Consider the following 57671-nt stretch of genomic DNA (forward strand, 5'->3'; position numbering starts at 1 on the left):
TCGCGCCGACGACGTGCCGTTCGCGCCGGGCTGCACCCGTGTCGAAGTCGGCCTCAAGACCGGGTTCTCGGGGGAGCATCTGCGCCGCAGCCTCAACCGCGGGCTGCAGTACAAGGTGATCAAGTCGGTCACGACCCCGGAGTTCACCGTGGACGGCGACACCGTGCGGGCGCGGTTCGAACTGTCGACCAAGCCGTCGCTGGCCGGCCGCAGCGTCGGCGCACGCATCGACGAGACGTTCCTGATCCCCGCTGACGATCCGTCCGGACGGGCGCAGATCCACCACATCAACGCCTCGATCCGCCCGTTCCTGAGCCGATAGGATCCCGCCATGGTCGAAGCGCCCAAGCCACTGAGCCCCAAGCAGGTCGAGAGCCTCAACTCGAAGGCGGTCGGCACCGGCATCAAGTGGATGTCGAAGTTCAACACCTGGGCCTACAAGGCGACCGGCGGCCGGCTCGGCTACAAATGGCGCGGCGGCTCCAACCGCTTCAGCGCGCCGCCCCCGGTGGGCATCCTGACCACCATCGGGCGCAAGTCCGGTGAGCCGCGGGACAGCCCGCTGCTGTTCCTGCGTGAGTGCGACCGCATCGTTCTCGTCGCGTCACAGGGTGGCCGGGCCACGAACCCGATGTGGTACCTGAACATCCAGGCCAACCCGAACGTGACCTTTCAGGTCAAGAACGAAAAGCTCACGCTTGTGGCGCGTGACGCCACCGATGCCGAACGTGCCGAGTACTGGCCCAAGCTCGACGCGATGTACCCGGACTTCATCAACTACCGGACCTACACCGACCGCAAGATCCCGATCCTGATCTGCGACCCGGCCTGACCGTCGTCGCTGCCGTTTCCCACCGGCCGCCGGCGAACGGTCGTCTAGGCTTTCCGGCATGGGCGAGACGGACGGTGGGGGGCCGGACCAGGATCGCGTCAAGATCGGCGTCGCCGTCACGACGGTCGGCCGATGGGAACCACTGCGTGAACTACTCGGCGACCTCGCCGCGCAGACATTGCGCCCGTCTGCCGTCGCGATCGCGCACCATGATGCGGCCGATCACCCCCAATTGGAGAAACTGGTCGAGTCCTTCTCCGGCACGCTGGATATCCGCACCGTCGTCAGTCCCCGCGGCATCTCCAACGGACGCAACGCCGCGGCCGCGGCGCTTGGCCCCGATGTCGACTGGCTGTGGTTCCCCAACGACACGACCCGTATCGAGCCGGACACTCTCGCGCAGCTGTCCCGGCACTGCGTCGCCGGGAATACCGCGGTCGCCGCACAGCTCGTCGACTCCGAAGGTCCGAGAAACCCTCTCCCAGAGCCTGGTTCGACGCTGACCCGACGAAATGTATGGGGCGCGATGGAACCCGCTACGCTGCTCGAGCGCACCGCGTTCGAGGCAGCGGGCGGCTGGAACACCTCACTGGGATCTGGGTCCGACACCCCGTGGCAGTCCGGCGAAGGGCCCGATCTGCTGCTGCGGATGGCCGAGCGTGACAACTTCGCCATCACCTGGGTCCCCGACATCGCGATCTCGGCCCAGACCGAGTTCGCTCACCTCCCGCCGCGCGAACGCCGGCGTAAGCAGCGCAGCTACGGGCGCGGGCACGGGTACGTGCTACGGCTGTGGCACTACCCTTGGTGGTACAAGGCCGTCAATCTCGTTGCCGCAGCGCTGATGCCACTGCGCAAACCCGAGAAGTTCGGTCCGGGAGAGGCTTTCGCACTGCTGGTGGGCCGCACTGAGGGTGTACTGGGACGACCGTTCACCCGCGCCACCGACCACCGGGCGATCCTGCGATGACACGGATAGCACGACGGCTGGTGTCCCTGCTCCTGATCTGCTTCGCGGTGATGTCGTGCCAATCACCGCAACCGCAGAACCCTGCTGAGATCGGCATGGTCCTCCACTTCCGAGGCGCCGACGACACCATGCTTGGGCGGCAGTTCGACCTGATGGAAGCCATGGATGTCGATTGGGTCCGGATCGACCTGGACTGGTCTGCCATCGAAAACGAACGTGGCCGATACGACTGGACAATCACCGACAAGCTGGTCGATCAAGCGGAGTCCCACGGCATCAGTGTTCTTGGCGTCATCGCCTTTACGCCGGATTGGGCGCAGTCCTCGACAGAAAGCACGCCGGAGATCCGCCGCCACCAGCGGCCGGACCGGCTGTCCGACTACGCCCAGTTCGCAAAGATGGCCGTGCAACGCTACGCACCGAGAGGCGTGCACAGCTGGGAGGTATGGAACGAGCCCAACACCGGCAAGTTCTGGCCTCCGGTGCAGGATGCCGATGAGTACGGTGAGTTGTTCCGCCACGCCGCCGATGCGATCCGCGGTGTCGATCCTGACGCGACAGTGTTGATCGGCGGCTTGACCACCCAACCCGATGCACCGGATCCCGGTCTATCTCCGACAGAGTTCCTCGGACTGCTCTACGACAACGGCACAGCGCAACTCGCAGACGGAGTGGCCGCTCATCCGTACAGTTTCCCCGCCCTGCCCCTTGACCCCAGTCAGCAGAGGCTGGGCGGATTCAGCGATCTCCCCGCGCTGCACGAGGTGATGAACGCCCACGACGACGGTGGCAAGAAGATCTGGATCACCGAGTTCGGGGCACCTACCGGGTCTTCTGACCGCGCCCTATCCGAGGAAGATCAAGCGACGACGCTCTTCCAGGCACGCGGGCAACTCGACCAGTGGGCGTGGGCGGGGCCGCTGATCTACTACGAACTCGTCGACGGCGGGACGGATCTCGCTGATCCCGAGCAGAATTTCGGCGTACTCCGGGAAGACCTCGCTCCGAAAGCGGCGGCGGTAGAGCTTCTACTCGCCGCGTCGCGTAAGGACGATTGACGCAGTCCGCTAATCGATCTCGTCGGCGACCGCTCGCGCGGCCGCGCCGAAGTCGATGCTCGATTGCCGCGCGGCGACGTGCCGCCATCCGCGTTCGGCGAGTACGGCGGTCTTCTCAGCGTCGCCACAGTAGGCCCGCAGCAGCCTCACCAGCGCCTGCCGATCCCGGGGATCGAAGTAATCAGCACCGTTGCCACAGGTTTCGCGTAACGAGGGGATATCCGATGCGAGCACGGCCGTGTGCGAGGCCATCGCCTCGATGGGAGGCAGACCTGCACCTTCGTGCAGGGACGGCATCACGAGCAGGTCGGCGCCCGACACCAACGACCGCAACACCTCGAAATCGAGACGGCCCATCACCACCACCCGCTCGCCCATCTGTGCGGCCAGCTCCGTGACCCGTTGGTCCCCGCCGCGCAGCGCCTCCCCGCTGCCGGCGATCACCAGTTTGTGCGGGACGTCGTCACGGATCTCCTCGAAGGCTTCCATCAGCACGGGAAGGTTCTTGTGCCACTTCGAGTTCCCGACATAGAGGATGTACCGTCCCGGCACGGGGGCGAGGGCTGGGTCCGCTGGCCGGAACCAGTCCTCGGCGACCGGGATCGGGGTCACACAGGTCCGCGCCGTCGGCGCGACCTCTTTCAGCGTGTCGACCGTCGCCTGCGAGGGCGTGAAGATCACCCGACTCCGGCGCGCATCCAGTTCGAGCATGGTGCGGGCGTAGTACTTGCGCGCAGCGCTCATACCGCTGATCTGTTTGTCCGTCACGTGCATCGTGTCGTGCACGGTCACGAACAGCGCCATCTTCCGGTGTGCGGGGCGCAGCATGGTCAGCGGGAACGGGTAATGGGGAACCCAGAAGCCTCGTGGCCGCACCGACCGCAGCACCTGATCCCAGACACGTTGCTCGGCAACTGAATACATCGCCGATACGCCGCGCTCGACCACCACCGTGGTGCTTTCGCGCAGCGTCGGCGCCGTGTGTTCGCCGACCAGCACGCCCAGCGACAGGCCGCGCTGTGCGAACGTCTGCTCCAGTTCGGGGAGAAGCAGACCGATGTACGTCCCGATCCCGCTCTGCCGGATGTGGCGGGCGTCGAACAGGAGGTCCATCGGTTAGGTCAGTCGCCCTTCCAATTGGGGCAGGAAGTCGGGGTTGTCCCACATCCGCCGGAGTGTCTCGTCGAGCTGGTGTTGCGGACTCCAGCCGAAGACGTCACGGATCCTGGAGATGTCGGCGCCGAGGAAGGGCCGGTCGACCGCGCGCATCCGACGTTCGTCCTGACGTACCTCGAACTCCAGACTGAGCACCGAACGCATCCTGTCGACGATCTCACTGACCGAATATTGTTGTCCGCTCGCGAGGTTGACGATTTCGCACTTGCCCGGCCCAGGTTCGTTCCCGAGTGCTGCCGCGGCGAACCCGCTCGCGGCGTCCAGTACATCGATGTAGTCGCGCTTCGGCCATATGTTGCCGAGCGCAATGCTTTCCGGGTTTCCTCGTAACTGGGCGACGATGGCGGGCAACAGGTGGGGGTTGGTCTCGCCCGGACCGATGACGTTGAAGAGCCGTACGATCACGCCTGCCAGGTCGCGACTTTCGGCGAGCACGCGCAGGTAGATCTCGCCCTGATGTTTGGTGTGCCCGTAGATGTCGACCGGCTCCACGACGGACTCCAGCTCGCGGTGATCGGCCTCGTCGGGCCGGTAGACGGCGCCGCTGCTCGCGAAAACGAAGCGGGTTCCCGGGGCGCAGGCTGCCAGCAGGTTGACCGTGCCTGTGACGTTGGTGGCGACGGCGTTGGCCGGATCGCTGTCACATTCGGGGATGTAGTGGATCGCCGCGAGGTGCACGATGACGTCCGGGGCGAACTCCTCGACCAGGGCACGGGTTGCAGCGGCGTCCCGGATGTCGACCCGCCGAAACGAGAAGCCGTCCAACTCGCCCTGCAGCCAGTCGGGGGTGCCGTAGCGCAGCAGATCCGCGACCAGCACATCGGCCCGGTCCTTGAGGACGCGCACCAACTGCTTGCCGACAAACCCGGCACCGCCCGTGACCATCACCCGCATGGACCGTCCCCCGTTCTCCGACCGCTAATTCCGCCCCGCGACTGCGGAGGCGTGTTCTTCCAGTGTTTCGGCGACATGTTCCCAATCCAGTGATTGCGCACCCTTGAGCCCCGTCTGCGAGAAACCTTCCCAGTTCTCTGCCGCTGCCAGAAGCGCTTCGGCGAAATCGGCCGGCTCGGTCCCACAGACGACCCCGCAACCGTACTGCCGGACCACGTCGCGGGCACCGTTCTCAGCGAAGTCGGCGGTCACCACGGGCAGCCCGCTGGCCATGGCCTCGGCGATGACCCGCGGGAAACCCTCGCGGCGACTGGGCATTCCGAGCACAGCGGCGCGGGACAGCAGATCGATCTTCTGGTCCTCGTCCACCGAGCCGAGCACGTGGATGCGCGAGGCGAGCTTCGACCGACGTGCACAGTCGTCGATCTCGTCCCGCGACGGGCCGTTGCCCGCGATCATCAGATCGCCGGCGAATCCACGGCCCGCGGCGATCTCGAAGGCCTGGATGAGCAGCGGCAGGTTCTTGTGCGGCGCGAGCCGCCCGACGTACAGCACTCCCGAGCGGTCCTGGTATGGCACCGACCGGTATCGCGAAGCGACGATCCCGCTGGGAAGCACACCGCAATCACGTTGCGACTGTTCGCGTATCGCCGCAGCTACTGCTTCGCTGACAGCGAAGTTCATGCCGACCAGTTTGGGTAGCTGTGCCTGCAGCACCCGCAACAACCGGTCCTCCCGTATCTCGCACCAGTGGATCGCGCTGCGTGCGCGGACCTGCTTCGGAAGCGCCGGGATGTGCAGCAGCGGCCATTCATTCATCAAGAAAAAGTCGTGCTCTTCACCGGTGGCCATCCGGCGGGCTTCGGCGCTGAACTTGACGATGTCCGACCAGTCCCGCCGAAGCGTGGCGATCCGCGGCTTCATGTAGCGACCTCGGTTGATATGCCGACGGACTCTGACACCGTTGAGCATCTCGTCGGCCGGCAGGCCCGGCTCATGCCCGATGCAATGGACGTCGACCTGGTGGCCGCGGCGCACCATCGCCTCGGCCAACTCCTGGAAGAACACCTCCTGGCCACCGACGTGTGGGAAATACACCTCGGTCAGGAACGCAAACTTCATCGGCATCCTTCACCTGAAATCGAGCCCCGATCGTACCTGGGCGCCCCGGAGCACGACGCCCTTTGCTGGTCGCGCGAGCAGCTTTCCGCCGCACGTACATCGTCCGATCGTTATGGTTGCGGTGTGTCTCCCCTCGCCGGTTTCGACGACTGGCTCCACAGCGCGCTGGCCGACCAGGCCGACAAAGCGGGGCAGTCGGTCGATGCGTATGTAGCCCAAGCCGTCGCAGCACGCCTGATGGACGACGTCACGCGTCGGCACGGGGACACCGGAGATTTGCTCGCTCGTCTCACCGGCGCCGGTATCGCCGTCCCTGGGTACGTCGACGCACCCGATCCTGTCGTCGCCGATCCGGAGCGTCTGCGGGCCCTCCATGCGACGGGATTGCTGGACGCTCCGCGGGAGGTCGCCTACGACCGGATCGCGGATATGGCCGCGACCGCACTGGCCACCCCCGGTGCCGCGGTGACGCTGGTGGATCGCGATCGACAGTTCTTCGTCGCGATGCACGGGGCGGCCGGCGATTCGCCCGAGGAGCGGCAGACACCGCTGGACCGTTCGGTGTGCCAGTACGCGGTCGCCACAGGGGAGCCGCTGGTGGTCACCGATGCCCGCATCGACCCGGTGCTGAAGGACAACCCCGCGGTCACCGACGGTACCGTCGTCGCCTATCTCGGCATCCCGTTGATCGATGCCGGTCAGCATGCGATCGGCACGCTGTGCGTCTGGGACACCCACCCGCGTGATTGGACCTCAGGTCACGTGAACACGTTGCGCGATCTCGCCCAGCTGGCGAGCAATCGAATCTTCAGCGCATAGCGCCGATCAGGCGCCGTACACCGGCACCGGGGTCCGCGCCTTCGCGAGCAGATCGCCGACGACGGGTCCCAATTCGGCCGGATCCCACCGCGCACCCTTGTCGATCTCCGGGCCGTGGGCCCATCCTTCGGCAACCCGGATCTTGCCACCCTCGACCTCGAACATCTTGCCGGTGACATCGCGGGACTCGACGCTGCCGAGCCACACCACCAACGGCGAGATGTTCTCGGGCGCCATCGCGTCGAACTCCTTGTCCTGGGTGGCCATCATGTCCGCGAACACCGTCTCGGTCATGCGCGTGCGCGCAGACGGGGCGATCGCGTTGACGCTGACGCCGTAGCGACCCATCTCCGCGGCGGCCACCAACGTCAGCGCCGCGATCCCGGCCTTGGCCGCGCTGTAGTTGGCCTGCCCGACGCTGCCTTGCAGGCCGGCACCGGAACTGGTGTTGATGATCCGCGCGTCGACGCTCTCGCCGGCCTTGGACTTGGCCCGCCAGTACGCCGCGGCGTGCTTCATCGTCGCGAAGTGCCCCTTGAGGTGCACGGCGATCACCGCGTCGAACTCGTCTTCGCTGGTGTTGGCGAACATCCGGTCACGGACGATGCCGGCGTTGTTCACCAGCACATCGAGTCCGCCGAAGGAGTCCACGGCGGTCTGGATGAGGCCCTCGGCCTGCGCCCAGTCGGCGACGTTGGCGCCACTCGTCACGGCCTCTCCCCCGGCGGCGACGATCTCGTCGACCACTGCCTGCGCGGCGCTACCGCCGCCGGCGGGCGAGCCGTCGAGTCCGACGCCGATGTCGTTGACCACGACGCGGGCCCCCTCGGCGGCGAACGCGAGCGCGTGCGCGCGCCCGATTCCGCCACCGGCACCCGTCACGATGACCACGCGGCCGTCCAACAATCCCATCCCTGAAACCCCTTCGTTCGGAAGTCGCCGTTACTTGGCGATGTCGGCAGTGGTGGTCGACAGATAGTGCGGCGGCTCTCCTCCGCCGTGCACCTCCAGCGACGCACCACTGATATAAGAAGCCGCATCGGAGACCAGAAATGCTGCGGCCCAACCGATGTCATCGGGCCGGGCAAGCCGGCCCAGCGGCACGTTCTTCGAAATCGCGGCGATCGACTCGGCGTCACCGTAGAACAGTTCAGACTGCTCGGTCTCCACCATGCCGACCACCACGGAGTTGACCCGGACCTTCGGCGCCCATTCGACCGCGAGGGTCGAGGTCATGCTCTCCATACCGGCCTTCGCGGCACCGTACGCGACGGTACCGGGAGTAGGCCGCCTGCCGCTGACGCTGGTGATGTTCACGATCGCGCCGCCCGTCTCCTGCTTCTGCATCACGGCGTTGGCGTGAACGGAAACCGACAGCGCACCAAGGAGATTCAACTCGACGATCTTGGTACTGAACTTCGCTGAGGCTTCGGCCGCGGGCACATACGGAGACCCGCCCGCGTTGTTGACCACGATGTCGAGGCGGCCGTGGTCGGCCGCGATCCCGTCGATGAGCGCCTTGACGGCGTCGTCGTCGCGGATGTCGCACGGCCGGAACTCGTACGGCGACCCCTCGACCGGACGTCGGGCACACGTCACCACCGTCGCGCCCTGCTCGGTGAGGACCTTGCTGATGCCGGCTCCGACGCCGCGCACCCCTCCCGTCACGAGGGCAACGCGTCCGGCGAGGCCGAGTGCAATGGCGCTGTGGCCCGAAACGGCCCTGTCGACGGCGTCAGTCACTGTGCTAGCGTACCAAGCAAGTGCTTGCTTAGGTAGCGACCCAGGAGTTTGCATGCCAATCACCACAAAGACCGTGGAACCGGGCATCGTCGCGGTGACCGTCGACTACCCACCGGTCAACGCCATCCCGTCCCGCGGCTGGTTCGAACTGGCCGACACCATCACCGCCGCCGGCCGCGACCAGAGCACCCACGTGGTGATCCTGCGCGCCGAGGGCCGTGGCTTCAACGCCGGCGTCGACATCAAGGAAATGCAGAACACCGACGGCTTCACCGCCCTCATCGACGCCAATCGTGGCTGTTACGAAGCCTTCCGGGCGGTCTATGAATGCGCCGTCCCGGTCGTCGCAGCGGTCAACGGGTTCTGCGTCGGCGGCGGGATCGGGCTCGTCGGCAACTCCGATGTGATCGTCGCGTCCGACGATGCGAAGTTCGGCCTACCCGAGGTCGAGCGCGGCGCCCTCGGTGCCGCGACGCACCTGTCCAGGCTCGTCCCGCAGCACATGATGCGCCGACTGTTCTTCACCGCGGCGACCGTGAGCGCCGAGACGCTGCACCACTTCGGCTCGGTTCACGAGGTGGTGCCGCGCGCCGACCTCGACGAGGCCGCGCTGCGCGTCGCCCGCGATATCGCGTCGAAGGACACCCGGGTGATCCGCGCCGCCAAGGAAGCGCTGAACTTCATCGACGTCCAACCGGTGACCGCGAGATACCGCATGGAGCAGGGCTTTACGTTCGAGCTCAACCTGGCGGGAGTCTCTGACGAGCACCGCGACGCATTCGCAGGTACGGACAAGGGATCCAAGAACCAATGATTCGGCGGGCACGAGCGCAGCGAGCGGGGAAACAATGACAGACAAGAGGACAACCCTCGACGAGGCGGTCTCCGCGATCGAAAGCGGGATGACCATCGGTATCGGCGGCTGGGGCTCGCGGCGCAAGCCGATGGCGTTCATCCGCGCGCTGCTGCGCACCGACGTCACCGACCTGACCGTCGTCGCCTACGGCGGACCGGATCTCGGCCTGCTGTGTTCGGCGGGCAAGGTCAAGCGGGCCTACTACGGTTTCGTCTCGCTCGATTCGCCCCCGTTCTACGATCCGTGGTTCTCGAAAGCGCGCACGTCGGGCGCGATCGAGGCCCGGGAGATGGACGAGGGCATGCTGCGCTGCGGGCTGCAGGCGGCAGCCCAGCGACTGCCGTTCCTGCCTATCCGCGCGGGCCTGGGCAGCGACGTGCGCGCGTTCTGGGGCGATGAACTCAAGACCGTGAAGTCGCCCTACCCCACCGGCGGGGGCTACGAGGAACTCGTCGCGATGCCCGCACTGAACCTCGACGTCGCGTTGGTGCACCTGAATCTCGGTGACGCACAGGGCAATGCCGCGTACACGGGCATCGACCCGTACTTCGACGACCTGTTCCTGATGTCCGCGCAGAAGCGTCTGCTTTCGGTGGAGAAGGTGGTCTCGACCGAGGAACTGGTCAAATCGGTCCCGCCCCAGGCATTGCTGGTCAACCGGATGATGGTTGACACCGTGGTCGAGGCCCCCAACGGTGCCCACTTCACCACGGCCGAACCCGACTACCGCCGCGACGAGAAGTTCCAGCGCCACTACGCCGAGGCGGCCGGCTCCGACGAGACGTGGGCCGAGTTCGTCAAGACCTATCTGTCGGGCAGCGAAGCCGACTACCAAGCGGCGGTGCGTAAGTTCGCAGAGGCACAGAAGGAGTCGAAGTGATGACCACAACGCGCGCCGAGATCTGCGCCGTCGCCTGTGCCGAGCTCTTCCGCGACGCCGGCGAGATCATGGTCAGCCCGATGACGACGATCGTGTCGGTCGGCGCCCGGTTGGCGCGGTTGACGTTCTCCCCCGACATCGTGCTCTCCGACGGCGAGGCCAGACTGATCGCGGACACCCCGGCCATCGGTGCGGCAGCAACGATGGAGGGCTGGATGCCGTTCGGCCGGGTGTTCGAGACCCTGGCCTGGGGACGCAGGCATGTCGTGATGGGCGCCAACCAGATCGATCGCTATGGAAACCAGAACCTGTCGGCGTTCGGTCCGTTGCAGCACCCGACCCGGCAGATGTTCGGCGTCCGCGGCGCACCGGGCAACACGATCAACCACCGGACCAGCTACTGGGTGGGCAATCACTCGAAGCGGGTGTTCGGCGATTCCGTGGATATCGTCTCCGGAATCGGCTGGGACAAAGTCGATCCCGACAACCCGGCCTACCGGTTCACCGACGTCTACCGCGTGGTGACGAACCTCGGCGTCTTCGACTTCAACGGGCCGGACCACCAGATGCGCGCGGTCTCGCTGCACCCCGGTGTCGAGGCACAGCAGGTCGTCGAGAACACCTCGTTCGACGTGCACGGCCTCGACGAGGCGGAAACCACGCGGCTGCCGTCGGCCGAAGAGCAGCGCCTGCTGCGCGAGGTCATCGATCCGAAAGGCCTGCGGGACAAGGAAGTAAAGGTCTGATGAGCGCTCGCGCAAAGAACGGACAGCGCTGACCATGGCCGCACTGAAGACGCCGCTGACCGAACTGGTCGGTATCGAACATCCCGTCGTCCAGACGGGTATGGGATGGGTCGCCGGGGCGCGGCTCGTCGCCGCGACCTCCAATGCCGGCGGGCTGGGCATCCTGGCCTCGGCGACGATGACGCTCGCGGAACTCACCACCGCCGTCGCGAAGGTGAAGGCCGCGACCGACAAGCCGTTCGGCATCAACATCCGCGCGGACGCCGGCGACGCGAACGAGCGCGTCGACCTGCTGATCCGCGAAGGCGTCAAGGTCGCGTCGTTCGCGCTGGCCCCCAAGCCCGATCTCATCGCCAAGCTCAAAGATGCGGGCGTCGTGGTCATTCCGTCGGTCGGGCTGGCCAAGCACGCGAAGAAGGTTGCCGGCTGGGGCGCTGACGCGGTGATCGTGCAGGGCGGCGAGGGCGGCGGCCACACCGGTCCGATCGCGACGACGCTGCTGCTGCCGTCGGTGCTCGACGCCGTGGCCGACACCGGGATGCCGGTGGTCGCGGCGGGCGGATTCTTCGACGGCAGGGGCCTCGCGGCCGCGCTGTCCTATGGCGCCGCCGGCGTCGCGATGGGCACCCGGTTCCTGCTCACCAAGGACTCCACCGTCCCCGAGGCGGTCAAGCGCCGCTATCTGGAGGCGGCCCTGGACGGCACCGTGGTGTCGACGAAGGTGGACGGCATGCCGCACCGGGTGCTGCGGACCGGACTGGTCGAGAAGCTGGAGGGCGGCTCACCGGTGCGGGGGCTCGCGGCTGCCGTCGTGAACGCGCAGAAGTTCAAGAAGATGTCCGGTATGACGTGGAAGTCCATGATCACCGACGGCATGGCGATGCGGCACGGCAAGGACCTGACCTGGTCACAGGTGATCATGGCGGCGAACACGCCGATGCTGCTCAAAGCCGGCCTGGTCGAGGGCAACACCGATGCGGGCGTGCTGGCGTCGGGCCAGGTGGCGGGCATCATCGACGACCTGCCGACCTGCGCCGAACTGGTTCCGGCCATCGTCACCGAGGCGATCGAACACCTGCAGAAGGCGTCCGGGTTCATCCGCTGAGCGCGTTCTCGGCGCCCGTCCAGCGATTCCGCCCTGCAGGGGCGCGCACCTTCCTACACTCGCCGCATGAAGACCAACGCGGCGATTCTGTGGGAGTACGGGGGCGACTGGACGGTCGAGGAGATCGATCTTGATCCGCCGGGCGACGGCGAGGTGCTGGTGTCCTGGGAGGCCACCGGTCTGTGCCATTCCGACGAGCACATCCGCACAGGTGACCTGCCCGCGCCGCTGCCACTGATCGGCGGCCACGAGGGGGCCGGGATCGTGCGCGAGGTCGGCGCCGGTGTCATCGGTCTGGCTCCCGGCGATCACGTCGTCGCATCGTTCCTGCCCGCCTGCGGGCGCTGTCGTTTCTGCTCGACCGGGCACCAGAATCTCTGCGACCTCGGCGCGATGATCATGGCGGGCACGCAACTCGACGGCACCTACCGCAGGCACGTCCGCGGCCAGGACGTCGGCGTGATGGCACTCGTCGGAACCTTCTCCCAGTACGGCACCGTGCCCGAAGCCTCGATCGTGAAGATCGACGACGACATCCCGTTGTCACGGGCCTGTCTGCTGGGCTGCGGTGTCACCACCGGATGGGGTTCTGCGGTCAACACCGCCGACGTGCAGCCCGGCGACACGGTGGTGGTGATCGGCTTCGGCGGCATCGGCAGCGGCGCGGTCCAGGGCGCGCGGCTCGCCGGTGCGGAGAAGATCGTCGTGGTCGAGCCCGTGGAGTCCAAGCGCGAGAAGGCGTTCCAGCTCGGCGCGACCCATTTCGTGCCGTCCATTCCCGAGGCGGCGGCCCTGGTGGGTGAACTGACGCGCGGGGTGATGGCCGATTCGGCGATCCTCACGGTCGGCCTGCTGGAGGGCGCGATGCTCGAGGACGCCGCCAACATCATCCGCAAGGGCGGCGCGGTCGTGATGACGGCGCTGTCCACGATGGCCGACAATCAGCCCACGCTCGGGATGATGATGTTCACGCTGTTCCAGAAGCGGTTGCTCGGCAGCCTCTACGGCGAGGCCAATCCGCGCGCGGACATCCCCCGGTTGCTGTCGCTCTACCGCGAGGGCAAGCTGCTGCTCGACGAGACCGTCACCCACGAGTACAAGCTGGCCGAGGTCAACGAGGGCTACGAGGACATGCGGGAGGGACGCAACATCCGCGGTGTCATCCTGCACGACCACTGAGTGGTACCGCGCAGATCGTCACGGCCGGAACAGGATTCCATCGTCGGATGCGGTCTTGAGCAGCTGCTGGATCGTCAGCTCCCCGTAACCCGTGCGGACCGGTCCGCGTGAGGTGCCGAGGAAGAGCACCATGCCCGGATCGGGAACGACATCCAGGTGATAGGCCTGCACCCCGGGCAGGTGGTATTGGAAGAAGTTGATCAGGAAGTCCACCATGAAGATGGCGCTTCCGATCAGACCCTTGCCCCACAGCGCGGACGCGTTGTACAGCGGTGTCATCGCGGCGGGATCGCCGATCATCACGATCGGGCCGTAGTGCGGTTTGGTACCGCCACCGGGCACGTAGGCCGGCATGAACGGCTGCAGCCCCGGTAGATCGGTGGCCATGTACGGCGCGGTGCTGCCGTAGGTGCCGATGTTGACGAACAGTGAATCCGCGCCGTTACCAGGGGTTCTGGTGTTGATGCCCGGCGCCTCGAAACCGATGCCTGCCAGGCCGAGCTGCTGGGCAACGAACTGCGCTTCCCAGCCGCCGAGCGAGTGACCCGTCACGAACACGTTGTCCGCGGTGTACCCCTGCATCGCCGCCTCGACGAGCACGCGGTCGGCGAAGCGCAGGGCGTCGTAGAACGCCGGCGGCGTGGTGCGGGTGAAGATCACCTGCATGTCCGCCAGGATCTGGCTGATCGTGATCAACGGGTTGAACAACAGGTGCGACCCGCCGGTGGTGCCCTGGTAGGCGATGATCACCTGCCCCTCGGGGGTGACCCACGTCTTGGCCACCATGCCGGTGAACAGGTTGGTCTTCGACAACTGAAATCCGTTGACGGTGAACGGGACAAGTCCGCCCGGGGTCCCGCCGAGCACATAGGCGGCGGCCGACGCGTTGAGGAACTGGGCGACCGTCGGCGACAGGGACGTCGTCGGCCCGTCGTAGGTCAGGGTGGGCACCTCCGGCACCACCACGGGACGGTGCAATCCGATCAGCCGCTCCAGTTCCCGGAACGCACCGAAGATCAGGTCGTTGATCGGCCCGAGGCCGTTGGGAACAGGCGGGTGGTTGGCGGATGCGGTGAATCCCAGCGCCTGCAACACGGCATTGATCAACCGCCCCGGCAGCTCCAGCAGTTGCGCGATCGGCGAGAGCGGCTGTGGCGGGCTCGGCGTCGTGATCTCGACCGGCGCGACGGTGCTGACCGCGGCCAGCGCCGAGGTCGGCTCGTCGGCGTATGCCCGATGCGGCTTTGCCGGGGCGAGCGAAACCACCGACGGCGCCGGTGGTTCCGGCGCGGCGACAGTTGCGTCCGTGTCCTCGGGCACCGCGCTGTCGGCGCCGGATCCGTCGGCCGCTGTCTCGGGAACCGCTGTCTCGGGGGTCTCGGGGGCCTCTGGCTCGGAGACCTCTGTCTCCGGGACCTCTGTGGGATCGGTCTCGGTCTCGTCCGGCTCGACGACGACCACGTCGGACGAGTCCGAGGGTGCGGCGACGTCGTCGTCGTCACCGCGTGGCGGCTCGGATTCGGAGCCGCCGTCCGATGGCGCCGCGGTGCCGGGGTCCGCATCGGATTTACGCGACGGCGGCTTCTTCGGTCCGCTGCGCTCGGCCGAGTCGTCGCCGGACGTGCTCGCCGACGTCGCCGTGGCCGAACCGGACCCGATGGGATCGGCGTAGGCCACACCGTGGCCCGGCGCGAGGACGAGGGCGATCGAGACCGCCGTCGCCGCGATGCCGCAGCTCAGCGACCTGATCTTCCGACCTTCTTCGACCGGCACAACATCCTCCATCTGACAACGTGCGATGTCAGATGGACATTAGCCAACCCGGAGCGTTTACGCCTCCGTTTTGATCAAACGCGCTCGTCCGCGTGTCGTCAGGACAGCCGCTCGATGATCGTGACGTTTGCGGTGCCCCCGCCTTCACACATCGTCTGCAGGCCGTAGCGGCCGCCGGTGCGCTCCAGCGTGTTGAGCATCGTGGCAAACAACTTCGCGCCCGTCGCTCCGAGCGGGTGCCCCAGCGCGATCGCACCGCCGTTGGGGTTGACCTTCTCCGGATCCGCCTTCGTCTCTTTCAGCCACGCCTGCACGACCGGGGCGAACGCCTCGTTGATCTCGACGGTGTCGATGTCTTCGATCGACAGGCCCGTCTTCTCCAGTGCGTAGTGCGTCGCCGGAATCGGGCCGGTGAGCATGAACACCGGGTCCGCGCCGCGGGCGCTGATGTGGTGGATGCGGGCGCGCGGCTTCAGTCCGTGATCCTTGACAGCCTGCTCGGAGGCGAGCAGCACCGCACTGGCGCCGTCGGAGATCTGGCTCGCCATCGCCGCGGTCAGGCGGCCACCCTCGACCAGGGTTTTGAGGCCGGCCATCTTCTCCAGGGAGGTGTCGCGCGGGCCCTCGTCGGTGACGAATCCGTCCACCGGGATGATCTCGTTCTCGAAGTTGCCGGCGCGGATGGCCGCCTGCGCGCGCTGATGACTGGTCAGCGCGAACTGCTCCATCTCCTCGCGAGACAGGTTCCACTTCTCGGCGATCATCTCGGAGCCGCGGAACTGGGAGATCTCCTGGTCACCATAGCGGTGCAGCCAGTGCTTGGATTCGTTTGTCGGAGAGGTGAATCCGAACTGCTCGGCAACCGTCATCGCGGAGCTGATCGGGATCTGGCTCATGTTCTGCATACCGCCGGCGACGATCAGGTCAGCGGTTCCGGACATGATCGCCTGCGCACCGAACGAGATGGCCTGCTGGCTGGATCCGCACTGGCGGTCGACCGTGACGCCGGGGACCTCTTCCGGGAATCCGGCCGCGAGCCACGACAGGCGGGCGATGTTGCCGGCCTGCGGGCCGATCGCGTCGACACAGCCGGCGATGACGTCGTCGACGGCGCCCGGGTCGACATCGTTGCGCTCGAACAGCCCGCGCCAGGCCGTGGCGCCCAGGTCGACCGGGTGCACACCGGCAAGCGATCCATTGCGCTTGCCGACGGCGGTGCGCACAGCGTCGATGACGTACGCCTCAGGCATATTTCGATCCTTCCGTTATGCCACCCAAAACGATGGCGAGGTACTGCCTGCCGACCTCTTCGGCCGACAGAGGCCCGCCCGGTTGATACCAGCGGACCGAAACCCATGTGGTGTCGCGGATGAAGCGGTAGACGAGATCGACGTCGAGGTCGGGCCGGAAGCTTCCCTCGGCCACCCCCTGCTTGAGCACGTCGATCCACATCCGGCGCTGCTCGCGGTTGCGATCGTCGAGAAACCCGAACTGCGGCAGGGGGTTGAGCCGCTTGGCCTCGTCCTGGTAGATCACCACCTGGGCGTGCCGGTGTTCGATCGCCTCGAACGAGACCATGAACAACCCCTTGACCCGCTCCAGCGGGTCACTCGTCGACGCGACGATCTCGTCGTACCGCGTGAACAGCCAGTCGAGGAAGTCCTTGAGGACTTCCTCGACCATCTGCTCTTTGGATTTGAAGTGGTGATAGAGGCTGCCGGACAGGATCCCCGCCGAGTCCGCGATGTCGCGCACCGTCGTCGCACGCAGGCCGCGCTCAGCGAACATCGTCGCGGCGAGCTGCAGCAGCTCGTCGCGGCGACTGGGAAGCGCCTTGTCCACTCATCCAGAGTAGCAACCAAGCGCTTGCTAGGTAAGGCTGGCAGCCTTTTGGCTGCTTTCGCCGCCCGCCTCCCGGCACTCAGTCCGAGCCGGCGGGCAGGTTGCGCTTAGAGCGCCGGGTCGACCACAGAATCGCCACCACTGCGGCCACGACAACGGCCACCGCCACGGCGATGCCGATGACCTTCCACGAGACCGGGGCCGTTTCAGTTCGCGGCTGCTCTGGCGCATCATCGGTGCCGGCGCCTTGGGCGAAGATCGACAGGTTGGTCGGATCTCCCGCTCTGCCTGCGGCGAGCACATCTCCGAACAATGCCGACCACTTCCCGTCCAGCCCGTCGATGTAGCCGAACAGCGGGTCCACCAGGCGCCAGTCCCCTGTCGTCGTCACCAGGACGACGGTGCGGTCCCGGGGACGGTCGGCGAACGCCTGGATCGAGCCCAGTCCGTCGGCGATACTGGCCCGGAGCTCGGTCGGCAGGTCGTCGATGTCCACGTCGGCACCGTCGCCACTGATGGGTGGATGCAGCGATGTCTGCAACAGCGCCGAGGACTTGGCGACGATCAGCGCCCCGGAGTTCCCATCCGCAGCGGTCTTGACATCGACGACCTTCGGAGTCAGTTGCGTGCTCGTGAGACTCGAAATCGCGGCCACCACACGCGCCGCGTAGACCAGCTGATCCGGGCTGCTCCCGTCGAACGCCACCATGAAGCTGGGCGCGAACTCCGACGGCATTGCGCCGAAGCCGCCGAGTGGCGGGCCGCCGCGCTGGACAGTCAACGTCGATCGCGGATCGATCTGGAATGTGATCGGCGCGATCAACGGTCCACATGGCTGGTCAGGGGTGTAGGTGATCGCGATGTCGAGGTCGACGAACTGACCGATCGCCTTACCGGCCAGCTCGAACTGAGCGTCCAGGCGGCCGGACTTGTCGAGGAGGGCTCGGTGAACGACGTTTCCATCGCCGGCACGGATCACGACCGCCGCGGAGTCGTCGTCGGGAACGGGGGTGTAGTCGGCGAGCAGGTGCACCTGGACGGCTCCGACGCGGCCGTTCCCGAGCGCCGAGCGCCCGACGCCCACCCGCAGGTTTCCGGCACGAAGAACCTCGGTCTTACCGCTGAGGTTGAGTTGTTCGAACGTCCACGTATCGCCGCCGGGCGGATCCTCGCCCACCGCCTGGTCGACACGGGCGGCTGGCACCTGCACCAACGACTGCAACTCGTCGACGAGCAGCGACACCTGCGTCGAGAGCTCGTCGCCGTTGCCTGAAACCTTCAGGTAAGCGTTGCGGCTCCCTGAGTTCTCCACACTGAGGCCCGCGGTTCCACCTCTCTCGACGACAACCGCGCGCGCCAACTGGGGGGCTGGTGGCGGCGAAACGCCCCGGGGTTGATTCACCACCGTGACCGACAGCGGCTGAGGGATGTACAGCCTCGCGAGCGTGGACACCAGAAGTAGCACCGCCTGCTGTTCGGCGGTGTCGGCGTCGTCCGGCGCATAGATGGTCACGCGCTCGAGTACGGGCGGGAAGAAGCCGGCGATGGTCGTCACCGGCGGCTCGTCGCCGGTGAACACCGCCGCGAGATTCGTCAATGTCAGTTGCTGCAGCGGGCCGCAGTACTGCCCGTTGAATCCGCCGGGATACTGGCCGTCGGCGGCGCGCAACGTCACCGACAGATCCGCCGACGACGACCGGACGCGCGCGCCCGCGATATCGATGTCGAAGGGTGTCGCGGCCTGGGCGACGCCGGCGGGCGGCACGTCCACCGTGCCAAGGAGGTTCCCGTCCGCGTCGTCGACCTCGAGGTATCCGCCGGAGATGTTCAACGGTGCCGCGATCGTTCCGCGCAGCCGTGAGGGCACGAGCCCTCCCGGCACGGGCAGCGTGATCCGCTGACTCGCGTTCGGTCCGAGGAACACCTCGCGATCGATGCCCAGCGCAGTCGAACCGAGCACCACGCTCGCCGGCTGTGGAGGTGCGTCGTCGGCACCGGGCTGCGCGTGCGCGGTACTCCCGAATAACACCGGTCCGATCAGCAAAACCACCGCGGCCAACACACGCGCTGCGCCGCCTCGGGTCACCGTCGTTCTCCGGCAGGGGCATCGGCGCCTGATCGCGGCGAGTGTCCCTGCGTTCGGAATCGCTGCAGGGCCGAGGACCACTCTGAACTGATCGGGTGCACTGTTCCACTTTCGGGTGTTGCGCTTCAATACCTCAACAGGGGTCGGACTATACCGGCGGACGTCGCAGGTTGACCCCCATTCCTCTTGCCGCGGACTGTGTCGGGATCGTATGGTGGCGCCTTTGCCATCTCCTTGGCGGCGAGCGAATTCCTGGGATAGCGTGATGCGTCTTGGCGCGCCGGTTACCGCGCGTCGGCGGCAAGCGTACGAGAGCTCGAGCGGTGAAGGGTCGCAGTTGACTGTTCAGGATTTGTTACAGATCTTGCGCGACCGATGGAAGATCATCTTTGTCACAACGATTCTCGTGATGGTTGCGGCTCTCGTCTATTCACTCACCATCGCGCCCAGCTATCAGGCATCGACGCGGTTGTTCGTGTCGACCACGTCCGACGGAAACAACACCCAGTCCAATGACGGCGGACTTTTCGCGCAGCGCCGGGTGCTGTCCTATGTGGAGCTGATTACCGGCGACGTCGTCGCTCAACGCACCGTCGACACCCTCGGCCTCGATATGAGCGCATCCGAACTCAAGAGGAAGATCGAAGCCACTGCGCCGATGGACACGGTGCTGATCGACGTCACCGTCACGGATACCTCAGCGACCAGGGCGCGGGACATCGCCAACACGGTGTCCGACGAATTCGCCACCATGGCCGCCGGGCTGGAGACGCCACAACTGGGGGCGCAACCCAATGCCCGGGTGATCGTGCAGCAACGTGCCGAAGTTCCTGGCCTCTCCGCAATCCCGACAGCCAGGAACGCGGCCCTCGCGGCCGTCCTCGGCCTGATCCTCGGTTGCGTCCTGGCATTGATCCGAGGCCGCTCCGACCGCTCGGTGCGCAGCGCAAAGGACCTCGAGAAGGCGACAGGCGTCGGTGTACTCGCTGAGGTGCCGTCAGAGCCACGGTTGCGGGAAAACCCGTTGCTGTCGTTCGAATCGGACCACTCCGCAGCGGCCGATGCCTTTCGGGATCTGCGGGTCAACGTGAAGTTTCTTGAGGTGACCGCCGGGCCACGAGTGCTCGTCGTCGCGAGCGCCATGCCAGAGGAAGGCCGAACGTCGGCTGCGATCAACCTCGCCCTCGCCCTTGCCGAAGCCGGCAACGACGTGGCGTTGGTCGACGGTGATCTGCGCCGCCCCAAGGTTGCCCGCTATCTCGCACTGGAGGGGCAGGCCGGTCTCAGCACTGTCTTGCACGGCGATGCGTCGCTGCCGGAAGCGCTACAGGAAACCCGCAGTCCGCGGTTGAAAGCCCTCACCGCCGGCCCGATCCCACCGGGTCCCACCGAGCTTCTCGAATCACCGGCAACCACAGAGCTATTGAGTGAGCTCGGTGCGGAGTTCGATTATGTCGTCGTCGACACTCCGTCTCTCCTGAAACCGGATGCCGCGATCCTCGCTGCCTCGTCACAGGGAATTCTGCTGGTGGCCCGCTACGGGCAGACGACACGCGACGAACTGGCGGAAGCAGTCCGCTCGGTCAAGCGTGGCGGGGCACCGCTACTCGGAACGGTGTTGATGATGGCCCCGCCGAAGAAGCCGCCGAAGAGTCACGGATACTACGGCGGCCAAAACCGCGCCCAACCAGATGATGGCGCGCAGGGCGGGCACACCCGGCACGGTCCGCACCGGAACTGACCATCGGCTATCTCATGGACGAAGACGATGTCCGGCCATCGGGAGGACGAGCCACGTTCGTGGCTTCCCACCCGAGGTCGGCCGGCGCCGAATCCGACCCGACTGCGCACCGCATAGGTTCGGCCACAACGTTTTTGCCGGCACCCACTCGATTCTCGGACTTCACCGGAGTTGAGTACAAAGCGGGTGAGCGGGCATTCGCCGCCATTATTTTCGCGGCCATCGGCCTCGTGATCATCCCGGAGGTGATCAACTACCTCCTCGTCAAACACGTCCCCGATCAGAGCATCGACAGGGCGCTGGCCTCAGCCGAGACTCCGATCGCAGGCCTCGCAAGATGGGCGCTGTCAGGGGTGTTGCTCGCCGTGAGCTCGCTTGTCCTGCTGATGCGTGGGCACCCGAACCGCGATGTCACCTGGCTCCTTGTGTTCCTGATGGCGCTCAACCTGCCGTATCTCATCGGGCCCGACCAGCCAGGCCCGGCCGACCTGGTCAAGATCATGCTGGCCAACCTTGTCCTGCTGGCGATCTGGCACACCGGTGCGCGCGTCGTTGTCCTGAAGTGGATCCCGATCCTGGTTTCGGGCGTCGGCGCCTACTCGTTGATCGGCGGACTGATAATCCCCGAGTACATGATGTACAACATCGTCTCGCGCAAATCCCTCGTCTTCGGGTGGGAGTTGGCAGGCCCATTCGGTCAGAGCAACGCGCTCGGAATGTATTGTGCGGTCGCCTTCTCGTTGGTCCCGCTCATCGGGCAGAACCGATGGCGGGCCGTCTGCGCTTCGATTCTCCTCGCCACCATCGTGGCGTCGGCGTCGAGAACAGCGCTGGTCGCCGTCGCCGTCGTTGTTCTGTGGTGGCTCATCTGCCGTCTTCGATCGGTGATCTCGATCCGATTGGCAGGCACCGTGCTCGCCGGAACCGCATTGGCCGCCGCGATGGTGATCCCACTGCTGCGCTGGAGCCCGGGCAGTTTCACCGAGCGCGCATTCATATGGGCAGGAGGGCTGGAACTGTGGCGAGACGCCCCGGTGGTCGGCTCGGGCTACAACTGGTTTCTCCAACACGGGCAGGAGCAGGCCGAGATAGTTCTCTGGGCGGGGATGGGTACCGGACACAACATCCACATCGACACGTTGATCAAGTTCGGCTTGGCAGGTCTGGCCTTCCTGCTGCCGATATGGATCGGCGCGATCTACGTCACCGGCACCATGCGGGTCATCAACGAACAGGTCGCGTTGTTCGGCTATCTCATCGCCTTCTTCGTGCTGGGGATGACGGAAGCCGTCTGGCATCTGTGGCCCAACATTCAACAGTTCCCCACCAGCACACTCATTTTCGCCACCGTGCTGATGGCGCGAAACCGTGGCCGGACCCCCGCAGGGGCGATGTGACCAGGTCAGCAGACTCAAATCCGCGGGTCCTGTATTCCGGCTTCCACTATCTCCACCACAACGCCGGCTCGGGGTACGACGCGGTGGTCGCCGACCCTGATCATTATGTGAGCGGTGCAAGGCTGCCCTACGCCGATCGCCTCGAATCGACCAGGCCGCGACATCTGAACTTCCTGTTGCTGGACCTCGTGACGATCCTGCGGGGGCTGCGCCACGACACCGTGCACTACTTCTACCCCGAGGCCACGGCGTACCTTTCGCCGTGGATTCTGCGACTTTTCGGAAAGCGGATCGTCTACACGGTGCATCTCGCCGACGACCAATGGCTGGGTCCGACGCGAAGCGTGCACCACCGGATCAAACAATTCTCGCTGCGTGCGGCGCATGCCATCGTCGTGCTCAGCAGCCAGCAGCGCGGGGTCTTCGCCGAAGCGCTTCCCGACAAGCGAGTCACCTTCGTGCCACATGGGTTCACCTTCTCCGACGCGGAGCCACCGCTCGAGCTGTTCGAGGCGCGCACGCGCGGTCAGCGGCGGCTGGTCCTCGTAGGCTCGAACTACCGCGACTTCGACATGCTGGAAGCTATTCTGGCGCAACGCAATAACCGGGATGTGCGGATCGAACTCATCGGCATCGACGACGCCGCCCGGGAGCGCTTCGCGCAGCATCCTGGCGTGGTCTGCCACCCGCGGCTCACCGCAGAGAGCTATGACCGCGTGCTGCGGGAATCCTTCGCACTTCTGCTCCCGCTCACCTTCGCCACCGCCAACAACGCCTTACTGGAGGCGTACAACGCCTATCTCCCCGCATTCGTGACCCGTATCGACGGCGTCACGGACTACGTAGTCGACGGTGACCGCTCACTCTTCTCGTCCCCAGAGGAATTCTGGTCGAAGTACGACGCGCTGGCCGCAGCCAGCCCGTCGCAACTCCGCGACCACTGCATCGAGCTGCACGCCGCCGCGCGAGATCGGTTCTCCTGGCCGACAGTTCGGGACGAACTCGCCGCGGTGTACGCCGGCCGCTGACCGACGTGCATGCGTCAGCCGGCCGACTTACGCAACTTGGCGAAAACACCGAAGAATTCCCGCAGTTCGACTCTGAATGCCGGAAGTGCGACAAGCAGGCCGACGACCAATAGCGAGGATCCCGATGCCGCGACAAGCGTCCAGATCGCATTCCAGCCACTACGGGCAAGGACTTCACTCACCCCGACCCCTGCGCCGACCACGGGAGCGAGGAAGGCCAACCGCAGCAGAGACGGGCGGAGAAACTCCATCGCCGGAAGACCAAGTTTGCGCAACCCGATCGAGGTTGACACCAGCCAGTTCAGAACCAGGCTGGTCGCGTACAACGCAGCGATCCAGATGGCGCCGCTGGTACTGAACACGAAGTACAGCAGCGTGATCGGGACCCAGACCGAGGCTTCGAGTGACCACATCAAACCCAATCGGCCCTTCCGGGTGAAAAGCCAGTAGTTCACGTACCCGAAGATCTGGAATATGCCCCCGACGGCGAGGATCTGCGCGAGCCGTCCGGATGCCCGCCAATCCGCGCCGAACATCACCTCGACGAGGTCGCTACCGCCAACGATGATGAGCACGAGGAAGGGCAATACCGCGTATGCCAGGGCGAGTTGCACCCGCTTGGCCGCGGCGACCAGCTTGGGTCCGTCTTCGACGTGCGCGAGGATCGGTACGACGACACGTGTCAGCGGCCCCGCCAACTGGACGAGAGGAAAGGCCACGAGTTGGAATGCACGCTGGTACAGGCCCACGGCCGCGGCTCCGAGCGCCTGGCCGATTGCCGCGGGGGCGGCGTACACCGCCAGGTAGTTCGTCACGTCGAGACCCAGAGATGTCGCCCCCAACGACACATGTTCCTTGACGCCGCGGAAAGTCGGCCACGATCGCGGCACGTACCGTGACAGCGACATCAGCGCAAGCACCAGAACCACGGCAGCGACGCCCTGCTGGATGACCACGGCCCAGTACCCTGCGCCGCGCACCGCGGCCACGCAAGCAGCAGCCAGCGCCGCTCCCTGGGCGATGGGATCCACGATTGCCAGCGCGGTGAACTTGTGCGTTCGCGCCAGCTCTGCCCGGAATTGCGGCGCCAGACCGGAAATACACACGAACGCCGCCAGCCACCGGGTGACCTCTTCGAGTCGAGGTTCGCCGTAGAACGTGGCGATCAATGGCGCTGCAGCCCACACACAGCCGGCAGTCACAACTGCCAGGGCGGTGTTGATGTAGAACAGGGCATCGCGGATCCTGGGCTCCAGGTCGGTCTCTCGCATGATCGCCAGGGACAGCCCGAAGTCGCTCAGCACCGATGTCACCCCGATGATGGCGGTGACCATGGCTACCAGACCAAAGTCGACCGGAGTGAGCAACCGGGCCAACAGGATCAGCCCGACCAATTGGATCACTGTGCGCAGGACCTGGCCGACGATGACGGCAGCTCCGCCACGAACAGCAGTTCCGTGCAGGGACCCGGAATCCGGCGAGGTCACGTGCGACCCGTACAGCGCATCGCGGCAACCGAAGCAGTCGGCGCACCCCGGCCCGCCCGAGCCTGTCTGGTCACCGCCCGATAGTAGCCCGGCCAGCTAACGGTCCGGCACCGGTTCAAGCCCGATGGAAACCGGTGTCGACCCGACAGCGCCGAAGTTGTGTCAGGCCCGCTGGCTGGACACCGAGACGACCTCGCCGGTCATGTAGCTGGAGTAGTCGCTGGCCAGGAACGCGATGGTGGCCGCGATCTCCCACGGCTCTGCGGCGCGGCCGAACGCCTCGCCTTCGGCGAGTCGGTCCAGCAACTCCGAGCTGCTGGTCTTCTCCAGGAACTTGTGCCGCGCGATACTCGGTGACACCGCGTTGACGCGTACCCCGTAATCCACGGCTTCGATTGCGCTGCACCGGGTCAGGGCCATCACCCCGGCCTTGGCGGCGGCGTAGTGCGACTGCGAGTGCTGCGCGCGCCAGCCCAGCACGCTCGCGTTGTTCACGATGACGCCGCCGTGTGGGACGTCCCGGAAATAGCGCAGCGCGGCGCGCGTCGCCCGCATCACCGACGTCAGCGTCACGTTCATGACGCGGTCCCATTCGTCGTCGGTCATGTCGATCACCGGCGTCTGCCCGCCGAGCCCGGCGTTGTTGACCAGCACGTCCAGCCGGCCTGCCTTCTCGACGGCCGAGGTGATCAACGCATCGACGGCCTCTGTCGACGTCACGTCGCAGACCACCGCGTCAACCTTGCCCAGGCCGAGGGAGGCGAGTTCGTCGCGGGTTTCCCCGAGGCGCCGTTCGTGGTAGTCGGAGACGACCACGTCCGCACCCTCAAGGAGCGCCCGGCGCGCCGTCGTCGAGCCGATTCCGGTTCCCGCGGCGGCGGTCACCAGAACGACCTTGCCCTTCAGCAGGCCGTGGCCCTCGATCTCGGTCGGAGTTTGGGAAAGATCTGTCATGGTCGCGCCTCCCGCGGCAGGCCGAGAACCCGCTCGGCGATGATGTTGCGCTGGATCTCGTTGGATCCGCCGTAGATGGTGTCAGAACGGGAGAACAGGTACAGCCGCTGCCATTCGCTGAACTCGCCGTCCGGCAGTGTGAGCCCGGTCGTCCCCAGGACGTCCATCGCGATCTCGCCGAGTTCGCGATGCCAGTTGGCCCACAAGAGTTTCGAAATGTTATCCATGCCGGGCTGCTCGACGTCCATCGTCGCCAGCGCATACGACCGCATCGCTTTGAGTCCGGCCCACGACCGGGTCAAGCGCTCGCGGATCAGCGGGTCATCGGCGGCGCCGGTGCGCTTGGCGAGCTCGACAAGATTGGAATGCTCACGGGCATAACGAATCTGCTGTCCGAGCGTGGAGACACCACGCTCGAAGGTCAGCGTCCCCATCGCGACCCGCCAGCCGTCACCGGGCTCGCCGACCACCAGGTTGGCGTCGGTGCGCGCGTTGTCGAAGAAGACCTCGTTGAACTCCGAGTCGCCGGTCAGCTGGATGATCGGGCGGATCTCCACCCCGGGCTGATCCAGCGGCACCAGTAGATAGGACAGCCCCGCGTGCCGCTTGGACCCCTTCTCCGTGCGGGCGACCACGAAGCACCACTGCGCCCAATGCGCCAGCGACGTCCACACCTTCTGCCCGTTGATGATCCACTGGTCACCCTCGAGGGTCGCGGCGGTGGACACGTTGGCCAGATCGCTGCCCGCACCCGGTTCCGAGTAACCCTGCGACCACAACTCGGTCACGTCGAGGATCTTGGGCAGAAAGCGCTGCTGCTGCTCGGGGGTGCCGAATGCGATGAGCGTCGGCCCGAGCAGCTCCTCGCCGAGGTGGTTGACCTTGTCGGGCGCGTTCGCCTTGGCGTATTCCTCGTAGAACGCGACCCGGTGGGCGACCGACAGTCCGCGGCCGCCGTGCTCCTCGGGCCAGCCGAGACACGTCAGGCCCGCGGCGGCCAGGTGGCGGTTCCACGCCAGCCGCTCTTCGAACGCCTCGTGCTCGCGGCCGGGGCCACCCAGGCCCTTCAGCGCGGCGTACTCGCCGACCAGGTTTTCGGCGAGCCAATCACGGACCTCAGCCCTGAACTCCTGGACCTCTATCACCCCTGTAGGCTAACCTACCAAGCACTTGCTCGGGTACCCCGGATAGCTACAGGAGCTTCGATGACGACCTCCCCGAGGACCACTCCCGCGGTTCTCGAACGGATCGCGCGTGAGCTTCCCGACCACCCCGCGGTGGTGTCGCCTTCGCGCACGCTGACGTTCGCCGACCTGCGCGCGGAGGTCCGTCAGGCCGCTGCGGCCATGATCGATTTCGGTGTCGAACCCGGTGACCGGGTCGCGATCTGGTCGCCGAACACCTGGCACTGGGTCGTCGCGAGCCTGGCCATCCACCATGCCGGCGGCGTGCTCGTCCCGCTCAACACCCGCTACACCGCCAGCGAGGCCGAGGACATCCTGGCCCGCACCGGGGCGCCGCTGCTGTTCGCGTCCGGCGAGTTCCTCGGCGCCGACAAGGCGGCCTCCGTCGATCGGGATGCCCTGCCCGCGCTGCGCCACATCGTGCGCATCCCGATCGACAAGGACGACGGGACGTGGGACGACTTCGTCGGCGCCGGAACGGACCTGACCGCAGTCGACGCGCGCGCAGCCGCCGTCACCGCGGACGACGTGTCCGACATCCTGTTCACCTCCGGCACCACCGGCCGCAGCAAGGGCGTGCGGTGCGCGCACCGGCAGTCGCTCGACGCGTCCGCGGCGTGGGCCGCATGCGGACAGCTCACCAGCGACGACCGCTACCTGTGCATCAACCCGTTCTTCCACAACTTCGGCTACAAGGCAGGCATCCTGGCCTGTCTGCAGACCGGCGCCACGCTGTTCCCCGAGTTGACGTTCGACCCCGTGGCCACGATGCGCGCGGTGCAGGACCACCGCATCACGGTGCTCCCGGGTCCGCCGACGATCTATCAGACCCTGCTCGACCACCCCAGGCGGGCCGAGTTCGACTTGAGCTCACTACGTTTCGCGGTGACCGGAGCGGCCACCATCCCGGTCGTGCTGATCGAGCGCATGCAGAACGAGCTCGACATCGACATCGTGCTGACCGCATACGGGCTGACCGAGGCCGCCGGGTTCGGCACGATGTGCCGCGCCGACGACGACGCGGTCACCGTCGCGACCACCTCCGGTCGCCCGATCGCCGATTTCGAGTTGCGCATCGGAGAGTCCGGTGAGGTGCTGCTGCGCGGGCCGAACGTGATGCTCGGCTACCTCGACGACCCCGAGGCCACCGCGGCCGCGATCGACCCCGAGGGCTGGCTGCACACCGGTGACGTCGGCGAGCTCGACTCCGCGGGCAACCTGAAGATCACCGACCGCCTCAAGGACATGTACATCTGCGGCGGATTCAACGTCTATCCCGCCGAGATCGAGCAAGTCCTCGCACGCCTCGACGGGGTCGCCGAGGCGGCGGTCATCGGGGTTCCCGACGACCGCCTCGGCGAGGTCGGCAAGGCGTTCGTGGTCACCCTCGCGGGCGCCGAGCTCGACGAGAAGACCGTGATCGATTACACGCGAGAACATCTGGCGAACTTCAAGATCCCGCGGAGCGTCGAGTTCCTCGACGCGCTTCCGCGCAACCCCGGCGGCAAGGTGGTCAAACCCGTCCTCCGCCAGCACAGTGAGAGGCCCTGATCGTGGACCTGACCTTCGACGACGAAACCCGGGACTTCCAGGCCGAGGTTCGCGAGTTCCTCGCCGCGAACAAGGACTCCTTCCCGACGAAGTCCTATGACACCGCGGAGGGGTTCGAACAGCACCGGCGGTGGGACAAGATCCTGTTCGACGCCGGCCTGTCGGTGATCGCCTGGCCGAAGAAGTACGGCGGCCGCGACGCATCACTGCTGCAGTGGATCGTGTTCGAGGAGGAGTACTTCCGCGCCGGAGCCCCCGGACGGGCCAGCGCCAACGGCACCTCGATGCTGGCGCCGACGCTGTTCGCGCACGGCACCGAAGAACAGCTCGACCGGGTTCTGCCGAAGATGGCCAGCGGCGAGGAGATCTGGGCGCAGGCGTGGTCGGAGCCGGAGTCCGGCAGCGATCTGGCGTCGCTGCGGTCGACCGCGACCAGGACCGACGGCGGCTGGCTGCTCAACGGGCAGAAGATCTGGAGTTCGCGGGCGGTGTTCGGTGAGCGCGCGTTCGGGCTGTTCCGATCCGATCCGGAAGCGCAGCGCCACAAGGGCTTGACCTACTTCATGTTCGACTTGAAGGCCGAGGGCGTCACCGTCCGCCCGATCGCGCAGCTCGGCGGCGACACCGGCTTCGGCGAGATCTTCCTCGACGACGTCTTCGTTCCCGACCACGACGTGATCGGCGGCGTACACGACGGCTGGCGCGCCGCGATGAGCACCTCGAGCAATGAACGCGGTATGTCGCTGCGCAGCCCCGCCCGCTTCCTCGCGCCGGCGGAACGCCTTGTCGCGCAGTGGAAGCAGAATCCGGATCCGGCGTTCACCGATCGGGTGGCCGACGCGTGGATCAAGGCGCAGGCCTACCGGCTGCACACGTTCGGCACCGTCACCCGGGTCAGCAACGGCGGTGAACTGGGTGCGGAGTCGTCGATCACCAAGGTGTTCTGGTCCGAACTCGACGTGGCGCTGCACCAGACTTCACTGGATCTGCGGGGCGCGGACGGGGAGCTGATGGATTCGGTCACCGAGGGGCTGCTGTTCGCGCTCGGCGGCCCGATCTATGCCGGTACCAACGAGATCCAGCGCAACATCATCGCCGAGCGGCTTCTGGGCCTGCCCCGAAAGTAGACGAACGTGAACTTTGAAATCGACGAACAGCAGCGGGATTTCGCTGCCAGCATCGACGCCGCCCTGGCTGCGGCCGATGTCCCCTCTGCCGTCCGGGCATGGGGTCAGGGTGACACCGCTCCCGGCCGAAAGGTGTGGTCGCAGCTGGCCGACCTGGGGGTCACCGCGCTGCTGGTTCCGGAGAAGTACGACGGCATCGAGGCACATCCGGTCGACCTGGTCGTCGCGCTGGAGCGGCTCGGCCGGTGGAACGTGCCCGGTCCGGTGGCCGAATCGATCGCGGTGGCGCCGGTGCTGCTCGGCGGTCACGAAGACGGGGCCGAGCGCAGTGCCGCATTGGCCTCCGGGGAGTTGATCGCGACCGTCGCGGTCCCGCCCCTGGTCCCGCGCGCCGTCGACGCGGACACCGCCGGCCTGATCCTGCTCGCGGCGGACGGTGCCGTCGCCGACGCCGACAAGGGCGCCCAGCACGAATCGGTGGACCCGGCCCGGAAGCTGTTCGAGGTCAGCGCCTCCGGGAGCAGCCGAGCCGCCGATGTCGAGCGTGCCTTCGAGTTCGGCGCATTGGCCACCGCGGCGCTGCTCGTCGGCGCGGCGCAGGCCATGCTGGACGCATCGGTCGAGTACGCCAAGCAGCGCAGCCAGTTCGGCACGATCATCGGCACCTATCAGGCGATCAAGCACAAGCTCGCCGACGTCCTGATCGCCGTCGAGATGGCCCGCCCGCTGGTGTACGGGGCTGCGCTGTCACTGGCCGACGGCTCGGCGGACACCGTGCGCGACGTGAGCGCGGCCAAGGTCGCCGCGGCCGATGCGGCACTGCTGGCTGCCAGGTCGTCGCTGCAGACCCATGGGGCGATCGGGTTCACACAGGAACACGATCTTTCGCTGCTGCTGTTGCGGGTTCAGGCACTTCGTCCGGCATGGGGCGATCCGACCTGGCACCGGCGCCGACTGCTGGAGGCATTGACCAAGTGAGTGAAGAACGGGACCTGTTGCGCGACACCGTCGCCGCGCTGGTCGACAAGCACGCGTCCTCGGAGGCGGTCCGTTCCGCGGCGGCCTCGGAACGAGGGTATGACGAAGCCCTGTGGACGATGCTGTGCGAGCAGGTCGGCGCAGCGGCGCTGGTGATCCCCGAGGAACTCGGGGGCGCCGGCGGCGAACTGGCCGATGCCGCGGTGGTGCTCGAAGAGCTGGGTAAGGCCCTGGTGCCGACGCCGTTGCTGGGCACGACGCTGGCCGAGTTGGCGCTGCTGTCCGTGCCGGAGCCGGACGCCGAGCTGCTCGAGGGCCTGGCCGAGGGCAGTGCGATCGGCACCGTGGTGTTCGACCCGGGCCATGTGATCAACGGGGATGTCGCCGACGTGGTCATCGCCGCCGACGGCGAGACGCTGACCCGCTGGACGTCGTTCTCCGCGACGCCCGCGGTGACGATGGACATCACGCGCCGGCTGGCCGCCCTCGAGGTGGGCGAGACGGTACCGCTGGGCGCGGATCCCGGGCTGGCCGATCTCGCGGCGATCCTGCTGGCCGCCGAACAGATCGGCGCCGCGTCGAAGTGCCTCGACCTGACGGTGCAGTACACCAAGGACCGGGTGCAGTTCGGCAGGCCGATCGGCAGCTTCCAGGCGCTCAAGCACCGGATGTCGGACCTGTACGTCGCAGTGCAGTCGGCGAAGGCCGTCGTCGACGAGGCCGTGGCCGATCCTTCTCCGACATCCGCGGCGCTGGCCCGGCTGGCCGCCAGTGAGGCGTTCTCCAAGGTGGCCGCCGAGGCGGTGCAGATGCACGGCGGTATCGCGATCACCTGGGAAAGTGACATCCAGCTGTACTTCAAGCGCGCGCACGGCAGCGCCCAGCTGTTGGGGGCTCCGCGCGAACAGCTCCGCAGCCTCGAATCCGAGGTGTTCTAGCCTGGGAAGGGTGACCCCCTCTCTGCGCTCGGGTATTCCACCGTTCTATGTGATGGACGTGTGGTTGGCCGCGGCCGAGCGTGCGCGCAGCCACGGCGATCTCGTCAACCTGTCGGCGGGTCAGCCCAGCGCAGGCGCCCCGACGGCGGTGCGGGACGCGGCGATCGCGGCGTTGCAGCACAACAATCTCGGCTATTCGGTCGCGCTCGGAATTCCCGAGCTCCGGGAGGCCATCGCGGGCACGTACCAGGACCGGCACGGCGTGGTCGTGTCCCCCGATGACGTGGTCATCACGACCGGTTCCTCTGGTGGGTTCCTGTTGGCGTTCCTGGCCTGCTTCGACCCAGGCGACCGCGTCGCGATCGCGAGCCCCGGTTATCCGTGCTACCGCAACATCCTGTCGGCGCTCGGATGCGAGGTGGTCGAGCTGCCGTGCGGGCCCGAGACCCGCTTCCAGCCGACGCTGCAGATGCTCACCGAGCTGGATCCCCCGGTGGCAGGCGTGATCGTCGCGAGCCCGGCCAACCCGACCGGCACCGTGATCCCGCCCGAGGAGCTCGCCGCGATCGCCGGGTGGTGCGAGTCGACCGGTGTGCGGCTGATCAGCGACGAGGTGTATCACGGTCTCGTCTACCCCGGCGCCCCGGCGACCAGCTGCGCATGGGAGACCTCGCGCGAATCGATTGTCGTGAACAGCTTTTCGAAGTACTTCGCGATGACGGGTTGGCGGCTGGGCTGGCTGCTGGTGCCCGACGACCTCAAGCGCGCCGTGGACCGGCTGACCGGCAACTTCACGATCTGCCCACCCGTGTTACCGCAGCTGGCCGCGGTGGCGGCGTTCGCCCCCGAGTCGATCGCCGAGGCGGAGTCGCTGCTTCACGGCTACGTGACGAACCGGTCGCTGCTTCTGGACGGTCTGCGTGCCATCGGTATCGACCGGTTGGCCCCTGCCGACGGCGCGTTCTACGTGTACGCCGACGTCTCTCACCTGACCACCGACTCGTTGTCGTTCTGCTCGAAGTTACTGGCCGACACCGGGGTTGCGATCGCCCCCGGGGTCGACTTCGACACGGTGCGCGGCGGCGCGTTCGTACGGCTGTCCTTCGCCGGACCGTCGTCGGACATCGAGGAGGCCCTGCGCCGGATCGGCGCGTGGCTGCACTGAGCCCGTCGGCGCAGCGGGCACCACTGCTGGCGGCGGGTTTCACCACCGCGTTCGGCGCCCACGCCGTGGCGGGCACGCTGGGCACCACCACGAGCGGAACCGCCGCGTCCCTGCTGACCCTGGGGGCGCTGCTGGCGATCTACGACGGCGCGGAGGTGGTCCTCAAGCCGGTGTTCGGCACGCTGGCCGACAGGGTCGGCGCTCGCACCGTATTGCTCGGCGGACTGCTGGTTTTCGGGATCGCCTCGCTGGCCTACGCCGTCGCCGACGACTCGGCATTGTTGTGGGCGGGCCGGTTCGGCCAGGGCGTCGGGGCGGCGGCGTTCTCCCCCGCCGCGTCGGCACTGGTGGCCCGCCTGACTCCGATGTCAGCGCAGGGCCGCGCGTTCGGGACGTACGGCTCGTACAAGTCGATCGGATACACACTGGGGCCTCTTCTGGGTGGCGCGATCGTGACTCTGGGTGGCCTGCGGCTGCTGTTCGCGGTGATGGCCGGCCTGGCGGCAGTGGTGGTGATCTGGGCGGCGGTCAGCGTCCCCGGCCTGCCCCCGGCGCCGCGGCAACGTGCGACGTTGCTGGACACCCTGCGGCGATTCGGCGAATCCTCCTTCGTGACACCGACGCTCGCGCTCGCGGCGTCGACGGCGGCGCTGTCGGCCGGCGTCGGGTTCCTGCCGGTGATCGGCACCCAGGCGGGCCTGTCCCCCGTCGTCACCGGCGCCGTCGTATCCGTGCTGGCGTTGACCACCGCCCTCGCCCAGCCCGTGGCCGGCCGTGCGGCCGATGCCGGGCGGGTGGGGCTCGCGACGGGACTCATGGTGGGCATCCTGGTGACTGGGCTGGGGCTGGCCCTCGCGGCGCTACCCGGTCTGGTGGGACTGATCGGTGCGGCGGTCGTGATCGGGCTGGGCTGCGGGCTGATCACGCCGCTGGCGTTCACGATGCTCGCCCGGTCCACCCCCGAGGAACGGCTGGGACAGACCATGGGCGCGGCCGAGGTGGGACGCGAATGCGGCGACGCGGCAGGGCCGCTGGCCGTCGGATCGATCGCGGCCGTCTCGTCGGTGTCGTTCGGCTTCCTCGGTCTGGCCGCGGCGGTGGCCGCGTCAGGTGCTGTGCTGGGCGTGACGCGACTTGTCGGCAAGCGGGTGTAGCGTCGGTGACATGTTCGAACAATTGTTCGATATCGATCCGGATGCCTCTCAGGCGCAACTGCGGGAACTCGTCGAGCGCTGCGAACGGCTGAAGGCGGCCGCCGCGGCGGCACAGGCACGTGCTTGCGCGTTGTGGGCCGAGAAGCGCGCGGCCGCCGACGCCGCGGCGGGGCTCCCCGCACGGCGGCGCGGAAAGGGGCTGGGCACCGAGATCGCCCTGGCTCGCCGGGATGCGCCGAACTGCGGCGGCCAGCACCTCGGGTTTGCGAACGCGCTCGTGCACGAGATGCCACGCACCCTGGCCGCGCTGGAACGTGGAGAGCTGTCGGAGTGGCGAGCCACGCTGATCGTGCGCGAATCCGCCTGTCTGAGCGCAGATCACCGGCGCCAACTCGACGCCGAATTGGGCGAGGAAGCTGACGGTTTCGACGGTTGGGGGAACCGGCGGGTGGAAGCGGCCGCGAAGCGGATAGCAGCGAGGCTGGATGCCGCCGCGGTCGTCGAACGCTCGGCGAAGGCCGTAGAGGACCGCTGCGTGACGACGCGTCCGGCACCCAATTGCATGGTCTACGTGACGGTTCTGATGCCCGTGGCCCAGGGGGTCGGGATGTACGCGGCGCTCAAGCGGGCCGCGGACACGACGTTCGACGGCCGGACCCGGGGCCAGGTGATGGCCGACACCGCCTATGAGAGGGTGACCGGCGCAAGTGTCGCGGTTCCCGCCTCGGTGAACTTGAACCTGGTGATGGCCGATACCACGCTGGCCGGCGACGATTCCGAACCCGCGTGGTTGGACGGCTACGGGCCGGTGCCCGGCGGGTTCGCCTGCACGTTGACCGGCGACGCGGTCGCCGACAAGGACGCCAAGGCCGCGCTACGCAGGCTCTACCGCCATCCGGACAGCGGACAGCTGGTGGCGATGGAGTCGCGAGCGCGAGCCTTCCCGAAGGCTCTGGCACGATTCATCGGGGTGCGGGATCGCACCTGCCGCACCCCGTATTGCAACGCGCCGATCCGCCATCTCGACCACGCGACCCCTGACCGGCGCGGCGGCCCGACGAGGGCGGCCAACGGCCTCGGGCTGTGCGAGGCGTGTAACTACGCCAAAGAAGCGCCCGGTTGGTCGGTGTCCGCGGGCGATGAGAACGGTTCGCATGTCGCCGAATTCGTGACTCCGACCGGAGCGGCGTACCGTTCGACCGCGCCGCCGCTACCCGGGAGACCGGTACGGCAGAAAGTCAGCCTGATGGAGGGCAGGTTCAGCGTCGACCTGGTCACCTTCGAGGGATACGACGCGGCTTAGGTCACGCCCCTAGGCGAGCCCGGTCGACGAACGGCGTCTGCGGGAGATCGCGTCCACGCTCGCGGCCAACAGCAACACGCCGCCGGTGACGAGGAAGTTGATGTACGACGACTGGTTCAGCAGCCCCAGCCCGTTGGCGATGGTCGCGACGACGACGCCGCCGATCACCGCGTCGAGCGCACGGCCCTTCCCGCCGAACAGGCTGGTACCGCCGATGACCGCGGCGCCGACGGCGTACAACAGCACGTTGCCCGCACCGGACGAGGCCGACACTTTGCCGGCGTACGACGCGGCGATGATGCCGCTCAGCGCCGCCAGCGAGGACGAGACGACGAACACCGACACCCTGATGCGGTCGACGGAGATGCCTGCGCGCCGTGCCGCTTCGGCGTTACCGCCGACGGCGTAGATGTGTCTGCCGTACGCGGTGCGTTTGAGCACGACGGTCAACACGATCAGCAGCACCAGGATCAACGGCAGCACGTAGGGGATGCCGCGGATTTCGACCGCGCGGTTGACGCTGCGGTTCACGCTGAGCACGTAGGTGACCCCGAGGACCACCACCGCCACCGCCGACACCCTGGCGACCACGACACCCAGCGGCGAGTTCGACAGCCGCAGCACCTGCTTGCGGCGATAGGTGTAGAACTCCAGAGCCGCGAATCCGACGACCACGACCAGCGCGAGCGTCCATCCCGCCGTGACGGGCAGATTGCTGATCGTCAGGCCCCGGATCACCGGATCGTCGACGCGCACCGAGCCGCCCTCGCCGATGAGCTTGAGCGTGACCCCTTGCAAGCCGAGGAAGAACGCCAAAGTCACGACGAACGACGGGATTCCGAGCTTCGCGCGCAGCAGTCCGATCGTCAGACCGATCAGAGCGCCGATCGCGACACCCATCACCATCGCCGCCCACCACGGCCAGCCGAGGTTCACGACCGTCAGCGCCATCGCGCACGCGGCCACCCCGCCCGCGACACCGGCGGACAGGTCGATGTCGCCGAGCAGCAGCACGAACACCAGGCCCATCGCGAGCACGCAGATCGAGCCCGCCTGGGTGATCAGATTGGCCAGGTTCAGCGCCGACAGGAAGCGGTCGTTGGCGAGCCCGAACACCACGAACAGCACGACCAGCCCGAGAACGGCCGGCAGCGATCCCATGTCACCGCCCCGGACCCGCCCGAGATAGGCGCGGACCGCATCACCGAACGTCTGCTCGGTGACCGCGTCGACCGCGAAATCGGAGTCAGCCACCGTGATTTCGGTCCGGCCGCCCGCCGTCTTTGTCTCCGTGCTCGCCTTGGAGGCCATCTCGCTCTTCCTACTCACATCGATTCGGCGGCCTGCGCCGGCGCGAGGCCGAGGCTGCCGGAACGGCCTGCGGTGATCAGCTCGACCACCTGCGCGTGGGTGACCTCTGACGCCTTGACCTCCGCCGCCACCCGGCCGAGGTACAGCGCACAGATCCGGTCGGCCACCTCGAACACGTCTGCCATGTTGTGCGAGATCAGCACCACGCCGAGACCCTGCCCGGCGAGCCTGCGCACCAACTCGATCACCTGTCGTGTCTGCGCGACGCCGAGCGCCGCCGTCGGCTCGTCGAGCAACACGACCTTGGAGTTCCACAGCACCGATTTCGCGATCGCCACGGTCTGGCGCTGCCCACCGGAAAGGCTCGACACCGGCTGTCGTACCGACTTGACCGTGCGCACCGACAGCGACGTCAGCGCGTCCCTGGCCATGGTCTCCATCTGCGCCTCGTCGAGGATGCCCCTGGTCTTGAGTTCGCGGCCCAGGAACATGTTCTCGACGATGTCGAGGTTGTCGCAGAGCGCCAGGTCCTGGTACACGACCTCGACGCCGAGCTCCGAAACGTCGTTCGGGCTGCGCACCGTCACCGGGCGCCCCTCGAACAGGTAGGTGCCGGTGTCGATCGGGTGGATCCCCGCGATCGCCTTGACCAACGTGGACTTTCCTGCCCCGTTGTCCCCGACGAGCGCGGTCACCTGGCCCGGGTAGACGGCGAAGTCCACGTCATGGAGCACGTGGACGACGCCGAAACTCTTGTTGACGCCCCGTAATTCGAGAAGCGGCTCCACCTCGACGGCCATGCGGTCACATACCCGCTGCGGAGCACATCTGGGCGAACTGCCCCGCGCACACCTCGTCCTTGGCCTGACCGCCGTCGTCGAACACCACGTTGATGTTGTCCTTCGTGATGGATTTCGGCGTCAGCAGCACCGACGGCACGTCGCGGTTGCCGGTGTCGTCGCGCGAGGTGGCCGTCGTCGTCGGCTCCTCCCCGTTGGCGAGCGCGATCGCGACATCGGCCAGCGCGTTGGCCTCCTCGGTGGCCGACTTGTACACCGTCATGCATTGGGTGCCGGCCAGAATGTTCTGCAGCCCTTCGACGGTCGCGTCCTGACCGGTCACCGGAACCTGCCCGGCCCGCCTGTTCTTCTCCAGGATGGAGATGACCGAACCCGCGAGGCCGTCGTTGGCCGCATACACGCCGTCGACACGACCGTCCGCGGCGGTGTAGAGCTGCTCGAAGATCGTCACGGCCTGGTCGTTGTCCCAGTCCGGCACCGCCTGCTCACCGACGATCGTGATGGACGGTGTCGCGTCGACCACCGAATGTGCGCCGCCGCTGAACAGCGTGGCGTTGTTGTCGGTCGGAGATCCGTTGAGGAACACCACGTTCGCGGGTCGGCCACCGAGGCAGTCGACAAGACCCTGGCCCTGCAACTCACCGACGATGGTGTTGTCGAACGACACGTAGACGTCGGCGGAGCCGCCCAGGGTGAGGCGGTCGTAGTCGATGGTCTTGACGCCCTGGGACGCGGCCTTCTGCTGGATCGACGCGCCGCTGTCGGAGTCGAGGTTGACGATCGCGAGCACCGTGACACCGTCGGCGATCATCGCGTCGGCGATGGTCGTCATCGTGTCGGCGGATCCTTCCGCGTTCTGGATCGTGTACTCCACCCCGGCGTTCTTGAACGCCTCTTCCAGCGCGGGGCGGTCCTTGGTCTCCCAACGCACCGACGACTTGGTGTCGGGCAGGATCACGCCGACCTTGCCGGCGCCGCCACCACCACCGGCGCCGTCGGCCGACTGCGAATCCGAGTTCGAGCCGCACGCCGTCAGCGCCATGCTGACCCCGACGACGGTGGTGACGAGCAGAGTGCTGGTTCGCTTCACGAAGATTCCTCCGAACGGTTCAGGTGGGGCACGGACTTTTGTTTGGCTGTATCACATATAGCGTGATGTGCGTCACTTCGCAGCGGGATCGAGCGGGTGTGGCTCACCGAGCCCCCATCAGGTGTTCGATGGCGAGCTGGTTCAGCGCGACGAAGTTGCACCCGCGACCACCGAAGTACGCACCCGTGTCGAACTGTTCGTAGGCCGTCGGGTCGGCCAGCAGGTCCGCGTACGACTCACCGTCGCCGAGCGTGGGCTGGCGCAGTTCGGCCACCTTCGCCGCGGCCAAGGCCTCCCGCACCTCGGGGTCCGCCCGGAACGCGGCGGCGCGCTTGCGTAACAGCAGGTACATCCGCATGTTGGCCGCCGCCGACGCCCAGACACCGTCCGAATCCTCGGTGCGACTGGGTTTGTAGTCGAAGTGGCGGGGCCCGCCGTAGGCCGGCCCGCCGTCGGGGCCTCCGTTCTCCAGCAGGTCCACCAGCGCGAACGCGTTGGCCAGGTCGCCGTGCCCGAAGACCAGATCCTGGTCGAACTTGATTCCACGCTGACCGTTGAGGTCGATGTGGAAGAGCTTTCCGCTGTAGAGCGCCTGGGCGATGCCGTGTACGAAGTTCAGGCCCGCCATCTGCTCGTGACCGGTTTCCGGGTTGACCCCGACCATCTCCGGGTGCTCGAGCGTCTCGATGAAGGCCAGCGCATGCCCCACGGTCGGCAGCAGGATGTCGCCACGCGGTTCGTTCGGCTTCGGTTCGATCGCGAACCTGATCTCGATGCCCTGGTCGATCACATACTGGCACAACAGGTTCAGCGCCTCGCGGTACCGCTCCAGCGCCGCCTGGACATCTTTGGCGGTGTCGTACTCGGAACCTTCCCGGCCACCCCACATCACGAACGTCTGAGCACCGAGCTCGGCGGCGAGGTCGAGGTTTCGCAACACCTTCCGCAACGCGAACCGCCGCACACCGCGATCGTTGTTGGTGAACCCGCCGTCCTTGAAGACCGGCTGGGTGAACAGGTTCGTGGTCACCATCGGCACCACCAGCCCGGCACGGTCCAACGATTCGCGCAGCCGGTCGATCGCCTGGCGGCGCTGCGCATCGCTGCTGCCGAACGCGAACAGGTCGTCGTCGTGGAAGGTCAACCCGTACGCACCGAGTTCGGCCAGCCGTTCCACGGCCTCGACGGTGTCGAGTGCGGGCCGGGTCGCGACACCGAACGGGTCCACGCCGGGCCAGCCCACCGTCCAGAGGCCGAACGAGAACTTGTCGGAGGGTCGGGGTGTCAGGTCGTCCGCTGCGGACACAGCGGAGTCCAGGACCGTCATCGAGGGCTCCTCGGGGATCATGGCCGGAAACTGCGGGCCATCTGCTCAGAGATATGCTTTTGTTCTCGCAGCGAACATAAGATGTGTCCTGCGACACTGTCAAGGCCGCGGGGTGACGGCCGTCGTGCGAACTGAGGGGGACCAAGTGCCGGTGAACCAGACCGAGCACCGCCGGGCAACGCGGGCCGGGGCGACCGATGGTGTGCGGCGGCGCAACCTGTCGACCGTGCTGACGCTCGTGCACCGCCATCGGGCGCTGAGTCGTTCGGAGTTGACGCGCAGCACAGGGTTGTCCCGTTCGACCACGAAAGATCTGGTCGAGGAGTTGGTCGCGCGCGGACTGGTCGAGGAGTCCCCGGCGACATCGGCCGCGCAGGTGGGACGGCCCAGCCCGATCGTGCGCCCCGCCCACCGGGTCCTGGCGATCGCCGTGACTCCCGAGGTCGACGCCGTGACGGTGGGCCTGGTCGCGATGGGGGGCACCGTCATCGACGTCGTGCGCCGACCGACCGAGCGGATACCCACCGCGGCGGACACCGTGGCGATCGCGGCCGACGCGATCGCCGACATCCGGGGCAAGCTGACCGACGAGCAACAGGTCACCGCCGTCGGCGTCGCCGTCCCCGGCCTGGTGCACGGTCCCGAGTCGTCGGTGCAGCTGGCGCCGAACCTGGACTGGCACGACGTCGAGATCGGCCAGATGCTCAGCGCGGCAACCGGTTTACCGGTCTACGCGGCCAACGACGCCAACGCCGGCGCGATCGCCGAGCACCTGTTCGGCAATCACCACAACGCCGATCACATGATCTATGTGAACGGAGGACCGAGCGGTATCGGCGCGGGCTTCGTCGTCGCCGGTGGACTCCTCGAAGGCGTGGCCGGTTATGCGGGCGAGCTCGGCCACACCTACGTCGGCGGCCGCGAGCAGTGCCACTGCGGCAGCGTGGGATGTCTGGAGACCGAGGTGCGGCAGGCGCCGTTGGCGCGCCTGTTGGCCGAGATCGACAGCGACGCCGGCACGGATCCGTTCGCCCATACCCATGCCGAACGCGACGTACTCGCCCGGCAGGCACGGTCGCTGGCGATCGCGCTCGGCAACGCGATCAACATGCTCAACCCGAGTTTGATCGTGCTGGGCGGCTTCCTGCGGGTGTTCCCCGCCGTGGCCGCGACGGTTCTGCACGACGAACTCACCCGCCGCAGTATGGGCGCGCCCCGCAACCTCGTCCGCGCCGTGCCCGCCACGCTCGGCGCGGACACCCTCGTCATCGGTGCGGCCGAACTGGCCTTCGCGCCGGTGCTCAGCGATCCAGGAAGATAGAGAGATGACACTCGTCGCCGGAATCGACTCATCGACCCAGTCCTGCAAGGTATTGATCTGTGACGCCGACACCGGCCGGATCGTGCGCTCGGCCTCCGCCCCACATCCCGCGGGCACGGAAGTCGACGCCCGCCACTGGTGGACCGCGCTGCAACACGCCGCCGAGCAGGCGGGCGGTTTGGACGACGTGTCCGCGGTGTCGGTCGGCGCCCAGCAGCACGGCATGGTCTGCCTGGACTCCTCGGGAGAGCCGGTACGAGATGTGTTGCTGTGGAACGACACCCGATCCAGTAAGGCCGCCGAACAGCTGATCGCGGAACTCGGCGGCCCTGGCTCTTGGGCCGACCGCACCGGCGTCGTTCCGGTCGCGGCCGTCACGGCGACCAAACTGCGCTGGCTCGCCGACCACGAACCCGACCGCGCGGATGCGACCGCGGCGGTCTGCCTCCCCCACGACTGGCTGACTTGGCGGCTGCGCGGCGGCACCGACGTCACCGCGATCTGCACCGACCGCAGTGACGCCAGCGGCACCGGGTACTTCTCCGCCGAGACCGACCGCTACCAACCGGATCTCCTCGAATTGGCCTTCCGCGGAAGAGATCCGGCACTGCCCCGCGTCCTCGGCCCACGTGAGACGGCCGGCGAGACCCCGTCCGGTGCCGTGCTGGGCCCCGGCGCCGGGGACAACGCCGCCGCGGCCCTCGGGCTCTCGGCGGGGCGCGGCGACTGTGTGGTGTCGCTGGGCACCTCCGGGGTGGTCAGCGCGGTCGGCGAGGTGGCCCCGCACGACCCGGAAGGCATCGTGGCCGGCTTCGCCGACGCGACAGGCCGGCAGCTTCCCCTGGTGTGCACGCTCAACGGCGCTCCGGTGCTCGCGGCGGTCGCGGCGATGCTCAAGGTCGACTTCGACGAGTTCGACCGGCTCGCCCTGTCGGCACCCGCCGGCGCGGAAGGCCTGGTCCTGGTGCCGTACTTCGAGGGTGAACGGTCACCGAACCTTCCTGACGCGGCCGGCGCGCTGCACGGTGTCACGACACGAAACCTCGCCCCGGCCAACATCGCTCGAGCCGCGGTCGAGGGTCTGCTCAGCTCGATGGTGTACTGCACCGACAAGATCGGCGAACAGGGTGTCGACGCCGCCCGGATCATCCTGGTCGGCGGCGGTGCGCGTTCCGAGGCGGTGCGCCGAATCGCACCGGCGCTCTTCGGCAGCCCGGTCGACGTGCCCGCACCCGCCGAATACGTCGCGCTCGGCGCCGCCCGCCAGGCGGCCTGGGTGCTCTCCGGCCGGGACACCCCACCCGAGTGGTCGATCGGTGAGACGACCCGTTACGACGCCGACGCGGCACCGCAGGTGCTCGAACAGTACCGTGCGGCACGGGATCTGACGCTGCGGTGACGCGCGCACGTCAGCGCGCGCTCCACCCGCCGTCCATCGTGTACGACGCACCTGTGACCATCCCGGCCGCGGGCGAAGCCAGCCAGGTGACCAACGAGCCGACCTCGTCGGGCTCGACGAGTCGTTTCACCGCGCTCTCCTTCAGCAGGATCTCGGAGATCACCTGGTCCTCCGGGATGCCGTGCGTCCTGGCCTGATCGGCGATCTGCTTGGTCACCAGCGGGGTGCGGACGTATCCGGGGTTGATGCAGTTGCTCGTGACGCCGTGCGGACCACCTTCGAGCGCGGTCACTTTCGACAGCCCTTCCAGCGCATGCTTGGCGGTCACGTAGGCGACCTTGAACGGCGAAGCGCGCAGGCCGTGGATGGACGATATGTTGACGACGCGACCGAACTCGTTGCGGTACATGTGCGGTAGCGCCGCACGGATCAGCAGGAACGGCGCCTCCACCATCAGCGCGAGCATCGACCGAAATTTCTCCGGCGGGAACGCCGCGATCTCGTCGATGCTCTGGATGCCCGCGTTGTTGACCAGGATGTCGGCGTCCAGGCGCAGCGTCTCAAGCTCCTCGACGTCGAGAAGGTCGAGCGTCCAGGGCTTTCCGCCGATCTCCCGGGACACGGCTGCCGCACCCGGCCCGTCGATGTCGGCGACGGTGACCTCGACTCCCTGCTCGGCCAGCGCCCGCGCGCAGGCCGCGCCGATCCCGCTCGCGCCGCCGGTCACCAGCGCGGTGCGCCCCGCCAGTGCACTCATACCGCGCCGGCACGCTGCAACTGCGCGCGGTCGGCCGCGTCGAGCGCATGCAGGTCGATCCCGTTGGTCTCGCGCGTGAACCAGGCCGCGACCAGCGTGATCAGCGACGCACCGGCCAGGTAGACCGCGATCGGCACCCAGGTGCCGAACATGTCGAGCAGCCAGGTGGCGATGGCCGGGGCCAACGATCCGGCGACGATCGAGGTGACCTGATACCCGAGGGACACACCGGAGTACCGCATCCGGGTCGGGAACATCTCGGCCATGATCGCCGGCTGCGGCGCATACATCAGGGCGTGGATCATCAGGCCTAGGATCACCGCGGCCATGATCGCGAGGTAGCTTCCGGTGTTCATCATCGGGAACGCGAAGAAGCCCCAGACACCCGCAAGTACGGCCCCGGCGATGTACACGGGGCGACGGCCGTACCGGTCGGCCAGCCGGCCCACCTGCGGCACCACCACGAAGTGCACCGCGTGCGCGGCCAGCAGCCACCACAGGATGTCGCCGGTGTCGGCACCCACGTGGGTCTTGAGGTAGACGATCGAGAAGGTGACCACCAGGTAGTACATGATGTTCTCGGCGAAACGCAGACCCATCGCGGTGAAAACACCTCGGGGATAACGCTTCAGCACCTCGACGACGCCGTAGGAGACCGCCTTGGCGCGCTCGACCTCCTCCTGGGCCGCGACGAAGATCGGGGCGTCGGTCACCTTGGTGCGGATGTAGTAGCCGATCAGCACCACCACCGCCGACAGCCAGAACGCCACGCGCCAGCCCCAGGACAGGAACGCCTCATCGGACAACAGCCCGGTCAGCACCAGCAGCACGACGGTGGCGAGCATGTTGCCGACCGGAACCGCGGCCTGCGGCCAGCTGGCCCAGAACGCCCGCTGCTTGTCCGGGCTGTGCTCGGCGACGAGGAGGACGGCCCCGCCCCATTCACCACCGACCGCGAAGCCCTGCACGAAGCGCAGCATCACGAGCAGGATCGGGGCCCACACACCGATCTGGTTGTAGGTCGGCAGACATCCCATCAGGAACGTCACGACACCGACCAACAGGATCGCGAACTGCAGGAGCTTCTTGCGGCCGTACTTGTCGCCGAAGTGCCCGAAGACCACCCCGCCCAGCGGGCGGGCCACGAAGCCGACGGCGTAGGTCAGCAGCGCGGCGATCAAACCGGCGGCCTCGCTGGTGCCCTCGGCGAAGAACACCTTGTTGAACACCAACGTCGCCGCGGTCGCGTACAGGAAGAACTCGTACCACTCGACGACCGTGCCGGCCATCGATGCGACCACCACCCGCTTGAGTCCGGTCGAGATCGAACCGGGCCCCGCGTCCTGTTGCGCGCTCATCGCCCACCCTTCCTTGTGATGCCCACCACAAACGCGGCTGAGTATTCACGCAGCTACCCGCTCGGGCAATAACCAAAACCGCAGGAAGGGTCTGCGAAAATGCAGATGTGACCTCCTCGGCTCGCCGCCTCAGCGCAGATGACCTGCTGGTTCTGCTGGCTGTCGGCCGAACCGGCAAATACACCACCGCGGCCGAGGAACTCGGCCTCAACCACACCACCATCAGTCGGCGCATCGCCGCACTCGAGGAGGCCATGGGCGGACGCGTACTGGCCCGCGTCGCCGGGGGCTGGGAACTGACGGATCTCGGCCGCGACGCGCTCGCCGCCGCCGAGACGGTCGAGTCCGCCGTGCGGTCCCTTGCCGCCGATCCGGCCGGGCAGCGGGCGCTCGACGGCGTTGTCCGGATCTCCGCCACCGACGGCTTCTCGGCGTACGTCGCCGCCCCGGCGGCAGCCGCGGTGCAACGGATGCATCCGTTGGTGGCCGTCGAGATCGTGGCGACCACCCGCAGGGCGACCCAGCAGCGCTCCGGCCTGGACGTCGAGGTGGTGGTCGGCGAACCCCGGGTGCGCCGCGCGAAGGCCCTCCGGCTGTGTGACTACCGCCTGGGCCTGTACGCCTCGCGGGACTACCTCGACGAGCACGGCGCCCCGGCCGACGTCTCGGATCTGCAGCGGTACCCCCTCGTGTACTTCATCGACTCGATGCTGCAGGTCGACGATCTCGACCTCGCCGCAAGTTTCGCGCCGACCATGCGCGAATCGGTGACCTCGACGAACGTGTTCGTCCACGTCGAGGCCACCCGGGCGTCGGCCGGGATCGGGCTACTGCCCTGCTTCATGGCCGACCGTCATCCCGATCTCGTTCGCGTCCTGGCCGGACAGGTTTCGGCACAGCTGAGCTACTGGTTGGTGGCCCGCGCCGAAGCGCTGCGCCGCCCGGAGGTGGCGGCGCTCGTCGACGCGATCCGCGATCGGATCCGCGATCAGCAGGACGCGTTGATGGGCCTGCGTTAGCGAGTTATCCACAGGAGTTATCCACAGTGTGGATGAATTACAGCTGTGTAAGTCCGCTGAGCAGCAGGCGGCCGGCGTCGGCGAGCACCCTGTCGCGGCCGCCCGGATGGTCGGCGGCGATCAGGTGGTTCCCGACCAGCAACGAGAAGGCCAGCATCGCGCGGGCCTCGACCTCGGCGGGGTCGTCGCACAGCGTCGAGAGCAGTTCGCGCAGGTAGCCCATGCGGCGGTTGTCCACCCGGCGCAGCCGAGCGGCCACCCCGGGATCCCGTCGCGCCCAGTTACGGACCGCCAGATCCACCGGGAGCAGTTCGGCCGAGAACGTCAGCATCCCGGCTCGTCGGACCTTGCTGCGCGCGTCGCCGCCTTCGGTCTCGAGCCTTGCCCGGACCTCGTCGATGCTGCGCTGCTCCCAGGTGTCGAGCATCGCGGTGACCAGATCTCCCCTGTTCGCGAACTGCCGATAGAACCCTCCGCGGGTGACGCCGAGCCGCTGCGCGAGAACTTCGACGCGCACGGCATCGGGTCCGTCGGCCGCCAGCAGTGCCAGACCCTCGTCGATCCAGGACTGTCGGGGGGTACGAATCGGCGGCGGCATCTGGTCAGAATACGTTAGATACAGTACTGTTCTGTATCAATCATTGGAGGTGGCGGATGGCCTCGATACAGCACATCGTCGAACGCACCGATCCCGACGCGGACCTACTGGCATGCACGACGCTCACCCGCATCGACCATGTCGACGCCCACGTGTTCCGCGCGGCGAGGGCCCGGTTGCCGGCGGAGTGGGCGCGGGAGATTCTCGAAGGGCCACCCGCGGTGACACGGCTGCGGTTACGTCTCGGATGGATGATGCTCGGGATCAGGTTGCGCCCCGCCGCACCGGACGTGATCGCCGGCTGGCCGGTCACCCATCGCGATGCCGAATACGTTCGTGTGCAGGCGATGTCACCGATCGGGCTGTCGGGTCAGTTGATCACCCGGGTCGCCGGCGGCGAGGTCACCTTCGCGACATTCGCGCGGTTGGGCAACCCGGTCGCCCGGCGGATATGGGCGAAGGTGCTGCCGACTCATCTGGCGGTGGTGCGGTCACTCGTCGACGGTGCGGCGTCGCGTTCGCGCTAGAGCCAGGTGTCCTCGGTCGTCGCGGTCAGGAACGCCTCCAGGTCGTTGCGCCAATCCGCCGGGGTGTTCTTGTCCGGTTCGATGCCGGTGTACTGGCCTTGGTAGAACAGCAGCGGCCGCGGCTTGCGCTTCGGAACGTCCGACAGCGAGTGCACCGCTCCGAACACGACGAAATGGTCGCCGCCGTCGTGCACCGAGTGCACCGTGCAGTCGATGTGCGCCAGCGAGCCGTCGATGATCGGCGAACCCAACCTCGATGGCGCCCAATCGATCCCGGCGAACTTGTCAGGCTCTCGTGAGCCGAACCGCGCCGAGACGTGCTGCTGCTTCTCGTGCAGGACGTTGACACAGAACCGACCGGTGGCCTCGATCGCCGCCCAGGACCGCGACGCCTTCGTGGGGCAGAACAGCACCAGCGGCGGATCCAGTGACAACGCGGCGAACGACTGGCACGCGAATCCCACCGGGGCATCGTCGGACATGGTGGTGATGACGGTGATCCCGGTGCAGAACTGACCGAGCACACTGCGGAATGTGCGCGGATCGATCGGCGGAGTCGACATCGCGATTACCTGGCTACTTGAAGCCCACGCTGAAGTCGTGGCCCCACAGCGAGACCGCGGTGCTCTCCCGGGCCACCCAGTCGTCGTCGTCGACTTCGAGTCCCTCACAGCCGAACTCGACGTCGAATCCGCCCGGGGTCTTCATGTAGAAGGACAGCATCTTGTCGTTGACGTGGCGCCCCAGCGTCGCCGACATCTTCACCTTGCGCCGCAACGCGCGGTCCAGGCACAGGCCGACGTCGTCGGAGTTCTCCACCTCGACCATCAGATGCACGATGCCGCTGGGCGTCTCACCGGGCATGAACGCCAGGCTGTGATGCCGAGGGTTGACCCCGAGGAAGCGCAGCCATGCCGGTGCGCCGTCGGCGGGCCTGCCGACCAGCTGCGGCGGCAGCTTCATCGAATCGCGCAGGAAGAAGCCGAGCACGTCGCGGTAGAAGTGCAGCGTCTCGGCGTCGTCGCGGGTGGTCAGCACGACGTGACCGAGCCCCTGCTCCTCGGTGACGAACTTGTGCCCGTACGGGCTGACGACCCGGCGGTGCTCGAGAGCGACACCGTGGAAGACCTCCAGCGTGTTACCCGACGGATCGTCGAAGATGATCATCTCGTCGACGCGGCGGTCGGCCAACTGGCCCGCGGTGGCTTCCTTGTACGGCGTGCCGTGGACCTCCAGACGCTGCCGGATGTCCTGCAGCTGTGCGGCGTTGGCGGTTTCCCAGCCCGACTCCAGGAGCCGGTCGTGTTCACCGGGCACGATGATCAGGCGCGCCGGAAACTCGTCCATCCGCAGGTAGAGCGCACCCTCGGTGGTGCCGGAGCCTTCGACCATGCCGAGCACCTTCAGCCCGTACTCGCGCCATGCGCCGACATCGGTGGCCTCGATGCGGAGATATCCGAGCGATTTGATCGTCATGGTTTCGTCCCTCTCTAACCCTTGAGGAAATCGACGGTGAGCTTGTTGAACTCGTCGAATTTTTCCAGCTGCGCCCAGTGGCCGCACTGGCCGAAGACGTGCAACTGCACCCGCGGGATCTGCTTGAGCGCCACCAGCGCTCCGTCGAGCGGGTTGACCCGGTCTTCGCGACCCCAGATCAGCAGTACCCGCTGCCTCAGCTTGTATACGTCGCGCCACATCATGCCGAATTCGAAGTCGGCGCCGGCGAACGACTTCCCCATCGCCTTGGTCGCGGCCAGCGACTCCGGGGTGCTCGCGATAGCGAAGCGCTCCTCGACGAGTTCCGGGGTGATCATGCTCTGGTCGTAGACCATGATCCGCAGGAACGCCTCGATGTTCTCGCGCGTCGGCTCCGCGGCGAACTTGCCGAGCAGCTTCACACCCTCGGTCGGATCCGGCGCGAACAGGTTCACGCTCAAGCCGCCGGGGCCCATCAGCACCAGCTTGCCCGCGCGCTTTCCGTTGTCCAGCGCGAACCGCACCGCGGTGCCGCCGCCCAGCGAATTGCCCACCAGCGCAGCGCGTTCGATACCGAGGTGGTCGAACAGGTTCAGCAGCGCGGTCGCACTGTATCGGTTGTACTGCTCGTGCTCGGTGTGCTTGTCCGAGTGGCCGTAGCCGGGCTGGTCGACGGCCAGCACGTGAAAGTGCTTGGCCAGCACCGGGATGTTGCGCCCGAAGTTCGACCAGCTCGACGCGCCGGGGCCGCCGCCGTGCAGCAGCACCACCGTCTCCGGATTACCGACCCCGGCTTCGTGGTAGTGCAGCTTCATGTCTTCGCGGACCTGAGCGAAGCGCGAGGTCGACTCGAACGTGATCTCCTGCTGCTGAGCAGCTTCCGCGGCGAAGGAAGTCACTAGACCATCGTGTCCTGGGGCGGCAGACCGAACGCGTCGTTACCGAAGATCAGGTAGGCGCGCTCGGGCTCGTTGGCCGCGTGGACCCGGCCGGCGTGCGCGTCCCGCCAGAACCGCTGTACCGGCTGGTCGAGCTGCAGCGCCGTGGCGCCGGATGCCTCGAAGAGCAGGTCGATCGACGCGATCGCACGCGCCGTGGCCCGCACCTGGTCACGACGCGCGGCCGCACGCAACGAGAACGGGATCTCCTTGCCTGCCTTGAGCAACGCGTACTCCTCGCCGAGGTTACCCATCAGCTGGCGCCAGCCGGCGTCGATGTCGCTGGCCGCCTCGGCGATCCGGATCTTCGCGAACGGGTCGTCCTTGGACTTCTCGCCCGCGAACGCCGCGCGGACCCGCTTGCCCTGATGTTCGACGTGCGCCTCGTAGGCGCCGTACGCCATCCCCATGATCGGCGAACTGATCGTGGTGGGATGCATGGTGCCCCAAGGCATCTTGTACACCGGGGCGGTGTTGTTCTGGTACCCGCCGGCGGTGCCGTCGTTCATCGCCTTGTACGACAGGAACCGGTGGCGCGGCACGAAGACGTCCTTGACCACGAGGTTGTTGCTGCCGGTCGCCTTCAGCCCGACAACGTTCCAGACGTCGTCGATGCGGTAGTCGGGACGGGGGATCAGGAAGCTGCCGAAATCGACCGGCTTGCCGTCCTTGATCACCGGGCCGCCGACGAACGTCCAGGTGGCGTGGTCGCAGCCCGAGGACCACTGCCACGTGCCGCTGACCAGGTAGCCACCGTCGACGACGACGCCGGCCCCCATCGGGGCGTACGAGGACGACACGCGCACGGACGCGTCCTCGCCCCAGACGTCCTCCTGGGCCTGCTGATCGAACAGCGCGAGGTGCCAGTTGTGCACGCCGATGATCGCCGAGACCCAGCCGGTGGAACCGCATGCGCTGGCGAGGCGGCGCACGGCTTCGTAGAACAGTGTCGGGTCGCACTGCAGGCCGCCCCACTGCTCGGGCTGGAGCAGTTTGAAGAAGCCGACCTCGTCGAGTTCGGCCACCGTCTCGTCGGGCAGACGGCGCAGTTCCTCGGCGGCGGCCGCGCGCTTGGCGATGCGCGGGAGGAGATCGGTGACACCGTCGAGGACCGACTGCGCGTCACGCTGTTGAATGGACGTCACTGGTTTGCCTCCAAAGGCGTGCGAAGTAACCTAGAAGAGATTAGAACACGTTACGATTTGTGTCGAGTAGCGGCGTCCTGCGACACCTGGACCAGCGCACATGCATTTCTGTAACCTGTTCTAGTTATGACCGGAGAAAGGGTCCATCTGTGACGGACGTTGCCGCCGACGAGCCGCTGGGCGCCCACGTGCTCGAGCTGGAGATCGCCGAAGTGATCGACGAGACGTCGGACGCGCGTTCCCTGGTGTTCAAAACCCCCGCCGGCGCATCCGTGCCGCCGGAGAAGCTGCGCTACTCGCCCGGTCAGTTCCTGACGCTGCGGGTGCCCAGCGACCGCACCGGTTCGGTCGCGCGCTGCTATTCGCTGTGCTCGTCACCGCACACCGGCGACCCGCTGACGGTCACCGTGAAGCGCACCGCCGACGGGTACGCGTCGAACTGGCTGTGCGACAACGCGCACGCCGGGATGAAGATGCACGTCCTCGCGCCGTCGGGGACGTTCGTGCCGAAGAACCTGGACACCGATTTCCTGCTGCTGGCCGCGGGCAGCGGGATCACCCCGATGCTGGCGATCCTGAAGTCCGCGCTCAGCGAGGGCAGCGGAAAGGTGGCCCTGGTCTACGCCAACCGCGACGAGAAGTCGGTGATCTTCGCCGAGACCCTGCGTGATCTCGCGGCCAAGTACCCGGACCGCCTGACCGCGATCCACTGGCTGGAGACCGTGCAGGGGCTGCCCAGTGTCACGGCGCTGACGGCGCTGTTCGCACCGTTCACGTCCAGGGAGGCGTTCATCTGCGGACCGGGGCCGTTCATGGCCGCCGCCGAGGAGGCGCTCGCGGCGGCGGGGGCGGCCGCCGAGAAGATCCACATCGAGGTGTTCAAGTCGCTGGAGTCGGATCCGTTCGCGGCGGTCACCATCGACGACGATGACGACGGCGACGAGGGCCCGGCGACAGCCGTGGTGACCCTCGACGGCGAGACCCACGAGGTGAGCTGGCCGCGCAAGGCGAAACTGCTCGACGTCCTGCTGAACAAGGGCCTCGACGCGCCGTTCTCGTGCCGCGAGGGTCACTGCGGCGCGTGTGCTGTGCTCAAGAAGTCCGGCGACGTCGAGATGGAGATCAACGACGTCCTCGAGCAGCAGGACCTCGACGAGGGTCTGATCCTGGCCTGCCAGGCACATCCGAAATCCGATTCGGTCGAAGTCACCTTCGACGAGTAGCGCAAGGATTACTTTCATCACGATGAAGCGGCTAGCAGCGGCACTGGCTCCGACGTTGATGGTGGCGCTCGCCGCCGTCTCGCACACCACGGCCCCGACCGCCACGGCGGCCTCCGACACCGGCGTCTCGTCGATCGCCGTCGATCCCGCGACCTCGATCGAGATGCACGTCAACGCCGACTGCGACCCCGGACAGAACCGGTGCTTCTTCAGGACGTCGGCAAACCTGTTGACCCCCAACGGCCCCACCGGGTTCCCGGGCGACACCTGGGCGCGTCAAACCATCACGCTGCGCAGCAACTCCCAGGACGTTTGGCAGGAGGCCTGGTACAGCGCGCCCGCCGGCATGCCCCGGGAACTCAAGGGCGCCAACCACGACAACGTGCTCTCACGCATGCTGAAGTCGATGCGCGACGTCGAGGTGTCGGTGACCTACTTCGGCGGCGGAGCGATCGAACGCTTCACCACCGACGGCGACTCGGTTCCGACGTCGTGGACGACCGGTCTGCCCGCGAAGGGCTCGCAGTTCATCGTTTGCTCGCAGATCCAGGTGGTCTATGCCGGGGTCAACCTGACGACACCGTCGGCCTGTGCGCAGACACAGTTTGACTAGACCAGGTTCGACTAGACCGGGTTCCCGGATGCGCTCCAGCGCAGGCTCGCACCGTCAGGGCCGACCACGACGGTCTCGCCGTTGAGCACCGCATCCGCGGCGAGATCGGCGATGGCATCAGGTGCGGCGTCGGGATTGGCGAGCGCGATCTTGCGCCCGATCTCGTTGTTGTAGAGGTCCATCGCGCGGCTCGCGCGATTGTTGCCGGCCGTACCCTCGTGCGCCGAGGTGAATCGGGATGCCCAGTCGGACCCGAATCTCAGGGCCAGCAGTGCGCTGCCGTAGGCGTGCCGGAACGCGTCTGTCTCGTTGTCGACCTGCCGGCCATCGCTCGGCGGAAAACGTCGCACCGCTTCGTCGCTCGCCCGGTCCCGGATCTCACGGATCTCCGGGATCCGCGCCGGGTCCGCCAGCAGCATCTGCATTTCAGTGTGCGTCAGTTCTTCGGCGCCAACCTCGTCGCGCCTCGCCGCGCCACCCGGATCGTCGCGCACTTGGTAGTGCGCCAGAATCTGGTTCAGGCGCTCGCGGCCGCCAGGTCCCGGAGTCACCGCGGCAGGCCGAGCAACCGCTCCCCCGCCATCGTCAGCAGGATCTGCTCGGTGCCGCCGGCGATGGTCAGGCACCGGGTGTTCAGGAAGTCGTGCACCTGTTGGTTCTCGACCGCACCGGCCCCCTCGGACAGGTCCATCCGGAACTCCGCCAGCGCCTGTCGGTACCGGACCCCGATCAGCTTGCGGGCGCTGGCCTGCGGACCAGGATCCTGACCTTCGACGGCGCGCTGTGCGATGCGCTGGTCCAGCAGTGAGCCGACCTGCGCGGTGACGATCAACTGGCCGAGCTGATCCTGTTGCGCCGCATCGATTCCCGCCTCGGCGACGACACGCAGCAGTTCTTCCATCGGATTGCCCAGCGCGGTGCCCTGCGCCATCGCGACGCGCTCGTTGGCCAGCGTGGTGCGCGCGAGCCGCCAACCGTCGTTGACCTGTCCGACCACGAACTCGTCGGGCACGAACACGTCGTCGAAGAACACCTCGTTGAACAGTTCGTCGCCGGTGATCTCCCGCAGCGGCCGGATCACGATGCCCGGGCTCGTCATGTCGATCAGGAAGTACGTGATGCCCTTGTGTTTGCGCGCATCGGGGTCGGTGCGGGCGAGGCACACACCCCAGTGCGCCTTCTGCGCCGCAGAGGTCCACACCTTCTGGCCGGTGAGCCTCCAGCCCGAGACTTTCGCACCGCTCGCGGATTCGCCTTCTGCCCGAACGGCTTTCATCCTCAGTGCGGCAAGGTCCGATCCGGCACCCGGCTCACTGAACAGCTGGCACCAGAGCAGGTCACCGCGCAGCGTGGCAGGCACGAACTGCTCGATGAGCTCGGGGCTGCCGTGCTCGAGGATCGTCGGCACCGCCCACCAACCGATGACCAGGTCGGGCCGCACCACACCCGCGGCGGCCAGCTCCTGGTCGATCAGCAGCTGCTCGGCCGGACCGGCGGCGCGCCCGTAGGGCTTGGGCCAGTGCGGCGCCAGCAGCCCGGTCTCGGCCAGCACCGCTTGCCTCTTGTCCTCCGGCGCCGCGGCGGCTTCGGCGGCCGCAGAGGCGATCTCGGGCCGCAGATCGGCCACCGAGGCCAGGTCGATGTGCAGGTCCCTGCGCACCCCGCCCTGGGTCAGATCCACCACCCGGCGCAGCCACCGCGACCGTCCGCCGAGGAACTGCGCGATTCCATAGGCGCGGCGCAGGTACAGATGCGCGTCGTGCTCCCACGTGATGCCGATGCCGCCGAGCACCTGGATGCAGTCCTTGGCGTTCGCCTTGGCGGCCTCGATACCCACCGATGCGGCAAGCGCCGCCGCGATCGACAGCTGTGCGTCATCGCCGTCGGGGTCCGATTCCGTTGCGGCGCGGGCGGCGTCGGCCGCCGACACGGACGCCTGCTCGGACCGCAGCAGCATCTCGGCGCACATGTGTTTGATGGCCTGGAAGCTGCCGATCGGTTTGCCGAACTGCTCCCGCACCTTCGCGTACTCGGTCGCGGTGGTCAGCAGCCACCGCGCCAGGCCCGCGGCCTCGGCGGCCAGCAGCGTCGCTGTCAGGTCGACGACGCGCTGCGCCGGCACGGCCAGCGCCTCGGCGTTCGCGTTCTCGAGGGTCACCCGGGCCAGCGGGCGGGAGAAGTCGGTGGCCTTGAGCGCCTCGACGGTCACCCCGTCGGCGGAGGCGTCCACGAGCAGCCAACTCCGCCCCGCGGGCAGCAGCAGCACCCCGGACGCGTCGGCACCCAACACATACGGCGCCGATCCGGAGACCCGCCCGTCGGCGTAGGTCAGGTCGGCGTCGAGCGCCACACCCGCGGTGCGCTGACCCGTCGCCAGCGCGTCCAGCAGTTCGGCATGCGCAGCTCCGAGCACCAGCGTCGCGAGTGCGGTGGTGGCCACTGGACCTGGCACCATCGCGGCGGCGGCCTCGTCGACCATCGCGGCCAGATCGGACACCGTGCCGTCGGCGCCACCGAGGTCCTCGGGAAGTGCGACGCCGAAGATCCCTAGTTCGGCCAGGCTGCCGTACGGACCCCGCCACGCGTCGGCCTGTCCGTGCTCGACATCGCGCGCCGCCTCCACGGATCCGGACGAGGCAGCCCAGCTCCGGACCAGTTCGCGGGCGTCCGACTGATCGTCGGTCACGGTCGCCGAGGGAGATGCGGGCACTGGGTCTCCTAGCGTTTGGGTAGGAAGACGGCGCTTCCCATTAGAACGTGTTCTAATAGTGCCAGCGTCGGACCGTCAAGTCGACCGGCCTAACAGCTGCACACGTCGCGTGACATGCGGCACGGAGATGAGGGAATCAGGACTGGAATGCGTATCGTTTCCACCGAGAACGCATCACGAAGGAGCCTCGCGTCGCATGTCTGGTTCGGCTGATATGGCCTCGGGACGAGACGCTGCCAAGCCAGGGTCCGACTCCCGTCCCCGCCAGGTCATGAATGTCGCGGTGCTCTCCGAGTCCGAACTAGGCTCCGAGGCCCAGCGCGAACGGCGCAAGCGCATCCTCGATGCCACGCTCGCGATCGCGTCCAAAGGCGGCTACGAGGCCGTCCAGATGCGCGCGGTCGCCGAACGCGCCGATGTCGCGGTCGGCACGCTCTACCGGTACTTCCCGTCGAAGGTGCACCTGCTGGTCTCGGCGCTCGGCCGGGAGTTCGAACGCATCGACGCCAAGACCGACCGCGCGTCGCTGGCCGCCGGGAACACGCCCTACGAGCGGCTCAACATCATGGTCAGCAAGCTGAACCGGGCGATGCAGCGCAACCCGCTGCTGACCGAGGCCATGACCCGCGCATTCGTGTTCGCCGATGCGTCGGCCGCCGGCGAGGTCGACCACGTCGGCAAGCTGATGGACTCGATGTTCGCCCGCGCGATGAGCGAGGGCGAGCCGACCGAGGACCAGTACCACATCGCGCGGGTGATCTCCGATGTGTGGCTGTCCAACCTGCTGGCCTGGCTCACCCGCCGGGCGTCGGCCACCGACGTCGCCAAACGCCTCGACCTGGCGGTGCGACTGCTCATCGGGGACGGCGAACAGCCTAAGATCTAGGCCGTGAGCGCCCTTCCGCCCGAGCTCGAATCCGCGCTCGCCGTGGCGGCGCGCACCGCCCGCCTGCTCGTCGCATCCGACTTCGACGGCACGCTGGCGCCGATCGTCAACAACCCCGAAGACGCCCGCCCGCTGCCGGGCGCCGCCGAGGCCCTCGTCGACCTGGCAGCCCTACCGTCCACGGAATCCGCGCTGATCTCCGGGCGCGCCCTCGCGACGCTGCGGGAACTCTCGTCGGCGCCGTCGGCGGTGCATCTGGTCGGCAGCCACGGGGCCGAATTCGAATCCGGGTTCTCCCGCGACATCGACCGTGACCTGCTGAAGGTCATCACCGATGCGCTGCACGAAATCGCCGCCGACAAGCCGGGCGTCGCCGTCGAGACCAAGCCGGCCAGCGTCGCGCTGCACGTACGCAACGCGTCACCGTCCGACGGCGAAGCGGCCCTGACAGCCGCATGGGACGCCGCGACGGCGTGGGATGCGCACATCACCACCGGCAAAGCCGTTCTCGAGTTCGCCGTGGTGGCGACCGACAAAGGCGAGGCGCTCGACACCCTGCGCGCCGAGTTCGGGGCGACAGCCGTGGTGTTCTTCGGCGACGACGTCACCGACGAGAAAGCCTTTGTCCGGCTTGGTGATTCGGATGTGGGAGTGAAGGTGGGGCCGGGCGAGACCGCGGCCCGCTACCGCGTCGAGTCCCCGGCCGACGTCGCGACCGCGGTGCGCTTCCTCGCCGACGCGCGCGGCTAACCCGGCGGCCCCGAGGTCCGGCCGCGCACCACCTCGGTATCGAGGATCTCGATGACCGGAAGACCGTCGCGGGGCGGGTTGTGCAGCAGTTCACCTGCGCGACGGCCTTTTTCGACGCCCGGCTGGACGACGGTGGTCAGCCCGCGCTGCCGCGCCTCGGGCACCCCGTCGAATCCGGTGACGGTGATCTGCCCGGGCACGTAGATGCCGCGGGCTCGCAGATGATCCATCGCCGACAACGCCAAGACGTCGGCGGTGCACATCAGCGCGGTGATCCTCGGGTTGTGCTCGAGCGCCACCTCCGCTGCCGCGCCGCCGGAGGTGGGCAGATGGTGGTAACTCTCCACCACGGTCAACGTTGCCGGGTCGAGGCCCGCGGCCTCCATCGCGTCGGACACACCGCGGATACGCTCGCTCTGCACATGAAAATGCGGGGTCCGCACCCGGTCGGGGTCGGCCAGCGCGGGGCGCGGGCCGTGGGGCCAGTCGCGGCCCAACCGCATCGTCAGCAGCCCGATCTCGCGGTGGCCGAGTTCGATGACGTGCTCGGCCAGCCGGCGCATCGCGGCGCGGTCGTCGATGCCGACCCGGGAGGCACCCTGCACGTCCATCGGCTGATCGACGACCACGACCGGAAGGTGACGTTCCAGAACGGCCGGAAGATACGGGTCGTCGTCGGAGGCCGAGTACACGACGAATCCGTCGACTCCCGCGGCGAGCACCGCGGCCGAGCCCTCGGCGACGCTGCGGTTCGGCCCGACCGACACCAGCAGCAGGCCCTGCCCGGCCGCCTCACACGACTCGGCAAGCCCGGCAACGAAATCCAGGGCGGCGGGGTCGCTGAACGAGTAGTTCAGCGGTTCGGTGAGCACCAGCCCGACCGCACCGGCCTTGCGCGTGCGCAGCGAGCGCGCAACCGGATCCGGACCGGGGTACCCGAGCCGCTTGGCGGTCGAGAGCACCCGTTCGCGCAGTTCCGCCGACAGCTGGTCGGGCCGGTTGTAGGCGTTGGAGACGGTGGTGCGGGAAACCTTGAGCTCCGCGGCAAGGGAGGCCAGGGTCGCACGCCGTCGTGGCGTCGGACTCCTGGGCATGCTCCCCGAGGTTAGTGCATGGGTTCCGTGCCGGCCGCCCGCGCCGCGGGCGTGGCGCCCCGGCTGCGCCGTGGGCGTGGCGCCCGGATGCCGACCCAGACCGCCAGCCACACCGCGCACGCGATCGAGACGATCACGAAGCTCGGCGGCAAATTGAACATCGCCGACAGCGTCAGCCCGGCCCAGACCGACACGAGGCCGATGCCCGCGGAGAACGCCATCGCCAGCACCGGGCGCGCGG

Annotated in this window: 55 protein-coding genes (2 of these 55 only partly in view); 28 read left to right on the forward strand and 27 right to left on the reverse strand. The window is 67.5% G+C overall.

The window, feature by feature from the left end; all coding sequences use genetic code 11:
* The 4 genes in view from BST38_RS03985 to BST38_RS04000 are tightly spaced (at most 58 nt apart) and all read left to right on the forward strand, a layout consistent with a single transcriptional unit that may run on beyond the window.
* Positions 1-322 carry the 3' portion of a DUF8021 domain-containing protein gene (locus BST38_RS03985; protein ID WP_083141944.1) on the forward strand. The gene continues 65 nt to the left of window position 1, outside the view, so only the last 322 of its 387 coding nucleotides appear in the window; its start codon lies beyond the left edge, outside the window; the stop codon is at positions 320-322.
* A 9-nt stretch (positions 323-331) separates the two neighbouring features.
* Positions 332-832 (forward strand): nitroreductase family deazaflavin-dependent oxidoreductase, encoded by a 501-nt coding sequence (locus BST38_RS03990; protein WP_083141945.1) that lies wholly within the window; start codon positions 332-334, stop codon positions 830-832.
* 58 nt (positions 833-890) lie between these two features.
* Positions 891-1802, forward strand: a complete 912-nt coding sequence (locus tag BST38_RS03995) for a glycosyltransferase family 2 protein (protein WP_083141946.1) — start codon at positions 891-893, stop codon at positions 1800-1802.
* 20 nt (positions 1803-1822) lie between these two features.
* Positions 1823-2860 (forward strand): cellulase family glycosylhydrolase, encoded by a 1038-nt coding sequence (locus BST38_RS04000; protein ID WP_237160653.1) that lies wholly within the window; start codon positions 1823-1825, stop codon positions 2858-2860.
* Between the two features lie 9 nt (positions 2861-2869).
* On the opposite strand, the gene BST38_RS04005 is transcribed toward BST38_RS04000, so the two are convergent.
* Genes BST38_RS04005 through BST38_RS04015 form a run of 3 tightly spaced genes read right to left on the reverse strand, consistent with a single transcriptional unit; the run spans position 2870 to position 5983 of the window.
* Complete coding sequence (locus tag BST38_RS04005; RefSeq protein ID WP_083141948.1) at positions 2870-3973, reverse strand: glycosyltransferase family 4 protein; 1104 nt, start codon at positions 3971-3973, stop codon at positions 2870-2872.
* A gap of 3 nt (positions 3974-3976) precedes the next feature.
* The gene (locus BST38_RS04010; protein ID WP_083141949.1) at positions 3977-4930 is read right to left on the reverse strand and encodes an NAD-dependent epimerase/dehydratase family protein; all 954 of its coding nucleotides are present in this window, start codon (positions 4928-4930) and stop codon (positions 3977-3979) included.
* 24 nt (positions 4931-4954) lie between these two features.
* Positions 4955-5983 carry a glycosyltransferase family 4 protein gene (locus BST38_RS04015; protein WP_237160654.1) on the reverse strand — a complete coding sequence of 343 codons (1029 nt, stop codon included), beginning with the start codon at positions 5981-5983 and terminating at the stop codon, positions 4955-4957.
* Between BST38_RS04015 and BST38_RS04020 the strand changes: the two genes are divergently transcribed.
* Positions 5939-6871, forward strand: coding sequence for a GAF domain-containing protein (locus BST38_RS04020; protein WP_083142105.1), 933 nt, complete (start codon positions 5939-5941; stop codon positions 6869-6871). The two genes, BST38_RS04015 and BST38_RS04020, sit on opposite strands and share 45 nt — an antisense overlap.
* A 6-nt stretch (positions 6872-6877) precedes the next feature.
* Here BST38_RS04020 and BST38_RS04025 read toward each other — a convergent pair whose 3' ends face one another.
* Positions 6878-7783: an SDR family oxidoreductase gene (locus BST38_RS04025; protein ID WP_083141950.1), complete on the reverse strand. Its 906-nt coding sequence runs from the start codon at positions 7781-7783 to the stop codon at positions 6878-6880.
* A 30-nt stretch (positions 7784-7813) separates the two neighbouring features.
* A complete protein-coding gene (locus tag BST38_RS04030) occupies positions 7814-8614 on the reverse strand; it encodes an SDR family oxidoreductase (protein WP_237160655.1) in 801 nt (266 codons plus the stop codon).
* 52 nt (positions 8615-8666) lie between these two features.
* Between BST38_RS04030 and echA20 the strand changes: the two genes are divergently transcribed.
* The 5 genes from echA20 to BST38_RS04055 all read left to right on the forward strand — a co-directional run bounded on the left by echA20 (position 8667) and on the right by BST38_RS04055 (position 13380).
* The gene (echA20, locus tag BST38_RS04035; protein WP_083141952.1) at positions 8667-9428 is read left to right on the forward strand and encodes a (7aS)-7a-methyl-1,5-dioxo-2,3,5,6,7,7a-hexahydro-1H-indene-carboxyl-CoA hydrolase; all 762 of its coding nucleotides are present in this window, start codon (positions 8667-8669) and stop codon (positions 9426-9428) included.
* A 34-nt stretch (positions 9429-9462) separates the two neighbouring features.
* Positions 9463-10350, forward strand: coding sequence for a cholesterol ring-cleaving hydrolase subunit IpdA (ipdA, locus tag BST38_RS04040; protein WP_083141953.1), 888 nt, complete (start codon positions 9463-9465; stop codon positions 10348-10350).
* Positions 10347-11096: a cholesterol ring-cleaving hydrolase subunit IpdB gene (gene ipdB / locus BST38_RS04045; RefSeq protein ID WP_083141954.1), complete on the forward strand. Its 750-nt coding sequence runs from the start codon at positions 10347-10349 to the stop codon at positions 11094-11096. Before ipdA ends, ipdB begins: the two co-directional genes overlap by 4 nt.
* Before the next feature lie 34 nt (positions 11097-11130).
* On the forward strand, positions 11131-12201 hold the full coding sequence (ipdC, locus tag BST38_RS04050; protein ID WP_083141955.1) for a (3aS,4S,5R,7aS)-5-hydroxy-7a-methyl-1-oxo-octahydro-1H-indene-4-carboxyl-CoA dehydrogenase: 1071 nt from the start codon (positions 11131-11133) through the stop codon (positions 12199-12201).
* Positions 12202-12267: 66 nt separating this feature from the next.
* Positions 12268-13380, forward strand: a complete 1113-nt coding sequence (locus BST38_RS04055) for an NDMA-dependent alcohol dehydrogenase (protein WP_083141956.1) — start codon at positions 12268-12270, stop codon at positions 13378-13380.
* Between the two features lie 18 nt (positions 13381-13398).
* Here BST38_RS04055 and BST38_RS04060 read toward each other — a convergent pair whose 3' ends face one another.
* The 4 genes from BST38_RS04060 to BST38_RS04075 all read right to left on the reverse strand — a co-directional run bounded on the left by BST38_RS04060 (position 13399) and on the right by BST38_RS04075 (position 19024).
* Positions 13399-15165, reverse strand: coding sequence for a hypothetical protein (locus BST38_RS04060; protein ID WP_083141957.1), 1767 nt, complete (start codon positions 15163-15165; stop codon positions 13399-13401).
* Between the two features lie 86 nt (positions 15166-15251).
* Positions 15252-16403, reverse strand: a complete 1152-nt coding sequence (gene fadA6 / locus BST38_RS04065) for a steroid 3-ketoacyl-CoA thiolase FadA6 (protein ID WP_083141958.1) — start codon at positions 16401-16403, stop codon at positions 15252-15254.
* Entirely contained in the window at positions 16396-16995 is a 600-nt protein-coding gene (gene kstR2 / locus BST38_RS04070) for a TetR family transcriptional regulator KstR2 (protein WP_083141959.1), read from the reverse strand. Before kstR2 ends, fadA6 begins: the two co-directional genes overlap by 8 nt.
* 79 nt (positions 16996-17074) lie before the next feature.
* A complete protein-coding gene (locus BST38_RS04075) occupies positions 17075-19024 on the reverse strand; it encodes a hypothetical protein (RefSeq protein ID WP_237160656.1) in 1950 nt (649 codons plus the stop codon).
* Positions 19025-19418: 394 nt separating this feature from the next.
* Between BST38_RS04075 and BST38_RS04080 the strand changes: the two genes are divergently transcribed.
* The 3 genes from BST38_RS04080 (at position 19419) to BST38_RS04090 (ending at position 23247) form a co-directional block, all read left to right on the forward strand.
* Entirely contained in the window at positions 19419-20822 is a 1404-nt protein-coding gene (locus tag BST38_RS04080) for a tyrosine-protein kinase domain-containing protein (protein ID WP_237160657.1), read from the forward strand.
* Between the two features lie 14 nt (positions 20823-20836).
* Entirely contained in the window at positions 20837-22219 is a 1383-nt protein-coding gene (locus tag BST38_RS04085) for an O-antigen ligase family protein (protein ID WP_083141962.1), read from the forward strand.
* Between the two features lie 83 nt (positions 22220-22302).
* Positions 22303-23247, forward strand: a complete 945-nt coding sequence (locus BST38_RS04090; RefSeq protein WP_165761552.1) for a glycosyltransferase family 4 protein — start codon at positions 22303-22305, stop codon at positions 23245-23247.
* A 14-nt stretch (positions 23248-23261) separates the two neighbouring features.
* Here BST38_RS04090 and BST38_RS04095 read toward each other — a convergent pair whose 3' ends face one another.
* From BST38_RS04095 to ipdE1, 3 genes are all read right to left on the reverse strand, one after another.
* Entirely contained in the window at positions 23262-24734 is a 1473-nt protein-coding gene (locus BST38_RS04095) for a lipopolysaccharide biosynthesis protein (protein ID WP_165761553.1), read from the reverse strand.
* A gap of 162 nt (positions 24735-24896) precedes the next feature.
* Positions 24897-25688, reverse strand: coding sequence for a (5R,7aS)-5-hydroxy-7a-methyl-1-oxo-2,3,5,6,7,7a-hexahydro-1H-indene-carboxyl-CoA reductase (ipdF, locus tag BST38_RS04100; RefSeq protein WP_083141965.1), 792 nt, complete (start codon positions 25686-25688; stop codon positions 24897-24899).
* Positions 25685-26833 (reverse strand): acyl-CoA dehydrogenase IpdE1, encoded by a 1149-nt coding sequence (ipdE1, locus tag BST38_RS04105; RefSeq protein ID WP_083141966.1) that lies wholly within the window; start codon positions 26831-26833, stop codon positions 25685-25687. The genes ipdF and ipdE1 overlap by 4 nt, the downstream gene beginning before the upstream one ends.
* A 60-nt stretch (positions 26834-26893) precedes the next feature.
* Between ipdE1 and fadD3 the strand changes: the two genes are divergently transcribed.
* Genes fadD3 through BST38_RS04140 form a run of 7 tightly spaced genes read left to right on the forward strand, consistent with a single transcriptional unit; the run spans position 26894 to position 35088 of the window.
* Positions 26894-28423, forward strand: coding sequence for a 3-((3aS,4S,7aS)-7a-methyl-1,5-dioxo-octahydro-1H-inden-4-yl)propanoate--CoA ligase FadD3 (gene fadD3, locus BST38_RS04110; RefSeq protein WP_083141967.1), 1530 nt, complete (start codon positions 26894-26896; stop codon positions 28421-28423).
* Positions 28424-28425: 2 nt separating this feature from the next.
* On the forward strand, positions 28426-29550 hold the full coding sequence (locus BST38_RS04115; RefSeq protein ID WP_083141968.1) for an acyl-CoA dehydrogenase family protein: 1125 nt from the start codon (positions 28426-28428) through the stop codon (positions 29548-29550).
* A 6-nt stretch (positions 29551-29556) separates the two neighbouring features.
* Entirely contained in the window at positions 29557-30528 is a 972-nt protein-coding gene (locus BST38_RS04120; protein ID WP_083141969.1) for an acyl-CoA dehydrogenase family protein, read from the forward strand.
* Complete coding sequence (gene ipdE2 / locus BST38_RS04125; RefSeq protein WP_083141970.1) at positions 30525-31466, forward strand: acyl-CoA dehydrogenase IpdE2; 942 nt, start codon at positions 30525-30527, stop codon at positions 31464-31466. Before BST38_RS04120 ends, ipdE2 begins: the two co-directional genes overlap by 4 nt.
* 10 nt (positions 31467-31476) lie before the next feature.
* Entirely contained in the window at positions 31477-32631 is a 1155-nt protein-coding gene (locus BST38_RS04130) for a pyridoxal phosphate-dependent aminotransferase (protein ID WP_083141971.1), read from the forward strand.
* Positions 32619-33785 carry an MFS transporter gene (locus BST38_RS04135; RefSeq protein ID WP_083141972.1) on the forward strand — a complete coding sequence of 389 codons (1167 nt, stop codon included), beginning with the start codon at positions 32619-32621 and terminating at the stop codon, positions 33783-33785. Before BST38_RS04130 ends, BST38_RS04135 begins: the two co-directional genes overlap by 13 nt.
* A 10-nt stretch (positions 33786-33795) precedes the next feature.
* Complete coding sequence (locus BST38_RS04140; RefSeq protein ID WP_083141973.1) at positions 33796-35088, forward strand: HNH endonuclease; 1293 nt, start codon at positions 33796-33798, stop codon at positions 35086-35088.
* A 9-nt stretch (positions 35089-35097) separates the two neighbouring features.
* Here the strand turns inward: BST38_RS04140 and BST38_RS04145 are convergent, their stop codons facing one another.
* The 4 genes from BST38_RS04145 to xylA form a co-directional block, all read right to left on the reverse strand.
* A complete protein-coding gene (locus tag BST38_RS04145) occupies positions 35098-36399 on the reverse strand; it encodes a sugar ABC transporter permease (protein WP_083141974.1) in 1302 nt (433 codons plus the stop codon).
* Positions 36400-36413: 14 nt separating this feature from the next.
* On the reverse strand, positions 36414-37199 hold the full coding sequence (locus tag BST38_RS04150; RefSeq protein ID WP_083141975.1) for an ATP-binding cassette domain-containing protein: 786 nt from the start codon (positions 37197-37199) through the stop codon (positions 36414-36416).
* A 4-nt stretch (positions 37200-37203) separates the two neighbouring features.
* Positions 37204-38289 (reverse strand): sugar ABC transporter substrate-binding protein, encoded by a 1086-nt coding sequence (locus BST38_RS04155; RefSeq protein ID WP_083141976.1) that lies wholly within the window; start codon positions 38287-38289, stop codon positions 37204-37206.
* 103 nt (positions 38290-38392) lie between these two features.
* The gene (xylA, locus tag BST38_RS04160; protein ID WP_083142106.1) at positions 38393-39616 is read right to left on the reverse strand and encodes a xylose isomerase; all 1224 of its coding nucleotides are present in this window, start codon (positions 39614-39616) and stop codon (positions 38393-38395) included.
* 145 nt (positions 39617-39761) lie between these two features.
* Here xylA and BST38_RS04165 point away from each other — a divergent pair, with 145 nt between their 5' ends.
* Together BST38_RS04165 and BST38_RS04170 are read left to right on the forward strand one after the other, a co-directional pair.
* Entirely contained in the window at positions 39762-40937 is a 1176-nt protein-coding gene (locus BST38_RS04165) for an ROK family transcriptional regulator (RefSeq protein ID WP_237160658.1), read from the forward strand.
* 4 nt (positions 40938-40941) lie between these two features.
* Entirely contained in the window at positions 40942-42336 is a 1395-nt protein-coding gene (locus tag BST38_RS04170; protein ID WP_083141978.1) for a xylulokinase, read from the forward strand.
* Positions 42337-42346: 10 nt separating this feature from the next.
* Here the strand turns inward: BST38_RS04170 and BST38_RS04175 are convergent, their stop codons facing one another.
* Positions 42347-43093, reverse strand: coding sequence for a 3-hydroxybutyrate dehydrogenase (locus BST38_RS04175; RefSeq protein WP_083141979.1), 747 nt, complete (start codon positions 43091-43093; stop codon positions 42347-42349).
* Entirely contained in the window at positions 43090-44451 is a 1362-nt protein-coding gene (locus BST38_RS04180; protein ID WP_083141980.1) for an MFS transporter, read from the reverse strand. The genes BST38_RS04175 and BST38_RS04180 overlap by 4 nt, the downstream gene beginning before the upstream one ends.
* A 107-nt stretch (positions 44452-44558) precedes the next feature.
* Here BST38_RS04180 and BST38_RS04185 point away from each other — a divergent pair, with 107 nt between their 5' ends.
* Positions 44559-45470 carry a LysR family transcriptional regulator gene (locus BST38_RS04185; protein ID WP_110781487.1) on the forward strand — a complete coding sequence of 304 codons (912 nt, stop codon included), beginning with the start codon at positions 44559-44561 and terminating at the stop codon, positions 45468-45470.
* Positions 45471-45507: 37 nt separating this feature from the next.
* On the opposite strand, the gene BST38_RS04190 is transcribed toward BST38_RS04185, so the two are convergent.
* Positions 45508-46068, reverse strand: coding sequence for a TetR/AcrR family transcriptional regulator (locus BST38_RS04190; protein WP_083141982.1), 561 nt, complete (start codon positions 46066-46068; stop codon positions 45508-45510).
* Positions 46069-46124: 56 nt separating this feature from the next.
* On the opposite strand from BST38_RS04190, the gene BST38_RS04195 reads away from it, so the two are divergent.
* A complete protein-coding gene (locus tag BST38_RS04195) occupies positions 46125-46595 on the forward strand; it encodes a hypothetical protein (protein ID WP_083141983.1) in 471 nt (156 codons plus the stop codon).
* Here BST38_RS04195 and hsaB read toward each other — a convergent pair.
* The 4 genes from hsaB to hsaA are packed head-to-tail and all read right to left on the reverse strand — an operon-like array spanning position 46592 to position 50154.
* Positions 46592-47158: a 3-hydroxy-9,10-secoandrosta-1,3,5(10)-triene-9,17-dione monooxygenase reductase subunit gene (gene hsaB, locus BST38_RS04200; RefSeq protein WP_083141984.1), complete on the reverse strand. Its 567-nt coding sequence runs from the start codon at positions 47156-47158 to the stop codon at positions 46592-46594. The genes BST38_RS04195 and hsaB overlap by 4 nt on opposite strands.
* Before the next feature lie 13 nt (positions 47159-47171).
* Positions 47172-48071 (reverse strand): iron-dependent extradiol dioxygenase HsaC, encoded by a 900-nt coding sequence (gene hsaC, locus BST38_RS04205; protein WP_083141985.1) that lies wholly within the window; start codon positions 48069-48071, stop codon positions 47172-47174.
* Between the two features lie 14 nt (positions 48072-48085).
* A complete protein-coding gene (gene hsaD / locus BST38_RS04210) occupies positions 48086-48970 on the reverse strand; it encodes a 4,5:9,10-diseco-3-hydroxy-5,9,17-trioxoandrosta-1(10),2-diene-4-oate hydrolase (RefSeq protein ID WP_083141986.1) in 885 nt (294 codons plus the stop codon).
* Positions 48970-50154: a 3-hydroxy-9,10-secoandrosta-1,3,5(10)-triene-9,17-dione monooxygenase oxygenase subunit gene (gene hsaA, locus BST38_RS04215; protein WP_083141987.1), complete on the reverse strand. Its 1185-nt coding sequence runs from the start codon at positions 50152-50154 to the stop codon at positions 48970-48972. The genes hsaD and hsaA overlap by 1 nt, the downstream gene beginning before the upstream one ends.
* A gap of 149 nt (positions 50155-50303) precedes the next feature.
* Here hsaA and BST38_RS04220 point away from each other — a divergent pair, with 149 nt between their 5' ends.
* On the forward strand, positions 50304-51377 hold the full coding sequence (locus BST38_RS04220; protein WP_083141988.1) for a ferredoxin--NADP reductase: 1074 nt from the start codon (positions 50304-50306) through the stop codon (positions 51375-51377).
* Between the two features lie 22 nt (positions 51378-51399).
* Complete coding sequence (locus BST38_RS04225; RefSeq protein WP_083141989.1) at positions 51400-51990, forward strand: hypothetical protein; 591 nt, start codon at positions 51400-51402, stop codon at positions 51988-51990.
* Positions 51991-52001: 11 nt separating this feature from the next.
* Here the strand turns inward: BST38_RS04225 and BST38_RS04230 are convergent, their stop codons facing one another.
* Both BST38_RS04230 and BST38_RS04235 read right to left on the reverse strand, forming a co-directional pair.
* A complete protein-coding gene (locus BST38_RS04230; RefSeq protein ID WP_083141990.1) occupies positions 52002-52541 on the reverse strand; it encodes a DUF6973 domain-containing protein in 540 nt (179 codons plus the stop codon).
* Positions 52538-54700 (reverse strand): acyl-CoA dehydrogenase family protein, encoded by a 2163-nt coding sequence (locus BST38_RS04235; protein WP_083141991.1) that lies wholly within the window; start codon positions 54698-54700, stop codon positions 52538-52540. Before BST38_RS04235 ends, BST38_RS04230 begins: the two co-directional genes overlap by 4 nt.
* 196 nt (positions 54701-54896) lie before the next feature.
* Between BST38_RS04235 and kstR the strand changes: the two genes are divergently transcribed.
* Both kstR and otsB read left to right on the forward strand, forming a co-directional pair.
* Positions 54897-55586, forward strand: a complete 690-nt coding sequence (kstR, locus tag BST38_RS04240) for a cholesterol catabolism transcriptional regulator KstR (RefSeq protein WP_083141992.1) — start codon at positions 54897-54899, stop codon at positions 55584-55586.
* Positions 55587-55589: 3 nt separating this feature from the next.
* Positions 55590-56336, forward strand: a complete 747-nt coding sequence (gene otsB / locus BST38_RS04245) for a trehalose-phosphatase (protein WP_083141993.1) — start codon at positions 55590-55592, stop codon at positions 56334-56336.
* Here the strand turns inward: otsB and BST38_RS04250 are convergent.
* Positions 56333-57430, reverse strand: coding sequence for an Rv3575c family transcriptional regulator (locus tag BST38_RS04250; protein ID WP_083141994.1), 1098 nt, complete (start codon positions 57428-57430; stop codon positions 56333-56335). The two genes, otsB and BST38_RS04250, sit on opposite strands and share 4 nt — an antisense overlap.
* 11 nt (positions 57431-57441) lie before the next feature.
* On the reverse strand, positions 57442-57671 hold the final stretch of the coding sequence (locus BST38_RS04255) for a metal ABC transporter permease (protein WP_083141995.1). 670 nt of this gene lie beyond the right edge of the window; only the last 230 of its 900 coding nucleotides appear in the window; its start codon lies beyond the right edge, outside the window; it ends in the stop codon at positions 57442-57444.

The sequence above is a fragment of the Mycolicibacterium parafortuitum genome (genome assembly GCF_002086815.1).
Lineage (GTDB): Bacteria > Actinomycetota > Actinomycetes > Mycobacteriales > Mycobacteriaceae > Mycobacterium > Mycobacterium parafortuitum.

Coding starts and splice junctions, on each gene's coding strand:
- BST38_RS03990 (WP_083141945.1), top strand. CDS start 332: ATGGTCGAAGCGCCCAAGCCACTGAGCCCCAAGCAGGTCGAGAGCCTC.
- BST38_RS03995 (WP_083141946.1), top strand. CDS start 891: ATGGGCGAGACGGACGGTGGGGGGCCGGACCAGGATCGCGTCAAGATC.
- BST38_RS04005 (WP_083141948.1), bottom strand. CDS start 3,973: ATGGACCTCCTGTTCGACGCCCGCCACATCCGGCAGAGCGGGATCGGG.
- BST38_RS04010 (WP_083141949.1), bottom strand. CDS start 4,930: ATGCGGGTGATGGTCACGGGCGGTGCCGGGTTTGTCGGCAAGCAGTTG.
- BST38_RS04020 (WP_083142105.1), top strand. CDS start 5,939: ATGGACGTCGACCTGGTGGCCGCGGCGCACCATCGCCTCGGCCAACTC.
- BST38_RS04025 (WP_083141950.1), bottom strand. CDS start 7,783: ATGGGATTGTTGGACGGCCGCGTGGTCATCGTGACGGGTGCCGGTGGC.
- echA20 (WP_083141952.1), top strand. CDS start 8,667: ATGCCAATCACCACAAAGACCGTGGAACCGGGCATCGTCGCGGTGACC.
- ipdA (WP_083141953.1), top strand. CDS start 9,463: ATGACAGACAAGAGGACAACCCTCGACGAGGCGGTCTCCGCGATCGAA.
- ipdC (WP_083141955.1), top strand. CDS start 11,131: ATGGCCGCACTGAAGACGCCGCTGACCGAACTGGTCGGTATCGAACAT.
- BST38_RS04055 (WP_083141956.1), top strand. CDS start 12,268: ATGAAGACCAACGCGGCGATTCTGTGGGAGTACGGGGGCGACTGGACG.
- BST38_RS04060 (WP_083141957.1), bottom strand. CDS start 15,165: ATGGAGGATGTTGTGCCGGTCGAAGAAGGTCGGAAGATCAGGTCGCTG.
- fadA6 (WP_083141958.1), bottom strand. CDS start 16,403: ATGCCTGAGGCGTACGTCATCGACGCTGTGCGCACCGCCGTCGGCAAG.
- BST38_RS04085 (WP_083141962.1), top strand. CDS start 20,837: ATGGACGAAGACGATGTCCGGCCATCGGGAGGACGAGCCACGTTCGTG.
- ipdF (WP_083141965.1), bottom strand. CDS start 25,688: ATGACAGATCTTTCCCAAACTCCGACCGAGATCGAGGGCCACGGCCTG.
- fadD3 (WP_083141967.1), top strand. CDS start 26,894: ATGACGACCTCCCCGAGGACCACTCCCGCGGTTCTCGAACGGATCGCG.
- BST38_RS04140 (WP_083141973.1), top strand. CDS start 33,796: ATGTTCGAACAATTGTTCGATATCGATCCGGATGCCTCTCAGGCGCAA.
- BST38_RS04145 (WP_083141974.1), bottom strand. CDS start 36,399: ATGGCCTCCAAGGCGAGCACGGAGACAAAGACGGCGGGCGGCCGGACC.
- BST38_RS04150 (WP_083141975.1), bottom strand. CDS start 37,199: ATGGCCGTCGAGGTGGAGCCGCTTCTCGAATTACGGGGCGTCAACAAG.
- xylA (WP_083142106.1), bottom strand. CDS start 39,616: ATGACGGTCCTGGACTCCGCTGTGTCCGCAGCGGACGACCTGACACCC.
- BST38_RS04170 (WP_083141978.1), top strand. CDS start 40,942: ATGACACTCGTCGCCGGAATCGACTCATCGACCCAGTCCTGCAAGGTA.
- BST38_RS04175 (WP_083141979.1), bottom strand. CDS start 43,093: ATGAGTGCACTGGCGGGGCGCACCGCGCTGGTGACCGGCGGCGCGAGC.
- BST38_RS04180 (WP_083141980.1), bottom strand. CDS start 44,451: ATGAGCGCGCAACAGGACGCGGGGCCCGGTTCGATCTCGACCGGACTC.
- BST38_RS04190 (WP_083141982.1), bottom strand. CDS start 46,068: ATGCCGCCGCCGATTCGTACCCCCCGACAGTCCTGGATCGACGAGGGT.
- BST38_RS04195 (WP_083141983.1), top strand. CDS start 46,125: ATGGCCTCGATACAGCACATCGTCGAACGCACCGATCCCGACGCGGAC.
- hsaB (WP_083141984.1), bottom strand. CDS start 47,158: ATGTCGACTCCGCCGATCGATCCGCGCACATTCCGCAGTGTGCTCGGT.
- hsaC (WP_083141985.1), bottom strand. CDS start 48,071: ATGACGATCAAATCGCTCGGATATCTCCGCATCGAGGCCACCGATGTC.
- BST38_RS04225 (WP_083141989.1), top strand. CDS start 51,400: ATGAAGCGGCTAGCAGCGGCACTGGCTCCGACGTTGATGGTGGCGCTC.
- kstR (WP_083141992.1), top strand. CDS start 54,897: ATGTCTGGTTCGGCTGATATGGCCTCGGGACGAGACGCTGCCAAGCCA.
- BST38_RS04250 (WP_083141994.1), bottom strand. CDS start 57,430: ATGCCCAGGAGTCCGACGCCACGACGGCGTGCGACCCTGGCCTCCCTT.